We start from the raw sequence: 56,618 nt of genomic DNA, 5'->3' as shown, positions 1-56,618 counted from the left end.
ATGGCCGACGACATCTACGAGCACGTGCGTTTTGGCGGCGCGTTCAGCACGCCGGCCGAAGTCGAGCCGCGTCTGCGCGAGCGCACGCTCACGGTGAACGGCGTCTCGAAGGGCTATTCGATGACGGGCTGGCGCATCGGTTACGCGGGCGGCCCGGCGTGGCTGGTGCGCGCGATGCAGATCCTGCAATCGCAAAGCACCTCGAATCCGAGCACGATTTCGCAGGCGGCGACGGTTGCGGCGCTGCGCGGCGGGCTGTCGTTTCTCGACGACTGGCTCGTGGAGCTGCGCGCGAACCGCGATCTCGTGAACGCGACCATTGCGCGGTGTCCGGGGCTGCATTGCGAGCCCGCCGATGGCGCGTTCTACGCGTTCGTGAACTGCGCAGGCCTGATCGGCGCGACGACGCCCGATGGCGCGGTCCTGCGCGACGACCTCGCCGTGGCGACGTGGCTGCTCGAATCGGCGCATGTGGGCGTGGTGCACGGCAGCGCGTTCGGCGTGGAGGATCACGTGCGCATCGCGTATGCGGTGCCGGTCGAGACGCTGAAGGAAGCGTGCCGCCGCATCGAAGCCGCGTGCGCGACGCTCACGCTCGCGCCGCTGGAAGCGGGCGCATGAGCGTGGACCTTCGTCACGCGATCCTGCCAGGCGGTGCGCGATGCTGCATCTGATCGAAGACGCCGCGAGCGAACCCGCGCAGTATGGCGCGCTCGCGGCGCGGCTGGCGATGCGGCTGGCCGCGGGCGAGGCGATCTTCGCGCATCTGCCCGCGCGATTCGATACGACGCGTTTTCCGGATGCGATGCAGCACGTCTGCACGGAAGGCGCGCTGGTCGCGAGCGGTTTGCTCTGGCGCGACCGCGCGTGTCCCGGCGGCGTGCAGGGCGAACTCGACATCGACGAGATCGTGATGCGCGCGCGGCACGCCGAGGTGGTCGTGCCCATGCATCCCGCCAATGGCGAGCCGGCCGCGCTGCGCGAGGCGTTTGCGTCGCGCGCCGAACGTGAAGGCGTGACGTCGACGCGCTACGTGGTTGAACGCGCGTCGTCCGTCGCGCGGGTGATCGACGAGCATCGCGTGTTGCGCGATGCCGCAACGCAAGACCGCTTTGGCCGATGGAGCGATGCTGACGTCGATGCCGTTGCCGATGTCGACCTTGAAACGTCATCGCGCGCGTCGCTCGTCGTCGCGTTGATCGGCAGCGAAAGCGAGCAGCGTGCGCAATATCCGGCGACGCTCGCCGCGCTCGGCGACGCCGCCGATGCGCTCGCGCTCGACCTCGATGTGCGCTTTGTGGCCGCGCAATCGCTCGACGCGTCGACTGTGGCCGCGCAGTTGCACGGCGCGCAGGCGATCTTGTTGCCCGGCGGCGCGGACATGTCGCGCGTGGCCGGACAGATCGCGGCGGCGCAGTATGCGTGGAGCGCGCGCGTGCCCGTGGTCGGCTTGTGTCTCGGCATGCAGTCGATGGCGACGGCGCTCGCCCGCGTGGCGCTCGAACGCGACGATGTCGGCATGCTCGAAGCGCAACCGCACGCGCGTGTGCCGAGTTTCGTGCCGATTCGCGAAACGCACGATGGCAGTCTCGTCCATCGCGCGGGCGTGCAACCGGTATCGATCTCGCACGACTCGCAGCTCGCGCACTGGCTCGATGGCACGCGAGCGCCGATTCGCTGCAATCATCGTTATCGGCTGGAAACGTCGCTCGAAGCGCCGCTGGCGCGTGTCGGCGTGACGATTGCCGCGCGCGACGCCAGTGGCGAGATCGCCGATGCGATCGAGGCGCGCGATCATCCGTTCTTCGCGGGCATGCAGGGGCATCCGGAATTGTCGTCGCGCGAGGGTGCGCCGCATCCGTTGCTGATCGCGTGGTTGCAGGCGGCGCGCGGGCACTGAACGCACGCAGACACTTCACGCAAAAAAGGCGCGCCGCTCTGGCACGCCTTTTTTACGCCCATCGATATCGATCGATCACGCAGCCTGCGAAGCCAGCGCCTGCGCAAACAATTCCGCATCCACGTTGCCGCCCGAGGCGACCACGAGCACGCGCTTGCCGCGCAGCGCCGAGGCGGCCGGATCGGCCATCATCGCGGCCAGCGCGGTCGCGCCGCCGGGCTCGACCACCACGCGGAAGGTTTCGAAGCAGAACGCCATCGCGCGGCGCACGGCGTCGTCGTCGGCGACGAGCGCGCCCGCGAGGCGCGAACGGTTGATCGAGAACGGCAGTTCGGCGGGCACGGGGGCGAGCAGCGCGTCGCAGATCGATACGCGTCCGGCCGGATTCGTTTCGCGCGCGCCCGACGCGAGCGAGCGGCGCGTATCGTCGAAGCTTGCCGGTTCGGCGGCCCAGACTTCGGCGTGCGAGCCGGCCGCCTCGACGGCGAGACAGGTGCCCGCCGCGAGTCCGCCGCCGCCGCACGGCACGACGATCGCATCGACTTCCGCCGCGCCGAGGCGTTCGAGCGATTCGAGCGCGACCGTGCCCTGGCCCGCGATCACATGATGATGATCGCCGGGCGGCACGACCGTGTAGCGGCCTTCGCGCGCGAGTTCGGCGGCCACTTCCTCGCGGCTTTGACGCTCGCGGTCGTAGCGCACGATGCGCGCGCCCGCGAGCCGCGCTTTTTCGACCTTGTTTTCAGGCGCATTCGACGGCATTACGACCGTGGTCGCGAGACCGAGCATGCGCCCGACCGTGGCGATCGCCTGACCGTGATTGCCGGTCGAGTAGGCGACCACGCCGTCGGGGCAGAGCGCGCGGTCGAGCCGCGACAGGCAGTTATAGGCGCCGCGAAATTTGAACGCGCCCGTGTGTTGCAGCGATTCGAGCTTGACGACCACGCGCGCACCCGTGAGCGCGTCGAGCAGATCCGAACGCACGAGCGGCGTATCGACGGCGACGTTGTGCAGGCGCGCGGCGGCGTCGAGCACGTCGCGGGCGGCGGGGGTCTGGAAAGACAACATGTTGCGATCCTCGATAAACGCGCGGCGAACGCAATCGGTGCGCCGCGCCAGGCGATCCGGCGTGAACCGGATCAGAAACGATGCCGCAGGCCGACTGTCACGATCGCCTGCGTGCTGGTGCCGTCCACGCCATACGACGAGATCGTCGCGCGCGCGTCCTGGAGCGCGCCCGAACTCGTGCGCTGCTCGCCGCTCGCGTGCTGGAAGGCGGCGGTGGCGTAGACGTCGGTGGCTTTGGAGAGCGTGTAGAACGCGCCCGTGCTGACCTGGTTGTAGCGCGCGGACGCGTCGCCGCTCGCATCGGTGAAGACGTAGCCGAGGCCGAATCGCAGCGCGGGCGAGACGCGGTAGAACGCGTACACGCGGCCCGTGTTGTAGCGCTGCGTGTGCGCGAAGGTCGATTCGCCGTCGGCGGTGTAGCGCGCGTTGCTGTAGCCCGCGCCGAGCTGGAAGGCGCCGAGCTGGTACTGCGCCGCGGCCTGGGCGATGCCGAGCACGTGCGCGCTCTGGTAGGCGGTGTTGATCGAGCCGCCTTCGAAGAGCGCGTCGGTGGTGGCGCTGGTCCAGCCCGTGCGTGCGCCCGTCGATGCGTTGGCGTTGGCGGCCTGGAAGTAGCCCGCCGCGAGCTTGAGCGGGCCGTTCGCGTAGAGCGCGGCGGCGCTGAGCGTGTAGCCCTGGCCGAGCGAGCCGGCCACGCCGCCGGGCGCGACGAGCGCTTCGAACTGGAGGCCGCCGAAGTTCGGCGAGGTGTATTTCAGGGCGTTCGAAACGCGCGCGCTGAAGTCGTTGTTGTCGACATCGCCGGGCGTGGCGAACGGGACGCTGCCGCCCGCGCCGTCGGCGGTGATCGGCTGCACGAGATCGACGATCGGGTCGTACATGCGGCCCGCGACGAGCGAACCCCAGTGGTCGCCCGACAGTCCCACGAAGGACTGGCGGCCGAATTCGCGGCTGCTTTGCAGCGACTTGCCGGTGCCGATCGCGAAGCCCGATTCGAGCTGGAAGATCGCCTTCATTCCACCGCCGAGATCTTCGCTGCCCTTGAGGCCCCAGCGGTTGCCCGAGAGGCCGCCGCTGAGCAGGCTGAAGCGGTTGCCGTTCTGGGTCTTCAGATAGCTGATGCCTGCATCGACGATGCCGTAGAGCGTAATGCTGCTTTGTGCGTGAGCGTTGCCGATGCCGGCGCCGGCGAGCACCGCGCCGGTGAGTGCGAGTCGTGCTTTCAGGGTTTTCATCTGTTATGCGAATTAATTGTGATTGAGGTGATGTGCGAGAAGCGTGCGGCGGATGAAAGCGATCAAGCGGACGTCGAGGTATCGGGCTGAGCAGGCGCAAAGCAGGCGCAAAGCAGGCGCGAGCGCGCCCGCCGGAGCGGCCAGGCCGCTCCGGAACCGTCAACGCGAACCACAAAACGAAACAGGAGGGTGAGCGAAGCGCGCGCGAGGCGCGTCGGTCAGTCGGCCTTCGCGACGGTGCCCGCGCCGTCGAAGATCGACACGGAAGCAGGCAGCTTCCACTTGGCGATCAACTGGCGATAAGTGCCTTGCGCGACCACTTTCGCGAGCGCGTCCTTGAGTGCGCCGGCCATCGCCGTGTTGCCCTTGGCGACGGCGAAGCCGATCGTGGTGGTCTGCTCGAATTCGGGGCCGACGGCCTTATACGTGTTGGGCACTTCGGCGAGCAATTGCACGGTGCCGGGCGTGGAGTTGTAGATCGCGTCGGCGCGGCCCTGGCGCAGGCTCAGCGCGGCATCCTGCGCGGTCGGCAGCGTCATGACGTTCGGCGCGGTCTTGCCTTCGGCGGTGCAGCGCTTCGCGTCGGCGCGCGCGTAGGTTTCCTCGATGCCGCCGAGCGTGACGGCCACGTTCTTGCCGCACAGCGAGTCGTCGCGGCCCGTGATTTTCGCCGGATTGCTCTGCTGCACGATGATGCGGTCGCCCACGCGCAGATAGGGCACGAAATCGACCTGCGCGCTGCGGGCGGGCGTGATGTACATCGCCGAATTGATCAGGTCGATGCGGCCGCCTTGCAGCGCCGGAATCAGGCCGTTGAACTGCATGTTCTGCGGCGCGGGTTCGAGTTTCATTTCCTTGGCGACGGCCTGGGCGAGATCGATGTCGAAGCCGGTCAGCGTGCCGCTGCGCGTGAATTCGAACGGCGCGAAGCTCGCCGCGACGCCGTAGGTGAGCTTGCCCGAGTCGAGCGTCTTGACGGCATCGGCCGCCGAGGCGGCGGGCGCGGCGAGTGCGCTGCACAGCGCGGCGCAGGCCACGAGGGCCGGAAGAACGGGGACGGCGCGGAGCGAGGAAAGGGCGGAAATCGGCAAGCGTGCGTTCATGGTGGGTCCTGTTGGCGGGTGGCGTGTTTTGCTTGAGTTGTACAAATTTATACAAACGTGAAAAATGTACGTCAAGCGAGAATAAAAAAACCCGTCCGCGTGTGGCCTTGAAATCACATGAATTTTTGTGCGCGGTGTGATCGCCTGTTTGTATTTTTATTGCACAGTTGTACATAGTAGGGCGCAGAAAAGAACAATCGACGACCCAGCGCGCCGACTCGCCGCTCACTGCGCCAGCGTCTTCGCCAGCGCCGCGAGCAGATTCGGACGCTCGGGATCGGCGTCGGCGAGCAGCACGATTTCGCGCTCGTAGGCCGCGCCCGGCAGCGCGATCACGCGGCAGTCGCCCACGAAACGCTCGATGCCCGACCAGCGCGGCACGAGCCCGACGCCCATGCCGTCGGCGACCAGCATCGCGATGGCTTCGAGCGCATCGAGGTCGCACAGCACGGCGGGTTCCTTGCCCTGATCGGCGAGCCAGCGCGTGGCGAAGCGCCCGCCCCACGCGTTCGGGTCGTAGCGGATATAGGGGCGCTCGGCCAGCAGCGCGAGCGGCGTGCCGCGCGCTTTCTTCGGCGCGAGCATGACGAGCGGTTCGCGGCGCAGCGCGGTGGCGCGCACGGTTTTCGGCAGGTCGAACGGCGGCGCGACCGTGATGGCGGCGTCGATCTGGCCGGCCTGCAACTGCTGGAACAGGCTCTGCGAGGTGCCGGGCGCGATCGCCAGCCGGGCTTTCGGTGCGTCGCGCGTGAGCGCACGCAGCGCGGCCGGCAGCATGCCGGTGAGCGCCGTGGAGATCGCGCCGACCCGCAGCGTGCCGCTCAGGCCGTCGCGATCGGCGTCGCCGCCGAGCAGCGCCGCCTCGCGCACCAGCCGGCGCGCGCGCGGCAGCAGTGCGAGACACGCGGGCGTGGGCTGGGCCGTGTGGCCGCGCCGCGACAGCAGCGCAAAACCGAGTTCGCGTTCGAGCGCCTGCACGCGCTGGCCCATGGCCGCGGCCGTGACGTGCTCGGTGCGCGCGGCATCGGCGATCGAACCGCAATCGACGATGGCGATCAGGCTCTTGAGGTAGCGCGTCTCCAAAAGTTTTCCTTTCGATGCATAAAAAAATCCATGCTATCTCTTTTGAAGTGGCGCTGCTACGCTCGGCTTCATTCTTCGCCCCGATTACTCGAACACCGAAACACTGGAGCGCTCATGCACACCGCTTTTCACCTCGCGTATCACGTCCGCGATCTTGACGCCTCGCGCGCTTTCTACGGCGATCTGCTCGGCTGCCGCGAAGGCCGCAGCACGGAAACGTGGGTCGATTTCGACTTCTTCGGCCATCAGATCTCGCTGCATCTGGGCGAGCCGTTTCCGGTGACGAACACGGGGCGCGTCGGCGATCACTGGGTGCCGATGCCGCATCTGGGCCTCGTCATGGACATGCCCGACTGGCGCGCGCTCGCCGACCGCCTGAGCGCCAGCGGACTCGAATTCGTGATCGCGCCGACGTTGCGTTTCGAAGGCCAGCCCGGCGAGCAGGCCACCATGTTCTTTCTCGATCCGTGCGGCAATCCGATCGAGGTGAAGGGCTTCGCGAATCTCGGCAAGGTGTACGCGAAATGAGGCGCGTGCTGCCGTTCATCGCCAATCCCGAGTACGCGTTCACGGCGCCATGGCTCGCCGCGTTGCAGGCGGCGATGCCGCAGGAAACGCTCGTCGCGCTCGACGACATGAGCGAGGCCGAGCGCGCCGGATGCACGGTGGCGATCGTCGCGAATCCGCGTCCGGAGGATCTGCGGCGGCTGCCGAATCTGCGCTGGGTGCATAGCGTGTGGGCGGGCGTCGAGCGCCTCGTCGCCGATCTCGCCGACATGAAGCTGCAAATCGTGCGCCTCGTCGATCCGCAACTCGCGGACACGATGGCCGAAGCCGTGCTCGCGTGGACTTTTTATCTGCATCGCGACATGCCGCGCTACGCGGCGCAGCAGGCGGCGCGCGAGTGGCGCGCGCAGGATTACGTGCGCGCGCAGGACAAGACGGTGTCGCTGCTCGGGCTCGGCGCGCTCGGCGAAGCGGCGGCGCGGCGTCTGCTCGCGGCGGGTTTCAAGGTGCGCGGATGGAGCCGCACGCGCAAGGCGATCGACGGCGTGCAGTGTCATACGGGCGAGGACGAACTCGGCGCGATGCTCGCGCAGACCGATATCCTCGTCTGCCTGCTGCCGCTGACGCCGCAGACGGCGGGGATCGTCGATACGCAGGTGCTGGCGCAATTGCCCGCGCACGCGTCGCTGATCAACTTCGCGCGCGGCGCGATCGTCGACGATACGGCCTTGCGCGCGGCGCTCGAACGCGGGGCGCTCGCGCATGCGGTGCTCGACGTGTTCGCGGTCGAGCCGCTGCCCGCCGATAGCTGGCACTGGGCGCATCCGCGCGTGACGGTGCTGCCGCATATTTCCGCGCCGACCGATCGTTCGACGGCGTCGCGCATCGTGGCGGCCAACCTCGCGGCGTATCGCGAAAGCGGGGCGATTCCGCCCTGCGTGGATGCGGCGCGCGGGTATTGAACACTGGCGAGCGTCGGTGTAAAGCGCAGCGGGCCGGTCAAAGCGGAGACTTCGACCGGCCCGCTGTGCGTTCGCTGTTTGCTGTTCGCTTCCGTTCGCTTCCGTTCGCTCCCGGCGCGCTTAAGCGCGCGCTTCCTTTTCCATCGGCACGATCACGCGCACCCACAAACCGCCTTCCGGGTGATCGCCGATCTTGAGCTTCGCGTTGCACAGCCGCGCGAGGCGGCGCACGATCGACATGCCCATGCCCCAATGCTTGCCGAGGCCGAGCGTCGAGGCCCGCGCCGCGCGCGCGGCGAGTGACGGCGCGGCCAGCGCGCCTTCGTCGGGCAGACTCGCGCCGACGCCTTGCCCGTGATCGCGCACGCTTAAGGTCCACGAACGCGGGCCGCGCGCCGTGCAGATTTCGACGGGCGGCGCGCCGTGCGCGAGCGCATTGCCGACGAGGTTGTCGACGAGACGCACGAGCGCGGTGCGCGGCAGTTCGAACGCCTCGCCGGCATTGAGGTGCAGCACGATGCGCGCGTCGCTGGTGTTCGCGCCGAAGATGAAGCGGTCTTTCAGATACGCTTCCACGCCCACGGGCGCATGATCCGCGCCGCCGCCCACCGTTTCGACGAACTGGCGCGCGAGGTCCTGAAAGAGATCGATGTCCTCGACCAGCGCAACGCGCAGATGCCAGCGCGCGCCGTTCGTCGCGTAGGCGCGCAGCCGCGCCGCGTGCGATTCGATCTGGCGAAGGAATGCGGGGAAAAACGTCGAGCGGTCCTGATCCGCGCCGCTGCGGCGGCACAGCAGATCGCCCAGCGCGCGGGCGACGCCGTGCAGTTCGCGCAGGCGGCCGTCGAACGAAGGCGGGGCTGATAACAAAGACGAGGATGACGACGAGGACGCATCGCCCGCCGTGGTCGTGGGACAGCGGACCGCCGCGCGCAAGGCCGCCGTCAATGCGTGCAGATCGTCGCGGATACGGCGCAGCCACCAGGCGCGCAGCGCGAGCAGAAACGCGCACACCGCGAGCGCGAGCACCGCGAAACGCGCGACGAAGCGCGCATCGATCGAGCGCGCGAACGCCTGCATGCAGGAGATGGCCGCCGTGCAATGCGCATCGGCATCGCTGCCGACAGCGGCGAACGCGGCGTCGGCTTCCCAGACGGCGTCGCGCAGATGCGGTTTCACGCGCGCACGCAGATCGACGATGTGCGGACGGATCGACACACGCGGTGCAATGCCGTGCGCGCTCTCGCTCGAAGCGGCGAGATCGGCGGCGGGATCGTCCTGCCACGCGGCGGGCGCGCCGGACGCCTGTTCGAAAGGCGCGTCGCCGGACATGAACGGCGCGTTCGCGTCGAGTTGGCGCAAGCCCACCTGCACCAGCATCAAGGACGCAATCGATAGCAGCACGATCCGGACAAACAAGGCGGTCACCCCTTTTTTATTGACATCGATCTTCGGGTTGACGCCGTGACGTGCCCCCCTGAAGTAGCCGCTTTTTGAGCTATGACCGTATTGTCCGCGACGCGCGGCGATTTAAATTCAGCGAAAAGCGTGGTGATCGGGCTCTTTTTCGTCGGCGAAATGCCGTTAATAACGGATGAGGGCGATTCCGATGAGGCAATTGAACGGTTTCGGTAAGCCCGTCGTCAGCCGCGAAGCGGGCCGCGCCGAGCCGGCGCCGCGCCCGCTTCGGGCTTTAACGGCCCGCGATCAGCTTGCGCCGCGCGGCCTTCACGCGGGCGAGGCGTGCCTCGTCCCAGTCGTAGAAGCCCGCGCCGCTGCGCACGCCGACGCGTCCGGCGGCCACTTTCTCGCGCAGCAGGTCGATCACGCCTTCGTCCTTGGCGAGTTCGGGCATCAGATGCGAGGAGATATCGACGAAGGTGTCGAGCCCGCCCATGTCCGCGCCCTCGAACGGACCGACGATGCCCCAGCGTCGGCCGAGCGACGCCTTCATCACGCGGTCGACGACTTCGGCGCTCGCCGCGCCCGAGCGCACGATATTGAGCGCCTCGCGCAGCACCGCGAATTGCAGCCGGTTGCCGACGAAACCCGGAATCGACTTTGCGAGCACGACCGGCTCCATGCCGATGCCGCTCATCAGCGACTCGGTGCGCGCGGTGACGTCCGCGCGCGTGGCGCTGCCGGGCACGACTTCGACGAGCGGGATCATGTGCGGCGGATTCCAGAAATGCGCGATCACGAAACGCTCGGGCGCGGGCAGCGCGCTCGCGAGCAGATCGGGCTCGAAGCCGCTGGTGTTGCTCGCGAGGATCGCATCGGGCGCGAGCACCGCGCCGAGTTGCGCGTAGAGCCGATGTTTGAGTTCGAGCACTTCGGGCACGGCTTCGAAGACGAACTGCGCGTGCGCCATGACGTCGAGCGAGACGCTCGTTTCGATGCGCGCGAGCGCGGCGGCGCGCGCGTTCGCGTCGATACGGCCCGCGTCGATCAGTTCGTCGAGCACGGCTTCGGCTTTTGCCGTCACGCCCGCGAGGCGCGCGGGATCGACGTCGTGGACGATGGTGCGCAGACCGTGCAGCGCGCATTGCGTCGCGATGCCCACGCCCATCAAACCCGAGCCGACCACGCCCGCCACGGTGACTGCTGACTGCTTTGTTGCCTGCTCTGATGCCACTGCCTGGTTCATGCCGATCGCCCTCCGGGCCTGAATTTTCTGAATTTTCTGCAAAATCCTTTTGCAGGATCGATTGCTGAAGCGCATGCCGAATGCGCAAGCGTACAGGATTCTTTACCTTAAGCCTGGTGTTCGGGGCAAGCCATCGGTTAAATAAAGCGGAACGAGCGCGCCGTTAAGGTGATGGACATAACCTGAATTATTCTTAATTCATCATGCGGATATTAAAAGCCGATTGTGCATTTGCGCACACGGTTCGATGTCAACCGGGCGTAACGCGTTTGCGATCATGGGTTTACGCCTTGTTGCGCGGTTCGGCGTAATGCGTAGAGAAGAAAAATGGTCGCCGGTAGGTAATTGATCACTGCTATATTTAAAAATCCCCAACCCGAATTTGATCGACATGAGCACGCCCATCGATACACCGACGCCCGAACAAGGCAAGTGCCCGTTCCACGCCGCTGCAAAAACCATTGCCGGCAGCGGCACCGCCAATCTTCACTGGTGGCCCAATCAGTTGCGCGTCGATCTGCTCAATCAGCATTCGCAGCGCTCGAATCCGCTCGGCGAGCAATTCGACTATCGCGCGGAATTCAAGAAGCTCGATTACGACGCATTGAAGGCCGACCTGCGCACGGTGCTGACCGACTCGCAGCCGTGGTGGCCCGCCGACTGGGGCACCTACGCGGGTCTGTTCATCCGCATGGCCTGGCATAGCGCGGGCACCTACCGCATGATCGATGGCCGCGGTGGTGCGGGCCGCGGCCAGCAGCGCTTCGCGCCGCTCAACGCGTGGCCCGACAACGTCAACCTCGACAAGGCGCGTCGCCTGCTGTGGCCGGTCAAGCAGAAGTACGGGCAGAAGATTTCGTGGGCCGATCTGATCGTGCTGGCCGGCAACGTCGCGCTGGAAAGCGCCGGTTTCCAGACGCTCGGTTTCGCGGCTGGCCGCGAAGACGTGTGGGAACCGGATATGGACGTGAACTGGGGCGACGAAGCCAAATGGCTGACGCACCGCGATCCGGAAACGCTCGCGAAGAACCCGTTGTCGGCCACGGAAATGGGCCTGATCTACGTGAATCCCGAAGGTCCGAACGCGAGCGGCGACCCGGCGTCGGCGGCAGCGGCCATCCGCGCGACCTTTGGCAACATGGCGATGGACGACGAGGAAATCGTCGCGCTGATCGCCGGCGGTCACACGCTCGGCAAGACTCACGGCGCGGGTTCGGCGGAGAACGTGAGCACGGACCCGGAAGCGTCGTCGCTCGACGCGCAGGGTCTGGGCTGGCAGAGCCGATTCGGCTCGGGCGCGGGTGCGGATGCGATCACGTCGGGTCTCGAAGTGGTCTGGACGCAAACGCCCACGCAGTGGAGCAATCACTTCTTCGAAAACCTGTTCAAGTACGAGTGGGTGCAGACGCGCAGCCCGGCGGGCGCGATCCAGTTCGAAGCGAAGGACGCGCCTGAGATCATTCCCGATCCGTTCGACGCGTCGAAGAAGCGCAAGCCGACCATGCTGGTCACCGATCTCACGCTGCGTTTCGATCCGGAATTCGAAAAGATTTCGCGCCGCTTCCTCGGCGATCCGCAGGCGTTCAACGAAGCGTTCGCACGTGCGTGGTTCAAGCTGACCCATCGCGACATGGGGCCGAAGGCGCGTTATCTCGGTCCGGAAGTGCCCGCGCAGGATCTGTTGTGGCAAGACCCGCTGCCCGCGCCGGTGCATCAGCCGAGTGCGGCCGACATTGCGGATCTCAAGGCGAAAATCGCGGCGTCGGGGCTGTCCGTGAGCGAACTGGTGTCGGTTGCGTGGGCGTCGGCGTCGACGTTCCGTGGCGGCGACAAGCGCGGCGGCGCAAATGGCGCGCGCATCGCGCTCGCACCGCAAAAGGACTGGGACGTGAACAAGGACGCCGTTGCCGTGCTGCCGACGCTTCAGGCAATCCAGCAGGCGTCGGGCAAGGCATCGCTCGCCGATGTGATCGTGCTGGCCGGCGTGGTCGGTGTCGAGCAGGCCGCGCGCGCGGCGGGCGTCGAGATCGACGTGCCGTTCGCGCCGGGCCGTGTGGACGCACGCCAGGATCAGACCGATATCGAGTCGGTCAATGTGCTCGAACCGCGCGCCGACGGCTTCCGCAACTATCGCAGCGTGCAGGACGGTCCGGCGGCGGAAATGCTGCTGATCGACAAGGCGCAGCAGCTTACGCTGACCGCACCGGAAATGACGGTGCTGGTCGGCGGCCTGCGCGTGCTGGGCGCGAATGCGCACGGGAATCGCGACGGCGTGCTGACCGGCAGGCCGGGCGTGTTGAGCAATGACTTCTTTATCAACCTGCTCGATATGGGCACGGCGTGGAAAGCGGCCGATGCGTCGTCGGAACGTTTCGAAGGGCGCGACCGCAAGAGCGCGGAAGTGAAATACACCGGCACGCGCGTCGATCTGGTGTTCGGTTCGAACGCCGTGCTGCGCGCGCTCGCGGAGGTCTATGCGAGCGCCGATGCGAAGGAGAAGTTCGTGAACGACTTCGTCGCGGCGTGGACCAGGGTCATGAGTCTGGATCGATTCGACCTGGTTTAATGGTGAGCCCGGACATCGAGGATGTCCGGGCGCATCGGCATTGCGTGGTTATCGGCATTGTCATCGCATCGCATCGTATCGCGCGCCGTGTCACGGCGTGGCGCGGCGGCGTGCCGACATGCTGGCCGCGTTCATTCCTCCGGCGCCGGAATCGGCCGCGCGTCGCGAGTCATCGTGCGACCGCTGTACCGCATGAATCCGTTTCGCTCTGCAACGCCTGCTCGACATAGTCGATAAAGGCTCGCGCTCGCGCATTCATCGCCGACCGCTCGGCGACGCATGCATAGAGTTCCATCGGCTCGGGTTCGGCGTGGACGGTGCCTTCGTTGTGCGGCTCGAACAGCGTGACCAGCTTGCCGCTGTCGATCAGCGGCTGCGCCACGAAACTCGCGAGCCGCGCGATGCCGCCGCCGTTCGCCGCGATCTGCGCCAGCATGTCGATGTCGTCGCAGACGAAGGCGGGGTTGATCGGCGCGTCGAAACGCCTGCCTTCGCGCACGAATCCCCACGGCAGAAAGCGGCCGTCCGTTGGATAGCGGAACACGGCGCATGCGTGATGCTTGAGGTCTTCGGGCGTGAGCGGCACGCCCGCGCGATCCAGATACGCACGCGCAGCGCAGACCAGAAACGGTCTCGACGCGATGCGCCGGGCGATCAGCCGCTCATCGAGTTGCGCGGCGATCCGGATACTGACGTCGACGCCCTCGAGCCGATGATCGACGGCCCGGTCGGTGCTGATGAGTTCGAGATCGATGCGCGGATACGCGGTCTTGAAGCCCGGCATCAGCGGCGCGAGCACGTGGCGGCCGAACGCCGCCGTGGTGGCGACGCACAGCGCGCCGTGCGGCTGCGCCTCGGCCGTGGCGACCTGCGAGGCGAGATCGATGTCGCCGGGAATATGGCGGACCCTGGCGTAATAACGCGCGCCGCTTTCGGTGAGCGCCATGCTGCGCGTCGTTCGCGACAGCACGCGCACGCCCAGGTGCGTTTCGAGCCGCGCGATGCTCTGACTCACGGCCGCCGCGCTCACGCCTTGTGCGCGCGCCGCCGCCGCGATGCTGCCGGTTTCCACGACGCGGATGAAGCAGTTGATCAAGCCGAGAATGTCCATTGCCCTGTGTTCAGTGTTTTATGTCTCTTGTTTTACGTCGCGCTGATCGGTCATTTCGTAAATTTTACTTAAAAATGAATCAAGCGCTGGACGGCTGGGCACGTATTCGCGGCCTTGTTACGCTGGCGATCCGTTAACCAGCCCACAAGAACGAGGTCGCATTCATGCCAGCCGGAACGCCGCAAAACCGCCGCATTCGCTTTCCCATCTCGACGACGCCTTATGTCTTTGCGCTTTATATGGCGACGATCATGGCGTTTCTGATGTGTCTCGTGATTACCGTCGCCGAATTCGGCATTGACGGGCATTACATGGAAAATGTGATGAATGCGTATCGGGTGGCGATGCCGTCGGCGTTTATTTGCGTGCTGATCGTGCGCCCGATCGTCGCCCGGCTGGTGGCGTGGACGGTGCACGCGCGTTGAGGCTGCGCGCTCGCCGCCGCCGCCTCGACGCCGTACAAAACCATACAAAAACGCCGCGTCAATCCGGCGCTTGCTGCGTCACTCTCACGAGCGACCAGTCGTAACCGAGCGCCTTCACGCGTTCGCGCAGGCTGTCGAGCAGCGCGGACGACGGGTGGGCCGCGCGGGTCAACACCCACAGATAACGGCCCGATGGTTCGCCCACGATCGACCAGTCGTATGCGTCGCCGTGATCGAGAATCCAGTAGTCGCCGTAGAACGGCCCGAAGAACGACACCTTGAGCTTGGCGTTCGTCGCGGCATCGACGACCTTGGCCTTGCCGGTCGATTCGTGTTCGTCACCCGTCACGCCGCCTTTGCGGCCGCGATTGACGACCTTTACCGTGCCGTTTTCGTTGAGCGAGTAGTCCGCCGTCACCGCATCCATGTCCTTTTCGAACGAGGCTTCGTAGCGGAACTGTTCGTACCAGCGGCCCATGTATTTCGTCAGGTCGACGGATCGGGCGGGCTCGGGCACGGCGCGATTACCGACCGGCCCCGGACGCGGTATGTACGCGCAGGCACCGAGCAATAGCGCGGCGCCGGCGAGTGCGGTAACGAGAATCTTCTTTCGCATGCAGGTGATCTCCGATGATAGTGGCGGCATTCTCGCTCGGCGGGCGCGGACCCGCAGCGAGCAAGACACGCCCCGACATACAGGCTGTTGTCCAGGCGACGATGCATTCATTCAAACCAACACGCGGTTGAAGCAAAGCTCGGGCCATGCTGCGTCGCGGCGTGCGAACGCGCGGTTTCGAGCCGTTGCCCGCGGCTTCCTGTGGGCGGCCGCTACCGCGCGATGAGGCCGATGTAATCCTGGCGAGCGTCGGCTGAAATTTTTTACCGCGAACGCGCCCGTCTCGGGACCGCCCGTCTCGGGACCGCTTCTTGCGTCACGCGAGCGAGGCGAACGTTCGACCTCGACAGGGAGCAGGCAGGCGTGATCCATTCCTCCGATCTGATTGTGGCGCGCCCCGAAGGACTATATTGCCCGCCCGGCGATTTCCATATCGATCCGTGGCGGCCGGTCGAGCGCGCCATCATCACGCACGCGCACGCGGACCACGCGCGCAGTGGCCACGCGCGCTATCTCGCCGCGCAGGCGGGGCTCGGCGTGCTGCTTGCGAGGCTGCCGGGCATCAGCGTGCAGGGCGTGCGTTACGGCGAAGCGGTCGAGATCAACGGCGTGCGCGTCTCGCTGCATCCGGCGGGACACGTGCTGGGTTCGGCGCAGGTGCGCGTCGAGCACGGCGGGCGCGTGTGGGTCGCGTCCGGCGATTACAAGGTCGAGCCCGATCCGACCTGCGCGCCGTTCGAACCGGTACGCTGCGATACCTTCATCACCGAATCCACGTTCGGCTTGCCGATCTATCGCTGGGAGCCGTCCGCCGATATCTTCGCGGGCATCGACGCCTGGTGGCGTCACAACGCCGCGGCGGGCCGCGCGTCGGTGCTGTTCTGCTACGCGTTCGGCAAGGCGCAGCGCGTGCTCGCGAGCGTCGATTGCGGCATCGGCCCGATCTTCTGCCACGGTGCGGTCGAAACGCTGAACCGCGCGTATCGCGAGGCGGGCGTCGCGCTGCCGCCGACGCGTCTCGTCAGCGAGATCGCGGCGCGCGACAAGTCGGCGTTCAGGGAAGCGCTGATCGTTGCGCCGCCCTCGGCGCAGGGCAGCGCGTGGATGCGCCGCTTCGGCGATTACAGCGATGCTTTCGCGTCCGGCTGGATGCGCGTGCGCGGCATGCGGCGGCGGCGCGGCGTCGATCGCGGCATGGTGCTGTCGGATCACGCCGACTGGCCCGGTCTGCAACAGGCGATCGGCGCGACGGGCGCGCAACGCGTGATCGTCACGCATGGGCAGATCGAGCCGATGGTGCGCTGGCTCGCGTCGCAAGGGCTCGACGCGGGCGCGTTCGCCACCGAATACGGCGACGAGGCGATCGAAGCCGGTGCCGCCGATCGCGCCGCCGACGCCGACGACAGCGCCGCGCCCGACGCCGCGAGCGCGCAGCCATGAGACAGTTCGCGGCCCTCTATACGGCGCTCGACGCCACGACCTCGACGAACGACAAGCTCGACGCGTTGCTGAGCTATTTCTCCGCCGCCGAACCCGAGGACGCCGCCTGGGCCGCGTATTTTCTGGCCGGCGGCAAGCCGCGCCAGGCGGTGCCGACGCGCGTGCTGGTCGAGTGCGCGCGCGACCGGGCGCGGCTGCCCGACTGGCTGTTCGAGGAGTCGTATCAGGCGGTGGGCGATCTCGCCGAAACCGTCGCGCACGTGCTGCCGCCCGCGACGCGCGAAACGGAGCTGGGTCTCGCGCAATGGATCGAGCAGCGCGTGCTGCCGTTGCGCGGCAGCGATCCCGCCGATCTGTGCGCGCGCCTGACGCAGTATTGGGACGAACTGAACTGGAGCGAGCGTTTTCTGCTGACCAAGCTGATCGGCGGCGGCTTTCGCGTGGGCGTGTCGCGGCAGCTTGTCGTGCGCGCGCTCGCGCGCGTGGCTGGCGTCGATCACAAGCGCATCGCGCAACGCATGGTCGGCTGGACCGATTCGCGCCAGGCGCCCAGCGCGGCCCGCTATCTGCGTCTGATCGCGCCGGCTGCCGAAGGCGACGACGTCGATACGCCGCACGAGAGCGACGTCGGCTTGCCGTATCCGTTCTTTCTCGCGCATCCGCTCCAGAGCGATCCCGCCACGCTGGGCGCGGTCGCGGGGTGGATCGCCGAATGGAAATGGGACGGCATTCGCGCGCAGATCGTCAAGCGCGCGGGGCGCGTGTGGATCTGGTCGCGCGGCGAGGATCTCGTGACCGAGCGCTTTCCCGAGCTGGCTTCGCTGGGCGAGGCGCTGCCCGACGGCACCGTGATCGACGGGGAAATTCTCGCGTGGGAGCCGGGCGCGACCGCGCCGCTGCCGTTCGCGCGGCTGCAACCGCGCATCACGCGCAAGACGCTGACCCGCAAAGTGCTCGCCGATTCGCCGGCCGCGCTGCTCGCCTACGATCTGCTGGAAGAGCACGGCCGCGATCTGCGCGGCGAGCCGCTCGACGCCCGCCGCGCGCGGCTCGATACGCTGGCGCGGACGATGTCGGCGACGCTGGCGCTCGATCTGCTGCGCGTGTCGCCGATCGTCGAGGCGCCGGACTGGCCCGCGCTCGCCGCGCTGCGCGAGCAGAGCCGCGCGCGCGGCGTGGAAGGGCTGATGCTCAAGGAGCGCGCGTCGATGTACGGGGTGGGGCGCACCAAGGCGTCGGGTACGTGGTGGAAATGGAAGATCGAGCCGTATTCGATCGACGCCGTGCTGCTCTACGCGCAGCGCGGTCACGGTCGTCGCGCGAGTCTCTACACCGATTTCACCTTCGCGGTCTGGGACGAGCGCGACGGCACGCGCACGCTTGTGCCGTTCGCCAAGGCGTATTCCGGCCTGACCGACGAGGAAATGCGCAAGGTCGATGCGGTCGTGCGCAAGACGACGGTCGAGAAGTTCGGTCCGGTGCGCAGCGTGACGCCGACGCTCGTGTTCGAAATCGGCTTCGAGGGAATCCAGGCGAGTCCGCGCCACAAATCGGGCATCGCCGTGCGGTTTCCGCGCATGCTGCGCTGGCGCACCGACAAATCGATCGACGACGCCGACACGCTCGACATGCTCAAAGGCTTTCTGAGCGAGGCGCGACCATGAGCGCGCCGAATAACGCAAATGCGGACGCCGACGCGGACGCCCACACTGACGCCGACGACAGCCCCGAAGCCGCGCCGCGCAAAGCGCGTCCGCGCCGCATCCCGCGTTCGCGCGCGGCGCAGGAAAAACTCGACGCGGCCAGCGCCGACGCGTTCACGCCCGAGCCGTTCGCCTACGACGCGCACGCCGCGCAGACGCCGATCGAGACGCGCATCGCGCAGTGGTTCGCGGCGCAGGGCTGGCAGCCGTTCGCGTTTCAGCAGACGGTCTGGCGCGAGATCGCGCGCGGCGCGAGCGGCCTGCTGCACGCGACGACCGGCGCGGGCAAGACGTGGGCGGTGTGGATTGGCGCGCTGGCGGCGTGGTCGACGGCTTCGGTTTCGGCATCGCCGGCTTCGGCGTCTTCGCCGGGAACCGCGCGGCGTGCGCCGTTGCCCGCGCCGCTCACGGTGCTCTGGATCACGCCGATGCGCGCGCTCGCCGCCGATAGCGCGCGGGCGCTACAGAGCGCCGCCAAAGCGCTGGGCGCGCCGTGGACCATCGGGCTGCGCACGGGCGACACCTCGTCGACCGAGCGCGCGCGGCAGAACCGCCGCATGCCGTCGGCGCTCGTCACCACGCCCGAAAGCCTCACGCTGATGCTCACGCGCGCCCAGGCGCGCGAGGAGCTGGCGCATCTGCGGCTCGTCGTGGTCGACGAATGGCACGAGCTGCTCGGCAACAAGCGCGGCACGCAAACGCAGCTCGCGCTCGCGCGCCTCACGCACTGGCGGCCCGAACTCCAGGTCTGGGGGCTGTCGGCGACGCTCGGCAATCTCGCGCTCGCACACGACGCGCTGCTGCATGGCGTGCGCACGCCGCGCGTGAACGTGCGCGGCGCGCAACCCAAAACGCTGATCGTCGATACGCTGATTCCCGCCACCATCGAACGCTTTCCGTGGGGCGGCCATCTGGGCACGCGCCAGGTGGGCGCGGTCGCCGCCGGCATCGACGCGGCGCAAAGCTCGCTGGTGTTCACCAACACGCGCTCGCAGGCCGAAGCCTGGTATCGGTCGCTGCTCGAACTGCGGCCCGAGTGGGCCGGGCTCATCGCCTTGCATCACGGCTCGCTCGACAAGTCGGTGCGCGACTGGGTCGAATCCGGGCTGAAGCACGGCCGCCTGAAGGCGGTCGTCTGCACGTCGAGTCTCGATCTCGGCGTGGACTTTCTGCCCGTCGAGCGCGTGTTTCAGATCGGCTCGCCCAAAGGCGTCGCGCGGCTGATGCAGCGCGCGGGGCGCTCGGGCCACGCGCCGGGCCGCGTCTCGCGCGTGACCATCGTGCCCACGCATGCGCTCGAACTGGTCGAGGCGGCCGCCGCGCGCTGGGCCATCGGCGAGCGCCGCATCGAAGGCCGCGACATGCCGGTCAAACCTTTCGACGTGCTCGTGCAGCATCTCGTGACGGTGGCGATCGGCGGCGGTTTCACGCCGGGCGCGCTCTATGACGAGATTCGCAGCGCCTACGCGTATCGCGATCTCACACAAGCCGAATTCGACTGGGCGCTGACCTTTGTCGAACGCGGTGGCGCGTCGCTCGGCGCGTATCCCGACTATCACCGCGTCGCGGCGGACGCCGACGGCGTCTATCGCGTGCCGCGCGACGACCTCGCGCGCCGCCATCGCAACAACATCGGCACGATCGTCGCCAACTCGACCATCGACGTGCGCTTTCTGTCGGGCGGTCGCATCGGCGCGATGGAGGAATCGTTCATTGCGCGCCTCAAACCTGGCGACGTCTTTACGTTCGGCGGTCGCGCGCTCGAACTCGTGCGCGTGCGCGACATGACCGCCTACGTGAAGCGCGCGAATTCCTCGCGCGGCGCGATGCCGCAATGGGCGGGCAGCAAGATGCCGTTGTCGTCCGAACTGGCCGACGCCGCGCTCGTGATGCTCGCGCGCGCCAGCGACGGCATCTACGACGAACCCGAAATGCGCGCGATCCAGCCGTTGCTCGAACTCCAGGCGCGCTGGTCGGCGCTGCCCGGACCGGGCGTGCTCGTCGCCGAAAGCGTGCGCACGCGCGAAGGCCATCACTTTTTTTGCTTTCCGTTCGCGGGCCGCATGGCGCATATCGGGCTGGGTGCGTTGATTGGCTGGCGCGTCGCGCGCGACCAGCCGAGCACGTTTTCGATCTCGGTGAACGACTACGGCTTCGAACTGCTGTGCGCGCAACCGTTCGACTGGCAGGCGCTGGTCGACGACGGCCTGTTCTCCGCCGCCCATCTCGAAGACGACATCCTCGCGAGCCTCAACGCATCGGAACTCGCCGCGCGACGCTTTCGCGAGATCGCGCGCGTTTCGGGGCTGGTTTTTCAGGGACATCCGGGACAGCAAAAGAGTGCGCGCCAGTTGCAGGCGTCGAGCGGACTGTTCTACGAAGTCTTTCGCCGATACGACAGCGCGAACCTGTTGCTCACGCAGGCCGATCAGGAAGTCGTGCGGCAAGAGCTGGAGTTCGAGCGTATCCGCGCGGCGCTCGCGCGCATGAGCACAAGCCGCTTCGCGCTCGCGCGGCCGCCGAGGCCGACGCCGTTTGCGTTCCCGCTGATCGTCGCCCGCCTGCGCGAAAAAGTGACCACCGAGCATCTGGCCGATCGCGTCGAGCGCATGCTCGCGGAACTCGAAACCGCCGCGCGTCGCGCCGACTGACATGGCCGCGCAAACCTACCCGATCGACGTGAACGGCGCGCCGCTGACGCTCTCGGCGCAGCGCGCGGCGTTCGATCCCGTGAGCCGCGCGGTGTTCGTCGCGGATGTACATCTGGGCAAGGACGCCGTGTTTCGCGCGCGCGGCATTCCGGTGCCGACGGGCGCGACGGCCGACACGTTCGCGCGCCTCGATGCCGTGATCGCGCAGTTCGCGCCGCAATCGCTGTATTTTCTCGGCGATCTGCTGCACGCGCGCGAATCGCACGCGCCCGAGGTGCTCGACGGATTGAGCCGCTGGCGCGCGGCGCATCGCGGCTTGCGCCTCGTGCTGGTGGAGGGTAATCACGATCGTCACGCGGGCGCGCTTGCCGATGAATTCGGCATCGAGACCGTGTTCGAACCATATCGACTCGGGCCGTGGACGCTGTGCCATCATCCGCAGCCGCACGCGGACGGCTATGTGCTCGCCGGTCACGAGCATCCGGTCTATACGCTGCGCACGGGCGTCGATCGTGTGCGTTTGCCGTGCTTTCGCTTCGGCGCGCGCGTGGGCGTGCTGCCGGCCTTCGGCGCGCTGACCGGCGGCTACGAGGCCACCGGCGAGCGCGGGCCGGAAAGCGTGTACGTGGTGGCCGCGAACCGTATTTTCAGCGTCCGGCGTTGATGCGCGCGACGTCTTTATCGTCCTCGCAACCTCTGCTGGCGGATGCTCAGCGCCACGACGCCATCGACTCGAACACGCCGTCGCGGCGCACCAGTGCATGCAGGAGTGCCGCCGCGAGATGCAGCAGGATCAGCGCGAAAAAGCACAGCGCGAGAAAGCGATGCGCGTTCCAGAGCGCCGAATGCAGCGCGTTGCTGTGCGGCAGGAACGCGGGCAGGCGCACGCCCAGCACCATCACCGGATAATCCGCCGCCGAGAGCATGCCCCAACCGATCAGCGGCAGCGCGATCATCAGCGCGTACAGCACGACGTGCGAGAGGCGGGCGACGAGCTTCATCGGTTCCGGCATGGCCGCGGGCAGCGGCGGCGCGCCGCGCACGAACCGCAGCACGAGGCGGATCAGCGCGAGCACCAGAATCGCGATGCCGAGCGGCTTGTGGATGGAGACGAGCCTGAGGTAGTCGGGGCGCACCGTCGACACCATGCCCACGCCGATAAACAGCATCGCGAGAATGCAGATCGCCATGAGCCAGTGCAGGACGCGCTGCGCGGGACTGAAGCGGGGGTGGACGGCGTTCATGGCGCGACTCCTTGCGCGTTGCCGCGCGGGTAGTCCTTGTCTTCGGCGGTGCGGCGGTTGAACGATACCGAATAGGCGGCGGAGCGCGCGGCCGGGAACGGATCGTCCGAGACGTGCATGCCGGCGGGCAGTACCGTCGGGTCGAAGTTGAGGTTGCGGCACGGGCCGTCCGCTTCCGGCTCGATGGCCGTGACGATGAGCGTGCCCGCGTCGACGGTGCGCCGGTCGTCCGGCCACGCCTGGCTCGGATCGGCGGTCGGGTCGCCGGGATTCGCGACCGTGATGCGCAGCGTCCAGCGTTGCGGCGCGGACTGCACACGCTGGACGATATCGGTTTCGAGGAAGTTGGGCGCGAGGTGTGCCGCGTCGGCGGCGGAGAGCGGTTGCGGCGCGGCCGCCGGCACGAAGGACCAGCGCACGGCATGCGCCTCGCCCGCCGCGTTCGTGAAGATGAAACTGTTCAGGCTGTTGTAGCGGTCCTGCGCGAACGACGCGGTCAGCGGCGTCGTCGACGCCCACGCGCCGAAGTGCGCGAACTCGGGATGCGCGGCGATGAAGTGCTTCATCGCGTCCGGATCGCTCTTGTTGCCCGCCGCGCCGAGCAGTTCGTAGAACGCTTGCGGCGTGGCGACGGGGAAGAACGGCGCGTCGATCATGGCCGAGCGCCATTCGCTGCCGCCGGGCGAGCCGATGAGCAGGCCGAGACCGCGCACGTGCACGCTCGGGTCGGGCGCATGCGGGTCGGCGGTCGCGAGATTGAAGCGGCCCGTGGCGGCGAACGTGCCGGCGGCGAGCATCGGCGCGCTCGACAGTTGCGCGCCCGCGCCGTTCGACTCGAAGCGGCCCGTGAAGCAGATGCCCTTCGCGTGATTGCGCCGGAAGCCCAGCGCGGGGCCGCCGGGCGGGGCGAGCCGGTCGACCAGCTTGGCGGGCGTGAGCCGATGCGGCGACAGCCAGCCGGCGGTCCAGGCGAATGCGGCGGCCAGCGCCAGCACGACGACGCCGATCAGCGCCAGCGCGCCGAGGTGATTCGAATTCGAAGGTGGGGAGGTGTTGTTGCCAGCCATTGCACGGTCTCCTTAGCTGAGCGTTCGTGCAATCTATCAGGTGGCAAAAAAACGTGGGCGTGAAATGTCGGACTGATGAATCCCTTTTAGCACGCACCGCCGCGCCGGAGATTTGGCGCGGTGCGATGCAGCATCAGAAAATCACGTAAATCTTGCGCAGCGTTTCGTTGATTTCCCAAAGGCCTTCGGTATTGGCTTCGAAGAACATCGTGTCGCCGCCCTTGAAATGCAGCGCTTTTTCGCCATCGGGCGTGAAGCTCCCCGAGCCGGAGAGGAAATGCATCACCTCCGCTTCCTTCACCGAACGCCGGTAGGTGCCAGGCGAGCATTCGAACACGCCCGTATCGACGGCTTCCGCGCCGGGAATCACCACCTGGCGGCCCGTGACGCGCGCGGGCTGCGTGCCGGGCAGGCCCGCCATACCCCAGTCTTCGAGTCCCGCCACCTGGGCGGCCTGCTGAATCTGCTGAACTTTCACTGAATGAATTCCTGTTGACGTGAAGTGTGATCGAGTCGTTGTTCGATGCGGCCGAGCCGCACGACGGTTACGCCGGGCCGCAACTGACGCAGCGAAGGCATGACGAGCATGCAGTCGTCGTAGGGCGTGAGCACGGGCTCGCCGTTCGACCAGCCAATCACCGTGCCCGCCGTATCGAAAGTTTCGAGGCCCGTATAAGGACCGGCGAAACGGAAATCCATGCTGCTCGCGACCACGGGTTCGGTTACGCGCACGACGGTCATCTGCGCGGGCAGCGGCAGGAGCCAGCCGCCGGGCAGATCGCTCGCGTCGATCACGCCCGCGTGCAGCAGAAAGCGCGCGGTGCTGTCGCGCGCGACATCGACGGCACGCTTTTCCCAATGCTGTCCGCACTCGATCAGCAGTGCGTTCTTCGCGCTTTGAGGATCGCCGAAACCTTCGTAGTCGCGCATGCGTCGGCCTTCCGGATGGCCCTCGTCGCAGATCACGGTGGCGGGCACGCCGAGTTGCGCGGACAGCGCGATGCCCTTGTCGAGCGGCCCGGCGACGATCAGCGGCGCGCTTTTTTCGTGCATCGAATGCAGATCGAGCAGCAGATCGACGCTGTCGATCACGGGGCGCATGGCGCGCGCGCGATCGAGTTCGGACGAGCGGCGCGACGTATCGTCGAGCGTGGCGGCGGTCCAGACGCGGTTGAAATCCTGATCGACGAAACGCGCCTTGTCCGGTTGCGCGGGATCGAAGCGCGCGTACGCATCGACGTTCGCGAACGCCAGCGTGAGACGGCCGCGGCGCGGACGAAGTTGCGCGCGCAACAAGGCATCGACGACGATCGCGCCGCACACTTCATTGCCGTGCGTGAGGGCGTTCACCATCACATGCGGACCGGGCGCGCCGGAGTCGAACGTATGCACGTAGGCGATGCCGGTGTTGCCTTCGGCGTGCGCGGCGATGTCGGGAAACGCGACTTCGATCGGATAGGCGTCCATGCTCATGCGGGACCTCGTGGCTGAGAAAGTTGATCGACGGAGAAGCGTCGAGTCGGGGCCGGTTGATTCGGGTTCCTTGGCGAATGCGGGCGGCATCCAGTCCGCTACGGGGCGGGCTGGATGCGCACCGTCATGGCACGTCAGCCCATCGCCTGATTGATGATGCCGTAAGCGCGCCAGGCCGCGTCGGGCTCGCCGCTGTGCTGCTCGGCGCTCGCGTTGCGCACCATCTTGACGACCGAATCCACCGGCACGAGGCCGACGCTCGGCAGCCACGCTTCGATGCCCGCGCCGCCCGGCACGTCGAGGCGCACGAAGTCGCCGACGTGTTGCGCGAGCCAGTGCGAGACGAGGGCTTTCGCGCGCGCGTGATCGTCTTGATCGCCGCTATCGCCCGCCGTCGCGGCGACCACCGGGCCGATGGCGTAGCCGCGGCCGAAGCGGCGCGCGAGCGCGAAGCCGGTGATGATGCCGTCGCGTTCGAGCACGACGCCGCCTTGCGCGACCGCGAGCAGGGCGGACAGCGTGGCGCTGCGGTCGAGACCGCAGCCGCGCGAGGCGAGATCGATGAGCGTCGGCAGATCGGCGGGCGTGACGGCGCGCAGCGTTTCGCCTTGCGGCAGCACGACGGCGGGCGCCTGTTCGACCGTGCCCTGATGTTGCGTGAGGCCGCCGCACGCGGCGAAGCCGAGCTTCTCGTAGAGCGGCTGACCGGCGGGCGTGGCGTGCAGGAAAGTCACGCGCTCGCCGAGCGCCTCGAGCACGAGTTCCATCAGCTTGCGGCCGATGCCGCGTCCTTGCTGATCGGGCGAGACGATCACCATGCCGAGCGTGGCGCGGTCGGCGCCGAACTTCCAGCACAGCGCCGTGCCGATCACGACGCCGTTGTCGACGGCGACGAAGCCTTCGCCCGCCTCGACGGCGAAGCGCCAGTCTTCGGGGCGATGCGGCCAGCGCACGGCCACGGAAAGACCGTGGGCGGCGTCGATGTCGTCGGCGCTGAAACGGCGATAGTGAAGGTCGGGCTTGACGGCGGATTCGGACACAGCGGACTCCTGGATAACGACGTGGACGGCATGTTCAGATTCGACTGTCGCATGCGGCTCGCAGGCTTCATAGGACGATCTTCCTGACTTGAGCGAGCACAAGCGGCGGCAGCGCGCGGCTTTTTTATTGTTCATCGCATTCAGAAAAGTTTCAATATAATGAGTGGCAGTGTGCGTGCCTCGATGTCACGCAGCGGGCGCGCCGCGCCGTCGCCATGCACCGAAATCGTGCGCCGGCGTTGGGGAACGAACCGGTTTTGCGCGTCCGGCACCGAATTCAACAGGAAACTCATGCGAACCCAGTCCAGCAAGAAAATCGCGGTGTTGCCGAGCCACGCCGATGTCGGCGCGCGGCTGCGCGCGCTGCGCAATGCTCGCGGCCTGTCCGTCAATGAACTCGCGCTGCGCGCGGGCGTGTCGGTCGGCACCGTGAGCCAGGTCGAGCGCAACAAGGCCAATCCGTCCGTGCGTATTCTGGAGCGTCTGCGTCAGGCGCTCGACGTGCCGTTGAGCGCGCTGCTGGAAGAAGACGACGCGCCGTCCGATCCGCTCACGGGCGATTTCGTGCGGCGAGCGGCGGAGCGCCCGCTGTTCGAGGTGGGCAAAAACGGCATGCAGAAAGAGCTGCTTTCGCCGCACGGCGAGCACGATTTGCAGATGATGGTCATCATGCTGCCGGCGGGCTCGGGGTCGGAGGAAGTGCTGGTGGGCGTCGGCGAAAAATGCGGCCTCGTGATGGAGGGCACGGTGATCCTGAACGTGGGCGATCAGCGCGCCGAACTGCGCGCGGGCGACAGTTTCCAGTTCAAGAGCACGGTGCCGCACAGTGTGCGCAATGAAAGCAGCAAGACGGCGCGGCTGTTGTGGATCATGAACACGCGCCCGCCGGTCATTCATCTTTAAGTATCTCTGGCGGCGCCGCTTTTCGCCGGTATCGGCGCCGCATCCCGGTTGTTCTTCCTCGCTTTTTTCTGAACGCGCTTCACGCGCGATCTCCCCACGCTTTCATTCCTGTTGATGCCGCGCGATACTGGCCTGTATCGCGCGGATGAACGCGCACGCCTTGTTGTTTCATTCTTCTGCCGATTGCCTGCGTGCCGACTGCGTGTCACCTGCGCGCCATTAATGAAGCGCGCGTGTGTCAACTCGCCGCTACGGGTTCGCCCTGGCCCGTTTCTCGCGTAAGCAAAGCGCATGAGCATGCTTTTCGCAGAATTATTTTTGATCACTAGCCAAGCCCCTTCTGTTCACTATAATGAATTTCAACGCGTGGTTGTTCATTTTGCCGCCAGGGCATCGAACCACCACTTGCTGAAGCGGCGAAGCCGCGCACGTGACGACTCGCGAGCGCGCCATCGCCGGGCTAACCGGTTTTCGAACAGGCAGAGCATGACTACTCCGTCGCTGGATTTCGATCCGTCCGCAATCACGCTGCCGCAAGGCCATTTCATTGGCGGCGCGTACTATCAGACCGATGAAACGTCGATCGCCGTGCATCGTCCTTCGGACGGCCGTCTGCTGGGTTATGTGCCGGACGCCACGGCACAGACCGTCGATTACGCGGTATCGAATGCGCTGCAGGCATGGAAGACGAGCGGCTGGGGCACGCGCTCGCCGCGCGAACGCGCCCGGGTGCTGACGCGCTGGGCGCAACTGATCGACGAAAACGTGGTCGCGCTGGCGCAACTCGAAGCAGTCAGCTCCACGCGGCCGGTCGCGGAAGCGTATGCGTCGGATGTGCCGTTCACGGCCGAAGCGATTCGCTTCTTCGCGGAACTCGCGGACAAACTCGGCGGCGACATTGCGGCGACGCGTCAAGGCAGTCTCGGCTTCGTCGCCTCGGAGCCCTATGGGGTGATCGGCGCGATCACGCCGTGGAATTTTCCGCTCTCGATGTGTTCGTGGAAATGCGGTCCGGCACTGGCGGCGGGCAATGCGGTGGTGCTGAAAGCCTCGGAAATGACGCCGTTTTCCACGCTGCGCCTCGCCGAACTGGCGATCGAAGCGGGCATGCCGCCGGGCATTTTCAATGTCGTGAACGGACGCGGCGCGACCACCGGTTCGGCCATCACGCGGCACCCCGATATTTCGAAGGTGAGTTTCACCGGATCGACGCGCACGGGCGCTGCGATCATGAGCGAAGCCGCTTTTCACGGCACCAAGCCGGTCACGCTCGAACTGGGCGGCAAGAGCCCGCAACTGGTGTTCGCGCAGGTGCCGGACCTCGCGCACACGGCGCGCTGCGTGGCGCGCGGCTTTACCGCGAACGGCGGCCAGGCCTGCGTGGCGGGTACGCGCCTGATCGTTCATAAGCACATTGCCGAACCGCTGATCGACGCCGTGCAACGCGAACTCGCGGGCATCGCGCCGGGCGCGATGTGGTCGAGCGCGACGCGTTATTCGCCGATCATCAGCCCCGCACAGGCGCAACGCATTGCCACGCTGATCGACGAGAGCCGCGCGCAGGGCGCGGAAGTGCTGTGCGGCGGCGGCTTTTTCGAAGATACCGAAGACGGCTGGTTTCATCGCCCGACGTTGCTCGCCAACGTCACCGACGACACGCCCGCCGTGCGCGAAGAATTGTTCGGCCCCGTGCTCACCGTGCAAACCTTCGAGGACGAAGAGGAGGGCATCGCGCTCGCGGCGCACCCGACCTACGGTCTCGCGGCAGGCGTGCATACGAGCGATATCGGCCAGGCCATGCGGGCGATGCGGCGCATTGCGGCGGGCACGGTCTGGATCAATCGCTATGGCCGCAGCGGCGACATGATCATTCCGACCGGCGGCTTCAAGCAGTCGGGTATCGGCAAGGATCTCGGACGCCAGGCGCTCGAAGCCAGCATGCGCCACAAGAGCGTGCTGATCGATTTCGACACAGCCTGAGTTTTACCGCATTCGCTTCAACTCACGCTTTAACTTCGGTTCCAGCTTCGCCGTATAGATGCACGATCCGCGCAGCGTTCATTTCAGTGAACACGGATTGCGCGCAACGCTTCACAGGTAATTTCGACACCGCGGGCCGCGCCAAGTTCGTCAGCATGACTGATTAATTGGCATGCATGCGCAGCGCGCCGTTCTCACTTGATTCGAGCCTGAAAACAGGTTCGCCACGACGACAGGATGCAGACCATGATCGATTTCGAGCCGAAGTACATCACCTTCGACTGCTACGGCACGCTGACCAACTTCCAGATGGCCGAGACCGCGCGCCAGCTTTACGGCGACAAGCTCGATGCCGCCAGGATGAACGAGTTCGTGGAGTTCTTCCGCGGTTATCGTCTGGACGAGGTGATGGGCGCGTGGAAGCCGTTTCGCGACGTCGTGGTGAATTCGATTCGCCGCACCTGCGAGCGCACCGGCGTGCCGTTCGACGAAGCCACGGCGCTGAAGTTCTACGAGGCAGTGCCCACGTGGGGCCCGCATCCGGACGTGCCGGAAGGTCTGTCGCGCCTCGCCACGAAGTACAAGCTCGTGATTCTCTCGAACGCCGACGACTCGCAGATCCACAGCAACGTGGAAAAGCTTGGCGCGCCGTTCCACAAGGTCTGCACCGCTCAGCAGGCGCAGGCGTACAAGCCGCTGCGCAAGGCGTTCGAGTACATGTTCGACCAGCTCGACTGCAATCCGGAAGACGTGCTGCACGTGTCGTCGAGTTTCCGTTACGACCTGATGACGGCTTATGACATGGGTATCAAGCACAAGGCTTTCGTGAATCGCAACCATGAGCCGCTCACGCCGTATTACCAGGTCAACGAAGTGAAGCAGCTGCCGCAGCTCGCCGAACTCCTCGGCGTCTAAGCGTCTCGGCCGCCCGTTCATTCGCCCACTTGCACTTACCGTCGGTCATCAGGAACGCAACACGATGAAGCTCGATTCGTACTGGCTCGATACCGCGCCGCGCTTTACGAAGCCCGCCCAGGGGCCGCTCGCCGGCCGCGTGGACGTGGCCGTGGTCGGCGGCGGTTTTACCGGGCTGTCGGCGGCGCTGGCGCTCGCGAAGCGCGGCTACTCGGTCACCGTGCTGGAAGCCGGGCGCATCGCAGGCCAGGCGTCGGGCCGCAACGGCGGGCACTGCAATACGGGCGTCGCGCAGGATTATGCGGCGCTCTCGGCGAAGCTCGGCACGGAGCGCGCCTCGCTGTTCTATCGCGCCTATGCCGAAGCCGTGAAGTCGGTCGCGCAGATCGTCGAGGAAGAACAGATTCCCTGCGATCTGCGCAAGAGCGGCAAGATCAAGCTCGCTGCGAAGCCGCATCACTACGCATCGCTGGCGAAGACTTTCGAAGCGTTGAAGCGCGATGTCGATGAAGATGTCGAGCTGATTTCGCGCGAACGTATTCGCGACGAAATCGCATCGGACGGTTTCTATGGCGGCCTCGTGCAGCACAACGGCATGCAGCTGCATATGGGCAAGTTCGGTGTCGGTCTGGCCGAAGCGGCGGCGCGTCACGGCGCGCAGATCTTCGAAGAAACGCCGATGGTCGGCCTCAAGCCGCTCGGCGGCCACGCCTACGAAGTGCAGTGCGAGCGCGGGACGCTGCGCGCCGATCGCGTGTTGCTCGCCACGGGGGCGTCGCAAAGCGGCCCGTTGCAATGGTTCCGCCGCCGCATCGCGCCCGTGGGCAGTTTCATCGTCGTCACGGAGCCGCTCGGCAAGGCGCGTCTCGATGCGCTGCTGCCCACGCGCCGCTCGTATGTGACGACGCGCCAGATTGGCAATTACTTTCGTCCCACGCACGACGACCGTTTGCTGTTCGGCGGCCGCGCGCGCTTCGCGATGTCGAATCCGCGTTCGGACGAAAAGAGCGGCCGCATTTTGCGTGACGGCATGCTTCAGTATTTTCCGCAACTCGCCGACGTGCGCCTCGATTACTGCTGGGGCGGTCTCGTCGACATGACAGCCGACCGGCTGCCGCGCGCGGGCGAGCACGAAGGTTTGTTCTATTCGATGGGCTACAGCGGCCATGGTGTGCAGATGTCGGTGCACATGGGCCGCGTGATGGCCGACGTGATGTTCGGTGCCGCCACGCGCAACCCGTGGCGAGCGCTCGAATGGCCTGCGATTCCCGGACACTTCGGGCGCGCGTGGTTTCTGCCGCTCGTCGGCGCGTATTACCGGTTGCAGGACGTGCTTCATTGAGCCGATGCCGAGCGCCGACCCTTTCACGGCGCAGCGCAAATAGTCAAGACTCTCCACAAGGAAACCAGACCATGTCGCGTACCACCCTTGCATTCGCCGCCGCTTCCGTCGCGTTCTCGCTGTTGTGCGGCGCTGCCCATGCCGATACCCCGACGCTGACCGCGGGCTCGCCGCCGTCGAGCGCGCCGACCACCTTCCTCGACGTCAAGACGCAGAAGATCGAAGGCATCATGCCCGACGTCGTGCGCGAAATCGGCAAGCGCGAGGGCTTCGACGTGTCGTATCAGGCCGTGCCCTTCTCCGCGCTGATTCCCTCCGTGGTCTCGGGCAAGATCGACATCATCGTCGCGGGCATGACGCCCACGCCCAAGCGCGCCGAAGTGGTGGACTTCTCGCAGCCGGTGACGGCGTTCGGCGAAGGCATTATCGTGAAGTCGACGAACAAGACCAACTACAAGTCGGTGCAGGACATGAAGGGCATGTCGGTCGGCGCGCCCACGGGCACTGACTACGGCGACCAGCTCGTCAAGCTCGGCATCTTCAAGGAAGTGAAGATGTACGACAGCCCGGCCGACATGACGCGCGACGTTGCGATCGGCCGCATCGTGGCGGGCTTCAACGACTACCCGATTCTCAAGGCGCAGGAATCCGCGGGCGCGATGGCCGGTACGCGCGTGGACGACGATTACGTGCCGATGGAGAAGTTCGACATCGCCGTGGGCGTGAAGAAGGGCAACACGGCGCTGCTGGCGAAAGTGAACGACGCACTCACGAAGATGAAGGCCGACGGCACGCTCGACAAGATCCTGAAGAAGTGGCACCTGGCGAGCTGATCCGCCACTGAACGACCGGAATGCGGAGCGGCGAGACGGTTTGCTCCGCGCCGCGTTCCGGCCCGGCCCGCCTTTGCGGCGCGGCGTATGACTCGCGGGCATTCCCCCGTTCGCGAATGAAAGCATAAGGCACACCATGCGTTGGCACGACATAGTCGATTTTGTCCCGATCCTGCTGCAAGGCGCGGTGATGAGCATCATCATCACGGTTGGCTGCCTGCTGCTGAGCACTGCGCTCGGCCTCGTGTGGGCGCTGCTCAAGATGTCGCGTTATCCGGCGGTGGTGACGGCCGTGAGCGCGATGATCAACGTGGTGCGCGGCCTGCCGATGATTGTCCTGCTGTTCTATATTTATTTCGTCTTGCCGGACTTTCATATTGAAGTGTCGGCATTGCAGGCGAGCATTATCGGCTTGAGTTTCGGTTATTCGACCTACGTGGCGGAAATCATCCGCTCGGGTATCGAGGCCGTCGATCCGGGCCAGTATGAAGCGGCGCAATCGCTTGGCATGGGCCGCGTGAAAACGATGGTGCGCGTGATCCTGCCGCAAGCGGTGAAGGTCGCGCTGCCGCCGTACAGCAATACGCTGGTGATGATGCTCAAGGACTCGTCGCTCGCGTCCACCATCACGGTGGCGGAAATGACGCGCCAAGGTCAGTTGATCGCGGCATCGACGTTCCAGAACATCACCGTCTATACGCTCGTGGCGATCGGCTATCTGCTGATGAGCCTGCCGCTCATGAGCATGACGCGGCATCTCGAGCGCCGTTTCGGCAAGCACAAGGCGAAGAAGTGAGGTTGCGATGATCGAAATTACCGATGTCCACAAGAGCTTTGGCGCCACGCCCGTGCTCAACGGCATTTCGCTGAAGATCGAACAGGGCGAAGTGGTGTGTCTGATCGGCGCGTCCGGCTCCGGCAAATCGACGCTGCTGCGCTGCATTAACGCGCTCGAATCGTACGACGCGGGCGAAATCAAACTGCTCGATCAGCGTGTCGAACAGCGCTCGCGTCATATCAATCATCTGCGCACGCAAGTGGGCATGGTGTTTCAGCGATTCAATCTGTTTCCGCATCGCACCGCGCTCGAAAACGTGATGGAAGGGCCCGTGCATGTGAAGAAGGAACCGCTGCATTCGGCCAAGCGCGACGCCGAGGAATTGCTCAACAAGGTCGGGCTCGGCCACAAGCTTCATTACTATCCGCATCAGCTTTCGGGCGGTCAGCAGCAGCGCGTGGCGATTGCGCGTTCGCTCGCGATGAAGCCGAAAGCGATTCTGTTCGATGAACCTACCTCCGCGCTCGATCCCGAACTCGTCGGCGAAGTGCTCAGCGTCATGCGCACGCTCGCGAAGGAAGGCATGACGATGCTGGTGGTCACGCACGAAATGGGTTTCGCGCGCGAAGTCGCGGACCGCGTGTGCTTCCTGCACGGCGGCCACATCATCGAACAGGGCAGCGCTCAGCAGGTGTTGTGCGCGCCGCGCGAAGCCCGCACGCGCGAATTCCTGCGTCACGTGCTGGGCAATCGCAGCGAAACGCAAAGCGCGCCCGAAGGCGCGACGGGAGCGGCGGCATGAACGGACGATTCGTGCGGCTCGGCGAAACCGCACGCGCCAACGTGTCGATCGTGATCGACGGACACAGCGTTGAGGCGCTCGAAGGCGATACGTTGCTCACGGCCATGCTGTGCAGCGTGCGCTATGTGCGCCAGTCGGAATTCGGCGAGGAAAAGCGCGCGGGCTATTGCCTGATGGGCGCGTGCCAGGACTGCTGGGTCTGGACCGATACGGGCGAACGCCTGCGTGCCTGCACGACCGTGGTCGAAGCGGGCATGCGCCTCGTGACCACTCAACCGGAGGCGCAATGGGCGAACCTCGCATTGTGATCGTTGGCGCGGGGCCGGCGGGCGTGCGTTGCGCGCAAACACTGCTGGCCGCGGGGCTGCGCCCGACGCTGATCGACGAAGGCCGCCGCGACGGCGGCCAGATCTATCGGCGTCAGCCCGATGGTTTTACGCGCCCCTATGCGAAGCTCTACGGCACCGAAGCGCTGCGTGCGCAGGATCTGCACGAGACGTTCACGCGCTTGCGCGCGCAGATCGATTATCGGCCGCAAACGCTCGCGTGGAATATCTGGGACAAAAAACTGCATATCGTGCGCGACGGTCACGCGAGCGCGCTCGATTACGATGCGCTGATTCTGTGTCCCGGCGCAACCGATCGTTTGATTCCCGTGAAGGGCTGGCAATTCGCGGGTACCTATAGCCTCGGCGCGGCGCAGATCGCGCTGAAATCGCAGGCCTGTTCGATCGGGCGGCGCGTGGTGTTCATGGGCACCGGGCCGCTGCTGTATCTGGTCGCAAGTCAATATGTGCAGGCGGGTGCGAAAGTCGCCGCCGTGCTCGACACGTCGGCGGCGGGCGCGCGTCTGCGTGCGTTGCCGAAGCTGCTCGCGCGTTTCGATGTCTTGCGCAAAGGCAGTGCGCTCGTGGGTGCGCTCAAGCGCGCGGGCGTGCAAATGTACAACGGCATCGAGCCGGTCGAAATCGTCGGCACGCCGGACGAGGGTGTGAGCGCCGTGCGCTTTCGCACCGCGAGCGGCAAGATCGAACAGATCGATTGCGACGCCATCGGCATGGGCTATCACTTGCGTCCCGAAACGCAACTCGCCGATCTTGCGCGCTGCGCGTTCCGCTTCGATACGCTGACGCGCCAATGGCTCCCGCAAATCGACGAACTCGGCCGCAGCAGCGTGCCGGGCGTGTATCTCGCGGGCGACGGCGTGCGTGTGCTCGGCGCGGATGGTGCGGAGAACGCGGGGCGTCTCGCCGCGCATGCCGCGCTGATCGATCTGGGCCGCGGCGCGCAAGCGGCCGTGCTCGATGCGCTCAAACGCGAGCAGCGCCGCATGGACCGCTTCCGCGAAGGGCTGGCGCAGGCGTTCGAATGGCCCGCGCAACAGGCCGCGAAGCTGCCCGACGAAACCATGGTGTGCCGCTGCGAAGGCATCACGGCGGGTGAATTGCGCCGCGTGATCCACGACGAGGGCGCGCAGGAAGCGAATCGCGCGAAGGCGCTGAGCCGTGTCGGCATGGGCCGTTGCCAGGGGCGCTATTGCGGCCACGCGGCGGCGGAAATTATCGCGGACGCCGCGCGCGTGCCGCTCGAGCAAGTCGGACGTTTGCGCGGGCAGGCGCCCGTGAAGCCGCTGGCCATCGCGACTGTGGAGGAGACGGAGTGAAGCGCGCGCAAGCCGATGTATTGATCGTGGGTGGCGGCTTCATGGGTGCCGCCACCGCGTTTTTTCTGCGTCGCCGTGGCAAGTCGGTGATTCTGCTCGAACGCCAGCTGATCGGCCAGCAGGCGAGCGGCACCAATTTCGGCAACGTGCGCCGTCAAGGGCGTTTGCTGGCGCAATTGCCGCTGGCGAACCGCTCGCGGGAAATCTGGCTGCGCATGCCGGAATTGATCGGTCACGATGCCGAGTTTCTGATGTCGGGCCATTTGCGCGTGTGCTATCGCTCCGAGCAGGCCGACATGTTCGAGACCTACGCACGCGATGCGAAGCATTACAACCTCGATCTGGAAATGCTGCACGGCGATGCCTTGCGCAAGCGCTTTCCGTTTATCGGTCCTGAAGTGCTGGCCGGTTCGTATGCGCCCATCGACGGGCATGCGAATCCGCGTCTCGCCGCGCCTGCGTTCGGACGCGCCGCCGCGAAACTCGGTGCGCAAATCTTTGAAAACACCGATATTGTCTCGGTCGAAAAAGAAGGCAATGAGTTTCGCGCCACCAGCGCCGACGGCCGCACGTTTCATGCGCCCGTTCTGCTGATTACGGCGGGCGCATGGGGCAGCACCTTGAGCGAGCAATTCGGCGAGCCGGTGCCGATTGCCGTGCACGGTCCGCAAATGGCCGTGACCGAACCGGTGCCGTATAGCATCGCGCCGGCAGTCGGCGTGTCGTCGCCGCAGATCGCGGAGGTCGTGTATTTCCGCCAGGTCGCGCGCGGCAATATCGTGATTGGCGGCTGCGCACGTGGGCCCGCGTTTCTCGACGCGCGCCGTGCGAAAGTGCTGCCGCACAGCACCTTGCTGCAATTTCGCCAGGCGCAGCGCGTCGCGCCCGCGCTCAGACGGCTCAATATCATTCGCGTCTGGAGTGGTGTTGAGGGCTATATGCCCGACGATCGGCCGATCATGGGTGCAAGCGGGACGACGAGCGGCTTGTTCTACGCATTCGGATTCTGCGGGCACGGTTTTCAACTCGGACCGGGCGTGGGCGATACGATGGCCGAACTGATCGACACGGGCGGCACCTCGACGCCGATCGAGCCGTTCGACATTCGTCGCTTTGCCGCTTTTCAGCCGCCCGCGGGTAGTTCGCAGTCCGCGCAACAATCGGTTCCGGCAACCTGATTCAAAGATTCGCAGGCATGCCATGTTGATTGCTCCGACTTTGCAGACCGCGCCGACTTCACTGCGCAGCGGCGAAACCCGCACCACGGAAACGACGCGCGCCATACAACGCGCGCTCGATTTCATCGAGTCGTGTTTTGCCGAGCCGATCAGCCTGACTGAACTCGCGGAAATCGCGGGACTGAGCGTGTCGCGTTTCGCGGCGCGTTTTAGCGACGAAATGGGTGTGTCGCCGCAACAATATGTGCGCATCGTGCGCGTGCGTCACGCGCAACGTTTGCTGCGTCGTGGCGTATCCCCCTCGCTCGTGGCGGCGGAAGTGGGCTTCTTCGATCAAAGCCATTTGTGCCGTCATTTCAAGCGTGTGTTGGGCTGCACGCCGGTCGAATGGCTCAATGCAGGCGCGCCGTTCGGGCCCAACGGCTGAAAACGCCTCATATCACCACGCTTCCGAATTCAACTTCGCATCTGGCGGCGCGCCGTTCTTTACGCACGGCGCGCTTGGCGCGTCTTGATCCGTGCTCGCAATGAAAAAGCCGCGAGACTCAAGGCGAATCTCGCAGCCGGAACTTAAGCGATGCTTGCGCGCGCCTCTTTTCAGAAAGCGCGCGCAATTCAGCAATCCCTTTACGACAATGCGGCGCGTACCTCGCGGTCTTCGAGCACGTCATCGAGCGTGCGTTTCAGGCGCGTGAACAATTGCTCGAATTCCGCTTCGCCATAACAGAGTGCGGGCGCGAAACCGAGAATGTTGTCGCCGAAAGCGCGGAACACGAGGCGATTGCGATAAGCCGAAGCCGCGATGCGATCCGAGAGCTTCAATGAGGCATCGAAACGCGCGCGCGTAGTTTTGTTCGCGACGAGCTCGAGTGCGCCAAGCAGGCCGCGATGACGCGAATCGCCTACGAGCGGATGATCGAGCAGGCCGTCGAGACCGGCGGCGAAACGCGGCGCCAATGCCTGCGCATTCGCGAGCAGACCGCCTTCGTGATAGAGGCGCAAGACTTCGAGACCGATCGCGGCGCTCACCGGATGCGCGGAGTAGGTCTGGCCGTGGCCCACGATCGCCGTATCGTTCTTGTCGCCCGCGATGCCTTGATACACGGCGTCGGACATGAGCACCGCGCCCATCGGCGCATAACCCGAGGTGAGACCTTTCGCGACCGTCATCAGATCGGGCTCGACATCTTCGGCTTCGCAGGCAAATAGCGGGCCGGTGCGGCCGAAACCCGTGATGACTTCGTCGGCCACGAACAGAATGTCGAGACGGCGGCACGCGTCGCGCATCGCCTTGAGCCAGCCGCGCGGCGGCACGATCACGCCGCCCGAACCTTGAATCGGCTCGCAGAAAAACGCGGCCACATGCTCCGCGCCGAGCTGCGCGACTTTCGCTTCGAGCGACGCGACGGAGGCCGCGATCAGCGCGGCGTCGTCGGCACCGTCTTCGCGGCGATACGCATACGGCGAGGGCAGATGGTGCTGGTTCGGCAGCGGCAGATCGAAATGGCGATGAAAGGCCGGCAGCGCCGTGAGGCCCGCGCCCACCGACGACGAGCCGTGATAACCGCGTTCGAGCGCGATCATCTGCTTCTTGCCCGGGCGGCCCGTGGCGTTGAAATAATGCGTGATAAAACGAATTGCCGAATCGACCGCATCGGAGCCGCCGAGCGTGAAATACACGTGTTGCAGAGAAGCCGGCGTCAGTTCGACGAGTTTCTGCGCCAGTTCGATGGCCGGTTCCGACGAGAAATGGAAATACGTGGTCGCGTAAGGCAGGCGCGTCATCTGGCGCGTGGCGGCTTCGACGATGCTCTGCTGACCGTAACCGACGTTTACGCACCAGAGGCCCGAAAACGCGTCGAGCAATTCATTGCCGTCGATATCGCGCAGATACGCGCCGTGACCGGATTCGAGCACGGTCGTCCCTCGCGCTTCATGCGCGCGATAGTTGATGACAGGGTGAATCAGATGCTTGCGATCGGCTTCGATCAGCGGCGAATTGGACATGACGTGACGGTCCCGTTGATTGACGGTGAGTGACAAAGTGGATCGCACGATGGTAGCGCCGCGCGTGCATTGGCGTGCAGGGAAAAAATCACGCAAACAGCAGCGGCATACTCTTTTTGCGGGCTTTTCAGCATTTTCTGCTGGGGCGTTCGAACGCCGCGCCGCGTGTGCCGGAGCGCTTCGCGGTTCGCCAAATCGCGTCTACAATGCGGCGATATTCGATGCGGTTTGGCGGCGCGGCAGGATGGATCATCGCCATTCCTGCCCCATGGTCTCTTCACACACGAACAGGTAACCGAAACAATGAGCAAGACTTACAGGATCGCGGCCATTGCCGGCGACGGCATTGGTCAGGAAGTGATGCCCGAGGGCGTGCGCGTGGTGGAAGCCGCCGCGAAGCAATTCGGCCTCTCGATCGAATTCACGCATTTCGACTGGGCGAGCTGCGATTACTACCTGCAGCACGGCAAGATGATGCCCGACGACTGGTTCGCCACGCTCAAGGGTTTCGATGCGATTTACTTCGGCGCGGTGGGTTGGCCCGAGAAGGTGCCCGACCATATTTCGCTGTGGGGTTCGCTGCTCAAATTCCGCCGCGAATTCGACCAGTATGTGAATCTGCGTCCCGTGCGTCTGCTGCCGGGCGTGCCGTGTCCGCTCGCCAACCGCAAGCCCGGCGATATCGACTTTTTCGTCGTGCGCGAAAACACCGAAGGCGAATACAGCTCGGTGGGCGGCAAGATGTTCGAAGGCACCGAGCGCGAATTCGTACTGCAGGAATCGGTGTTCACGCGCCAGGGCGTGGATCGCATTCTCAAATACGCATTCGAACTCGCGAATCAGCGCGGCCGCAAGAAACTCACGGCGGCCACGAAGTCGAATGGCATTTCGATCAGCATGCCGTATTGGGACGAACGCGTCGCCGAGATGGCGCAGCAGTATCCGCAAGTGCAATGGGACAAGCAGCACATCGACATTCTGTGCGCGCGCTTCGTTTTGCAGCCCGATCGTTTCGACGTGGTGGTGGCCTCCAATCTGTTCGGCGATATTCTTTCCGACCTCGGTCCTGCGTGCACGGGCACGATCGGCCTCGCGGCATCGGCGAATCTGAATCCGGAGCGCAAATTTCCGTCGCTGTTCGAACCGGTTCACGGTTCCGCGCCCGATATTTTCGGCAAGCAGATTGCGAATCCGGTCGCGATGATCTGGTCGGGCGCGATGATGCTCGAATTCCTCGGCAACGGCGACGCGCAGTTCAAGGCGGCGCACGACGCGATCATGCAGGCGATCGAAAAGGTGCTCGTGGAAGGTCCGCGCACGCCCGATATGGGCGGCACGTCGAAGACGGCGGACGTGGGCGCGGCGGTGGTTGCTGCGTTGCAATAAGCCCGCATGATGCGCGTGTGCGCGCGAGCATGACACTTGCCGGGATCGGACCGCCGCGTTACCGTGTGGCGGTCCGCTTTCCCGTGGAGACGTCATGACCGCTCACGCGCATTCAGCGTTTACCGCTTTCGAGCCCGCACGCGCCGCGTTGCTCGTCATGCACTATCAAACCGATATTCTCGGGCTGTTTCCAGCGGTTGCGCCGGGTTTGCTCGCGAATACGCGCACGTTATGCGATGCCGCGCGAGCGAAAGGCGTGCGCGTGGTGTTCGCCAATCTGCGGTTCAGCGCCGGTTATCCGGAAGTCAGTCCGTTGAACAAGAACGGGCAGGGCATTAAAAGTCTGGGATTGTTTATCGACGACCGAACCGCGCCGGAACTGGCTCAACAGCCCGACGAAGCGCTGATCGCCGCGCATCGCGCCAGCATATTCACCGGCACCGGTTTGCAAGCGCAACTCACGGCGCAAGGCGTGGATACGCTGATCATGGTGGGCATTGCGTCGACGGGCGTCGTGCTCTCGTCGCTGTCTCACGCGAGCGACGCGGATTTCCGCCTTTATACCGTCAAGGACTGTTGCTACGACCCGGATGAGGTCGTGCACGAGCATCTGTTCGCCACCGCGTTTGAAACCCGCAGCACGGTGCTGTCACTCGACGAGGCGCTGCGCCTGCTCGCGTAAGCGAAGCGCACCACCTCACGCGAATTCCGCGCGTCGCGAGGCGAAACTCAGCGCCAGCACCGCGAAAATCAGCACGCCCGTGGCCACCTGCTGCCAATAGAAGTTCCAGCCGATCAGCAGCAATCCGTTCGCGACGAGACTCAGCAGCAACACGCCCAGCAGCGTACCAGGCACATTGGGGCGTCGCGTGCGCGACAGCGTCGTGCCGATAAAGGTCGCGCCGATCGCGTTGAGCAGATAACCGTTGCCCGCTTGCGGCACATAGGCTTTCACCATCGACGCCAGCAGCAGGCCGACCACGCCATAGATCAGCGCGCCCGCCACGAAGGTGGCGACCACCACGGCCGCGACCGGCAAGCCCGAATAGCGCGCGACGCCCGGCTGCGAGCCGAGCGCGGCGCTGTAGCGACCGAACACCGAATGCGCTAGCGCCACATGCACGACCAGCGCAAGCGCCGCCACGATCCACAAGGGCAGCGGCACGCCCGCGAAGCTGCCGTGCGCGAGCGCGCTGAACAGCGGCGGGAGGCTCATGCCGAGCAGATAAACGGGTTGGCCGCCATCGGTGGCGAGTTGCTGCAAGGTCTGGCCGATAAACAGCGTGCCGAGCGTCGCCAGAAACGGCGCGATGCCGAGTCCCGCCACCAGCACGCCGTTGAACGCGCCCACCAGTAAGGCCGCGCCGAGTCCCGCGAACGCGGCCAGCGGCACGCCCACGTGATGCGCGGTGAGCAGCACGAACACGAGGCTCCCGACATCGACAGCGGTGCCGAGCGAGAGATCGACCGCGCCGATCGAGAGCGCGAGCGTCATGCCGAGCGACGCAATCGCCAGCAACGCGAAGTTGTTGAGCAGCACGTCGGCGAGATTGGCCGTACGCGCGAAGCCCGGCGAGCACACCGCGAAGAACACGCTGACGGCGACCAGCGCGCCCGGCAGCGAAAAGCGCTGAACGCGCGCGAACCAGTCAGTCATGAGCATGGGTTCCGAGATGACGACGACGCAGCAGCGCCGTGGTCGCGACCACGAACAGGATCAGCGCGCCTTCCACGCCGTTGACCCAATAGCTGGAAACGTTGTCGAGTTGAAAGCCGTTGCTGACCACGCCGATGAACAGCACGGCCAGCAGCGTGCCGGGCATGGTCGGGACCATGCGGCGCGAAAACACCACGCCGAGCAGTGCCGACGCCACCACCGCCAGCAGATTTTCGCCCGCGCCCGGCGAGCTGCCGCTCAGCAACGCCGACGAGGCGAGCGCGGCGAGTCCCGCCGCGAATCCGCCGAGCAGATAGCTCGCGGCCACGTAGCCGCGCACGTTCAGGCCCGCCGCGCGCGCGGCCTGCGCGTGCTCGCCGCTCGCGCGCAGACGCAGCCCGAACGGCGTGTAGTGGACCAGCAGCGTGAACAGCGCGGCGACCGCGATCAGCGCCGTCGCCATATGCGGGATGCCGAACGCGCCTTCGTCGATCAACCAGCCGAGCAGCGGCGAGGACGCGGGCACCGACGTATTCTGTGTGAGCACGAGTTCGAGGCCCGCGCAGAGGTTCATCGTCGTGAGCGTGGCCAGCAGCGGCAGGATGCGCAAGCCGAGCACGGCGCAGGCGTTGAGCGCGCCGACTGCCACGCCCGCCGCGAGCGTGAGGCCCACGGCTTCGGCGCTGGTCGCGCCGGCGCGCAGCGTCACCGCGTAAACGGCGGCGCACAGGCCCATGTTCGCGGCGATGGAGAGGTCGAGGCCGCCCTTGATCGGATCCGCGCCGCCGCCGATCAGCACGGCCGTCAGCCCCAGCCCGAGCACGCCGACCACCGCCGATTGCTGCACGATATTGGCGAGATTCGCCACCGTGAGAAAGAGCGGCGACGTCAGCGCGAATACCGCGAATACCACCGCGAACGCGAGCACCGCGCCGCCGCGCAGCCAGAATTGCGCGCCGGCCGGCTGGCGCGTCGCGTCGATATCGCGCGTTGCGTCGGGCTTGTCGCCCAGCGCGTCGAGGCGCTCGATCACCTTGCCATTCATGCGGCGTTCTCCTGAGTTGGCGCGGCCCCGGCGCGGCGGCGCGCGAGCGTGGCCCACGCGAGCAGATCCTGTGTGCTGGCCGTCTGCGAGTCCACGTCCTGCACGATCGCGCCGCGTGCCAGCACGAGCACGCGGTCGGTCACGTCGAGCAGTTCGTGCAGATCGCTCGAAAAGATCAGCACCGACGCGCCTTGCGCCACGAGTTCGTCGATGAGCCGATAGATGTCCGCTTTCGCGCCCACGTCGACGCCCACGGTCGGTTCATCGAGGATGTAGATGCCGCCTCCGGCCTGCGCGCGGCCCAGCCATTTGCCGAGCGCGACCTTCTGCTGGTTGCCGCCCGAGAGATGGCGCACGGGCGCGTGCGGGCCGGGCGTGCGCACGCCGAGCGTGTCGATCAGCGCGCGCGCGGCCGCGGTTTCGCGGCGCGTATCGACGAGGCCGAAGCGGCTGAAGCGCGCGAGGCTCGCCAGCGACAGGTTTTCGCGCACGGGCAGCGCGGTCGCGACGCCCTGGCGGCGGCGGTCCTCGGGCACGAAGGCGATGCCGCGCCGCACGGCGTCGGCGGGGCGGCGCAGGCGCACGCGCTTGCCGTTCAGGCGCAGTTCGCCGAGTACGCCGCGCTCCAGCCCGAACAGGCTGCGCACCAGCGGCTTGCCGCCCGATCCCACCAGCCCGGTCACGCCCAGCACTTCGCCGCGCCGCAGCGCGAACGACAGCGGACCGAAGCGCCCCGGCGCGTGCAGATCGCGGGCTTCGAGCACCGCATCGTGCGTGTTCTGCGTGTCGTGGGCGTTGGTCCGCGCGTTCGAGACGCGGCGCGCGCGGGCGGCGGGCGGCGTGCCGATCATCGCTTCGACCAGCGTTTCAACGGGCGTCGTGCGCGCGTCGACCTGCGCCACGTCGATGCCGTCGCGCAGGACGGTCACGCGGTCGCACAGCGAGGCGATTTCGTTCAGATAGTGCGAGACGTACAGAATCGTCAGGCCGCGCGCGCGCAGCCGGTCGATGATCTGCAGCAGGCGCTCGACTTCGCGGCTCACGAGCGCCGCAGTCGGTTCGTCGAAAACGAGAATGCGCGGCGCACGCATGAGCGCGCGCGTGATCTGCACGATCTGCTGTTCGGCCACGCTCAGTTCGCCGATCAGCCGGTCGGGCGGCAGCGCGATGTCGAAATGTTCGGCGAGCGCCTCGCTCGCGCGCCGGCGCATGCGGCGCAGATCGAGCGGCAGCAGCGAGCGCAAGGCGCGCAGGCGCCGCAAGCCGGGCACGCGCGGTTCGTCGCCGAGCGCCAGCGCTTCGGCCACGGTGAAGGTCGGCGACAGCAGCCGCTCCTGATGAATGAACGCGATCTCGCCAGGCGCGCCGCCGTCGCGCTTCACGCCATCGACGCGAATCTCGCCCGCATCCGCGCGCTCCAGCCCCGCGAGTATCTTGATGAGCGTGGATTTGCCCGCGCCGTTCTGGCCGATCAGACCGTGCACGGTGCCGCGCGCCGCGCTCAACGACGCGCCGCGCAGCGCCTGCACGCCGCCGTACTGCTTGACGAGCCCGCGCAGTTCGAGCGCGGGTGCTGCCGGCGTTTCGTGCGCTTGCGGCGTGGGCGGCTCGCCGCGCGCGTCGTCGCGTGGCGTGCTCATTTCGCGGCGAGCTGGCCGGTTTGCGCGGCCTGACCGAGCGCCTTCTGCACCTCGCCGGCGTTCTCCTTGGTCGCGAGAATCGACGGCACGTAGGTGTACGGCGGCAGATCGCGCTGACCGGCCAGATAGCGCGCGACGTTGTCCACGGCGGTCTTGCCGATCAGCGCGGGTTGCTGCGCGACCACGGCGGCGGCGCTCGATTTCGGGTCCTTCACGAGCGTGACGACGTCCGGGCTGCCATCGACCGCATAGGTGCGGATCTCGTTGCGATGCGCCGCGTCGACCGCCTGCGTCGCGCCGACCTGCGGCACGTCCCACGCCGACCAGATCGCCGCAATCTGCCCCTTCGGATACTTGGCGAGCAACTGGCTGACCTGCGCATAGGCGCTTTGCACGGTGTTCGGAATCACGTCGCGCAGTTCGGGCTGAATGATGTGCACCTTCGGGTAATACTTGAGCACGGCCTTCAACTGGTCGTAACGGATCGCGCACACGGGCACGCCGTAAAAGCCGTTGAACACGAGGATATTGCCCTCGCCGTGAATATCGTTGACGAGCTTGAGCGCCAGTTGTTCGCCGATGAAGAAGTTGTCCGAGGTGGTGTCGTTGATGCTCGACGGCGAGGCCGTGTCGATCGTGAACAGCGGGATGCCCGCCTGGCGGATTTTCTGCAACCACGGCTCCAGCACCGAAGCGGTGCCGAGCTGCTCGACGATGGCGTCGGGCTTTTGCGCGATCAGCGTTTGAATCTGCGCGATCTGGCGATTGTCGTTGCGGCCCGCGTCGAGCGCGATGGGCGTGCCGCCGAGGCGCTTCACTTCGTCGATCGCGCCCTGATAGGCCTTCAGATCCCAGTAGTGGTCGGTGCCGGCCGCCGTGATGCCGATGCGCTTGCCTTTGAGCGAGGGTACATCGGCGCTGGCTTGCGGATTGGACTGCGGGCTGGCGAGCGCGTCGCCTTGAGCGTGCGCGGCGGGGCTTGAAGCGGCCAGCGCCGTGAACGCGCCGAGCGCGAGGGCGATCGCCGTGGCGGCGCGTTTGAGGGCGAAGGGGCGGGTTGTCTCGCGGTTCATGTCGTCGTCGATTCGTTGTTATGGCGGTCGCCCGGGCGGGCGCAGGAGCGTTGCGCTACGAATCTAAGCGGCGAGGGCCGCGATGCGAAGTATCGAATCGAGCTAAGGATAGTTGCGCGGGCGTGAAATGCTTTTGAAGCGTCGGGAACGCCGTTCGGGCGGCGTCGTGCGCCGGTTGCCGTCCCGAGATTGCATTTGTAATCCGCCGCTTGCCCGCCCGAAACCCGCGCGTAACCGCGCTCCCGTAAACTGACGTCGCTGGCCCGTTTCGGGGCCGCAGCCCCGCGGCCGGGCAGGTGGCCGGATCAAGGCGCTCATGTCCGATTCGATTCTGGTGCTGGAAGACGATCCCGGCACGCGCGAGCTGATCGCGTCGACCTTGCGCGATGCGGGCTTCGTCGCGCATGCCGCGGCGGGCGAGGGTTCGGGCGAGGCGTCGCTCGGCGGCGTCGCGGTCATCGTCGTCGATCTGGGCGAGCCCAAGTGCGACGGCGCGGCGCGTCTGCTGCGGCTGCGCGAGCGGTTTCCGCGTGCGCGCGTCGTCGCGATCTCGGGACGTTTTCGCTTCAACGTGGCGACGGCGGCCTCGGTCGCGCGTCAGCTCGGAGCGGACCGCGTGATCGCCAAGCCGCTCGACTGCGCCGCGCTGGTCGCGGGCGTGCGGCAATTGATGGCGTCGGCGCCGTGATCAAGCCAACACGCTCGTTTCATCGCAGCACGCTCGCGGGCGGGCTGCTCGTGGTGTTCGTGCTCTGCGCGGCGGCCTGCGTGAACGTCTGGCAAAGCCGCAGCGCGACGCTCGCCGAAGGACAACGCACGCTGCAACTGGTGGCGCGCGTGCTGGCCGGGCAGATCGGGCAGACGCTCGGGCATGCGCCTGCCGCGTCGCCTGAGTTTGCGGCGGGCGAATGCGCCGCGCTGCTGGCCGGTCTCGGCGACGTCGCGCGCGACGAACGCCTCACGCTCGCGATCGAAGGCAGCGGCCAGGCGCGCGCGTTCAACTGCACGACGTCGGCTCAAGACCATGCCGATGCCGACGCCGCCAACGACATTGCCAACACCATCGCCGTGCGTGCGCAAGTGCCCGGCTATCCGCTCGTCGTCGCGGTGGGCCGCTCGCGCGACGCCATGCTGGGCGGCTGGCGCAGCGCGACCCACGCCACGCTCGCCCGCACGGTCGCGATCTCGGCGTTCGTGCTCGTCCTGCTCTATCTGCTGATGCGCGAGGCGCGCCGCCAGGATCGCGCGAACGCGGACCTGCGCGCGGGCGAGCAACGCTGGCGCGCCGTGTTCGACAACGCGCCGGTCGGCATCGTCATGTTGCTGCCGAACCAGCCGTACATGGTCGCGAATCCCGCGTTCTGCCGCATGGTCGGCTATCCGCTCGACGCGCTGCACGCGCTCGCGCCCGACGACATCACGCATCCCGACGACGTCGCGCTCACGCGCGCGAAGGTCGCCGAACTCGAACGCGGCGCGCGCGCGCACGTGACGTTCGAAAAGCGCTACGTGCATCGAGACGGCTCGGTGATCTGGACGGAGATGAGCATTTCGCGGCTGTCCGGCTCGGGCGAACTCGATGGCATGCTGGTCGCCGTCATCGACGACGTGAGCGCGCGCCGCGCCGCCGAAGCGGAGCGTCTGCGTCTCGAAGCGCAATTGCGTCAGGCCCAGAAGCTCGAAGCGCTCGGCACGTTCGCGGGCGGCATCGCGCACGACTTCAACAATATTCTCAGCGCGATTCTCGGCTATGGCGAGCGCGTGTTCGCGGCACTGCCCGCCGACTCGCCCGCGCGCCGCGATGCGCAGCAGGTGCTCAACGCGGGCACGCGCGCGAGTCAACTCGTCGAGCGCATTCTCGCGTTCAGCCGCAGCGGCATGGCGGCGCGTCTGCCGGTGCAGGTGGCGTCGGTGGTCGAGGAAACCGTCGATCTGTTCAAGGCGCAGGTGCCGCCCGGCGTGAGCGTGACGCTGCGTATCGACGCGCCCGATGCCGTCGTGCTCGGCGATCCCACGCATCTGCATCAGGTCGTGATGAATCTGTGCAGCAACGCGCTGCATGCGCTCGACGGCGAAGGCGCGATCACGGTGTCGGTCGATGAAGTGGCAGCGGGCGATGCGAACGCTACGCACGCGCCGCGTCACGTGCGCATCGGCGTGGCCGATAACGGCGCGGGCATTGCGCCCGAGGTGCGCGAACGCATCTTCGATCCGTTCTTCACGACGCGGCGGCGCGGCGCGGGCACGGGCCTCGGCCTGTCGCTCGTCGACGGCATCGTGAAGGAATACGGCGGGACCATCGAGGTGCGCAGCGCGCCCGGCGAAGGCGCGTGTTTTCTGATCGATCTGCCGATTCAGCGCATTGCGTCACGTGAGTCACGTGAGATCGATGCATCAACCACGCTGCAAGACAGCATGCACGCGCCGCAAGGCCAGGGCGAAACCATCCTGCTCGTCGACGACGAACGCGCGCTCGTCGAACTGGGCGAGGAATGGCTGGCCGAACTCGGTTACGAGCCGGTGGGTTTCGCGTCGCCACAAGACGCGCTCGATGCGTTTCTCGCCGATCCGCAGCGCTTCGACCTCGTGCTGACCGATCAGACCATGCCGGAGATGAGCGGCATCGAATTGATCGAGCGTCTGCACGCGCAGCGCCCCGATCTGCCCGCCGTACTCGTGAGCGGCTACGGCACGGCGCTGCTCGACGAAGCGGCGCGCGCGGCGGGCGTGCGGGCGGTGCTGAAAAAGCCCGTCGATCGCGCCGCGCTCGGGCGCGCGATCCGCGCGGCGCTGCCGCTATAATTTTCTGTCGCGATGAATCGACTATCGCCATCCGCGCTGCTGCCCTTGCCGTCATGAACGAGCCCAACGCCCCCCACATTCTGGTCGTCGACGACGACCCCGCCATCCGCGAACTGATCGCCGCCTATCTCGGCGAGAACGGCATGCGCGTGAGCGAAGCGGCCAGCGGCAAGGCCATGTCGGCCGCGCTCGCGGAGCAGGCGATCGACCTCGTGATTCTCGACCTGCGCCTGCCGGGCGAGGACGGGATCGAGATCGCGCGGCGGATTCGCGTGCAATCGGCGCTGCCGATCATCGTGGTCTCGGGTTTGCGCGAGGAAGCCGATCGCGTGATGGCGCTCGAACTGGGCGCCGACGATTATCTGACCAAGCCGTTCAGCTCGCGCGAATTGCTCGCGCGCGTGCGGGCGTTGCTCAGGCGTGCGAATGCCGCGTCGGCGGTGCTGGCGTCGGCATCCGCGTCGATGTCGGCGGCGGGCGCGGGGCGTCAGACCGATGCGCGCGCGTATCGATTCGCGGGTTGGGAGTTGAACCTCGGCACGCGCAAGCTCACGTCGCCGCGCGGCGAGGCCGTGCCGCTGACCAACGGCGAATTCAGCCTGCTGCAGGCGTTTCTCGCCGCGCCGGGCTGCGTGCTCGCGCGCGAACAACTGCTCGAAGCGAGCCGTTTGTACGCCGATGTCTACGACCGCTCGATCGACGTGCAGATCCTGCGTTTGCGTCGAAAGATCGAGGCCGTGCCCGCGCGGCCCGAGTTCATCAAGACCGAGCGCGGCGCGGGTTATGTGTTCGCGGCGCCCGTCGAGAAACTCACTCACGCGACGGGCTGGAGCGGCGAACTTTAACGCCGATACGCGCGGCGACGAGCGCTTCGATCAGGCATCGAGTACGTCGGGCACCACCATCGAGACGGCCAGCGCGCCGTCGATCACCTCATGTTCGATATGGCGCGCGAAGAACGAGCGCGCGTGCGTGGCGTAATCGGCGGATGCAATGGACTCAATGGATTCGGTGGAATCCGCAGCTTGCAGTTGCGCGCGCAGACCGGCGCGCTGCTCACGCGTGGCGCGCAGCAGCGCGCCCACCGATTGCGCGAGCGCGGCCAGGCGCGCGCGGTCCGCGTGGTCGAGCGCGGCGTCCGCGCCTTCGAGCGGCGAGACCACGCCCACGAGCTTGCGCAGACGCAGCATCAGCACGCTCGCATGCGCGGCGCGATGATTCGAGCTCAGCGATTCGAGCCGCGTGGCCGAAATCACCGATTCGAGCGCATCGACGGCGAGGCAAGCCTGACGACGCAGCGCGGCGATCTCGCGTGCGTTGCGTTCGGCCTGCTGTTCGGCGTGCTGTTCCTGCTGCGTGTTATCGGCCGATTCCGAGGCGCGTCCGCGTAACACCGCCTGCACGTACTCGCTCACGCACTTGAGCGCGTGCGCGGCGGCGGGACCGAGTTTGTGCTGCTCCCATTCGGGCCACGCCAGAAAGCTCGCCGCCACGCCGACCGCGACGCCCGCGAGGCTGTTGAGCACGCGCGAGACCGCGAGATCCCACGGCTCGCCCACGGGCGTGCCCAAATGCGCGACCAGCACGAAATGCGAGGTGAGGAACAGGATGTACGAGACATAGCTGACCGCGCGCGCGGCGAGCGTCCCGGTGGCGAGCGGCAGGATCGCGAGCGCGAGCAGGATCGGGCTGTGGATCGCCAGCGCGAGCGCCGAAGCGAGCACCGCGCCGAGCATCGTCCCGCCGATGCGCAGACTCGAGACGCGCACCGTCTGCGAAAACGTCGGCTGCACGATGAACATGGTCGTCAGCGCGAGCCAGTAACCTTGCTCCGCGCTGCGCCAGCGCGCGAGCGTCACGGCGATCATGGCCGCGACGGCGAGGCGCGCAGCGTAGCGCGCGAACACGCCATGCGTGCGGACTTGCGCGACCACGGCGTGCAGCGCGTTGCGCCACGGCTGGCTCGCGCGCGACGCGGCGGCGTCCGCGGCACGGGCGGCGGCGCGCGTGTCGCTGTCGGGATCGGCGTCGGCGGCCAGCGTCGCGAGGCGCGCGCAGAGCGTCATGAACGTCTCGCGCCACGCGCGTGCATCGCTCGACGGCGCTTCGGCATCGGCCGATTCGCGCGCGAGTTCCGCATGTTCGGCGAACGGGCGCAGACGCTCGGCGGTCAGCGCGGCGTCGGGCTTCGCGGCGCGGCGCAGGTCGGCCGCGCAGGCGTCGATGGCTTCGGCCAGCCGTTCGAGCACGGCGCGGATCAGGTCGAGCGTGGCCGCTTCGGCCTCCGCCTGCGGCGCGCGTCGGCGGCTGTGCAACAGGCTTTCGATGCCCGCGAGCAGCGCCATCGCCTGTTCCGCATCGGCCAGCCAGCGGCGGCAGGCGGGCGCGACCGCGCCGGGCGCGGCCGTGATCGCGGCGCTCATCGTGTCGAGCGAGGCGCGCAACTGGGCGCGGCTCGCGGCGGCGCCGTGACGGCTGTCGGGCGCCTGCGCGAGCTTGCCGACGTAGGAGCCGAGCGCATAGAGCCAGGCGAAGGTTGCCGCGCGCACGCGGGTATCGGCGCTGTATTGCCAGAGCGCGAGATTGCAGGCGGTGGCCCAGACGCCGCCGGCGATGAAGTACAGCGCATACTCGCGCGCGTCCTGCAATCCGTGGACCGGAAAGGCCGCGCAGACGGCGAAGGCCGTGGCCACCAGCAGGCCGCGCAGGCCCGGCAACGCGCCGCGGCAACGCACCAGCGCGCCGAGCCAGGCGCTCGCGCCCGCGAGCACGATGGCGAGGCCGGGCACCGCGCCCGCCGCGATCGCGCAGCCCGCCGCGAGACCGCCGAGCACGGCGAACAGCAAGCCCTGGACGATGCGCTCGCGCGGCCGCGTGCCGGAGTCGTCGCAGAGACAGGTCCAGAACGCCGCGATCGCCGACCAGCAGAGCAGCGGCGCGTGCCATGCTGCCGCGAGCACGGCGGGCGCGGCGCAGATCAGGCCGCCGCGCACCGATTCGGAGAACGGCAGCCGGTGGCGGCCATGCGAGAGGGAACGCAGGAGCGCGGCGCGCCCGGCCATCGAAAAGATCATGCGCGTCCTCGTCGAACTAGCTGGCCACGCGCGGCTGGCGCACCGGCACGACGGTCAGCGAACGGATGCCTTGCGCGCCGCGAACCAGCACGCCCTCGATATCGGCGGTCGCGGACGGCCCGCTCATCAGCACCGCATAGCGCGCCTCGAAAAAATCGCGCCGCCGGTAAGCATGATGCAGATTGCCGACGATCTGATCGGGATCGAGCAGCGCCACCAGATGCTGCGGCAGATAGCCGAGCGCATTGACGCGATACTCGTGCTCGCTGAGCCAGATCGAGCCGGTTTCCGCCACCGCGAACGCGGGGCGCACGATGCCGACGTCGACGTCCGCGAGGTCGTGCGGCCGCGCGATGGCGTCGAGCTCGCGCGTGCCGCGCACTTCGGGCGTGGCCGAGCAGATCACGCGCGCCTCGGGAAAGCGCGTGCGGATGAAGGCGTCGAGATCGCCGTCGGCAGGCGGTTCGCACCAGACGCCACCGAGCCGCGCGAGCGAGGTCTTGAAGGTGTCGAGCGCCGCTTCGGGCGGTGTGTCGTAGGTCGGCACCGTCGGCAGCGGACGCGCGGCGCGCCCGACTTCGCGCAGACGGGAAAGAATGGCGTCGCGGCTACTCATGACTTGTTCCTCTTGTTGTGTTTCAGATACCAGTCGCGGAAGGTCTGCTTCGGCGCGTCGGGTAGCTCGCGCTGCTTGCCCCATGCGTTGAGCGGATTGTAGAGCACCGCGCGCGGCAATGTCGCAACGGCTTTGCCCGCGCCCTTGATGGCCGCGCGATAGAGCGTCGGATGCGAGAGCACCTGACCGGCGACTTTCATCGCCTCGCGTTTGACGAACGGGAGCTCGTGCTGCTCGGCAATGATCTGCCGCCATTTGTAAATCTGCTCGTGAATATTGATTTTCACGGGACAGACATTGGTGCAACTGCCATTGAGCGTGGACGCGAACGGCAGCGCGCTGTACTTCTTCAGATCGAAGGTGGGATTGATAATGGCGCCGATCGGCCCGGAATACACGCCGCCATAACTGAGTCCGCTGCTGCGCCGGTACACCGGACAGGTATTCATGCACGCGCCGCAGCGAATGCATTTGAGCGAATACCAGAAGTCGTCCATCGCGAGACGTTCGGAGCGGCCATTATCGACGAGCACGAAATGCATTTCGCCGCCGTCACGCGGGCCGCGAAAATGCGAGGTGTATTGCGTGATCGGCGAACCGAGCGCGTTGCGCGAGAGCATGCGCACAAATACGCCCAGATGTTCGAGTTTGGGAATCAGTTTCTCGATGCCGATCGACGCAATATGCAGCGGCGGCACGTTGGCGCTCAGATCGGCATTGCCTTCGTTGGTGCAGACGGTGATGCCGCCGGTTTCCGCCACCGCGAAATTGCAGCCGGTCATGCCCGCGTCGGCGCGCAGAATGCGCGGGCGCGTGGCCTGGCGTTGCGCTTCGGCGAGCTTCGGAATATCGCTTTCGTTCGGATCGGTGCCGAATTTGTTCGCGAAGGTTTTGGCTACGTCGGTGGCGAGTTTATGCACGGCGGGCACGACGATATGCGAGGGCATCTGGTCGTCGAGTTGCTGGATCTGTTCGCCAAGATCGGTTTCCACCACCGCAATGCCGCGCGCCTCCAGATACGGGCGCATTTCGCATTCCTCGGTCAGCATCGACTTGCTCTTGACCAGCAGGCGCGCGCCGCGCGAGCGCAGAATCTGATGAACGATGCGGTTATGTTCCTCCGCATCCTTGGCCCAATGCACGGTCACGCCGTTAGCCGTGGCGTTGCGCTCGAATTCTTCCAGATAATCGGGCAAATGCGTGAGCGTATGCTCCTTGATCGCCGAAGCGAGCGAACGCAGCGCCTCCCATTCGGGAATGCCGTGCACTTCCACATCGCGCGCGGAACGCAAATCCCACAGACGCTTGTCGTGAAACGCAATGTGTTTTTCGTCGGCGATAAACGTTTTCGAATACGCTGCATGATCGACGCGCTTCATGCCGTGGCTCCGTTGAGAATCTGGGCGATGTGAATGAACTTGAGGCCGAGACCGAGACGATCCGAGCAGCCTTTCTGGTGCATCAGGCACGACGAATCGGCCGAGACGATATATTCGGCGCCGTTGCGCTGATGGTCGCGGACCTTGTCGCCACCCATGCGCGCGGAGACGGGTTCTTCGGAAACGCAGAAAGTGCCGCCGAAACCGCAGCATTCATCGGGACGATCGGGTTTGATGAACTCGATGCCTGCGACGTTGTTCAGCAGCGCGAGCGGTTTCGAAAAGAAGGGTTCGTCGATTTCCGACATGCTCGCGGTCCGCAGCGCGCGCAGCGTGCCACAACTATTGTGCAGCCCGACCTTGTGAGGAAACGACGCCCACGGAAATTCGCGCACCTGCAAGACGTCGTGAATGAATTCGACGAGTTCGTAGGTGTTGCGGCGCACGGTGTGGGTGTCGCGCGTCTGATCGGCGGCCGTGAGATGGTCGCGCACGTGATGCACGCAACTGCCGCTCGGCGAGACGATGTAATCGTAGCCGGCGAAATTGCGCACGAAGAGATTTTCGGTGGCGGCGGCCTGCTTTTCGCAGCCGCTATTGCCCATGGGCTGACCGCAACAGGTCTGATCCAGCGGATAGTCCACGGAGCAGCCCAGACGCTCCAGCAATTGCAGGGTGGCGACGCCCACTTCGGGGAAGAAGGCGTCGATAAAACACGGTATAAACAGCGCGACTTTCATGGCATCGGCTCCTCGAACTGAACCTGCGGAGAGCGAGCCGTCGGGCCGCCCGGATGCAGGGGAACGAGCAGTGTGCCGGTGCGCGGTTGCGAGGGAATTTCGCGCCGGAGCGCGTCGATTACATTCGTAACACGGCGTGTAATCGAGTGCGCCGTGAACTCAATTCACGTCCGGATCGTTGAGTGTTTTGAAATTCACCTTTCACAATCGGATGGCGTTGAATAATAGGGCTTTCTCTACAATACAGGCTCATTTCAGAAGCAGGGAGCCAATGCATGGGCCACTCCAGATCCAGAAAAAACAATCGCCAGGGAGTGACCCGCAGCAAGCTGTTGCCGCTCTCCGGCGCGATGGTGCAGGCCACCTCGCTGCAAAACCATCTCGCGCTCGAAGCGCTGCGTAGCCGCCACGGTGCGAGCCTGCATGTGACGTTTCTGTTTCGCGCCGTCTACCTGACTTATCTGATGAGCGACCTGAACGATCAAAGCCGCGAGATCGAGGTGTTTCAGGAAGCCGAAGCCGCATTGTGCCGTTGCAGCAGCCGCGCGGAAGATCAGGGCGCGTGGCACCTGAACGACGCGGAAATCGAAGCGCTCAAGACGGTGCTGAGCCTGCACGACTGGCAGCTTCAAACCGTTCCCGCGCAGCGCTATGAATCGTCGTGCGCTCATCTGCTGAACTTCGTGATGGATAGCGGCTGCTCGGTGATTCCCGCCTGCGAAATCGCCGTTTGAAGCGCCGTTTGAAGTTTTACGTCGCATAAAGAAGACGCCCCGCCAGGATCAACCTGCCGGGGCGTTCTTTATTGCCGTCTCGTTCGTTACACCGCGCGGCGCACCATCAATTCCTTGATTTTGCCGATGGCACGGGTCGGATTCAAACCCTTCGGGCACACGTCCACGCAATTCATGATCGTGTGGCAGCGGAACAGGCGATACGGATCTTCGAGATTGTCCAGACGCTCGCCGGTGGCTTCGTCGCGGCTGTCCGCGATAAAGCGGTAAGCCTGCAACAAACCCGCCGGGCCGACGAATTTATCCGGGTTCCACCAGAAGCTCGGACACGAAGTCGAGCAGCTCGCGCACAGAATACATTCGTACACGCCGTCGAGTTCGTCGCGTTGATCCGGTGTTTGCAGCCGTTCTTTCTCGGGCGGCGGCGTATCGTTGATCAAATACGGCTTGATCGAGTGATACTGATTAAAGAAGTGCGTCATGTCCACGATCATGTCGCGCACGACCGGCAGGCCGGGCAACGGGCGCAGCACGATCTTCTGCGGCAGATCGTTCAGGTTCGTGAGGCACGCGAGACCGTTCTTGCCGTTGATGTTCATGGCGTCCGAACCGCACACGCCTTCGCGGCACGAGCGGCGGAACGACAGTGTTTCGTCCACTTCCTTGAGCTTCACCAGCGCGTCGAGCAGCATGCGCTCGTGCGTGAGATCCAGCTCGTAGGTTTGCATGCGCGGCGCGGCGTCCTTGTCGGGATCGTAGCGATAGACTTCAAAAATGCGTTTAGCCATTTCCAGTTCCTTGTGACAGGCGTGCGCGATCAGAACGTACGCGGCTTGGGCGGCACCGACGCGACGCTCATCGGCTGCATCTGCACCGGCTTGTAGTCGAGGCGATCGCCTTCGCTGTACCACAGCGTGTGACGCAGCCAGTTCTGATCGTCGCGTTCCTTGTGCTCGCTCGGCGCGTGTGCGCCGCGGCTTTCCTTGCGCGCTTCCGCCGAGACCATCGTCGCGCGCGCCACCTCGATCATGTTCGCCACTTCGAGCGCTTCCACGCGCGCCGTGTTGAACACCTTCGACTTGTCTTTCAGATGCAGATCGCCGACGCGTTGCGCCACCTCACCGATCATCTTGACGCCTTCGGCCATGAGTTTTTCGGTGCGGAACACGCCCGCGTGATTCTGCATGGTCGAGCGGATATCGCGCGCCACGGCCTGCGTGTGCTCGCCCGATGTCGATTTTTCCAGCTGGTTCAAACGCGAGAGGGCGAAGTCGGCGGCATCGGCGGGCAGCGGTTTGTGGCTGCGAATGGTTTTCACATGATCGATGATGTGATTGCCGGCCGCGCGGCCGAACACCACGAGATCGAGCAGCGAATTCGTGCCCAGACGATTGGCGCCGTGTACCGACACGCATGAGCATTCGCCCACGGCGTAGAAGCCGTTGATCGGATCCTTGAAGCCCTTCGACGTGCCCACGACCTGGCCATGAACGTTGGTGGGAATGCCGCCCATCTGATAGTGGATGGTGGGCACGACCGGAATCGGCTCCTTGATCGGATCGACGTTGGCAAAGCGAATGGCGATTTCGCGAATCGACGGCAGGCGCTTCATGATGGTCTCGGCGCCGATATGCGAGAGGTCGAGCAGAATATGATCCTGCTTCGGACCCACGCCACGGCCTTCGATAATCTCTTGCCCCATCGAACGCGAAACAAAGTCACGCGGCGCGAGATCCTTCAGCGTCGGCGCATAGCGTTCCATGAAACGTTCGCCATTCGAATTACGCAGAATGCCGCCTTCGCCGCGCACGCCTTCGGTAATCAGCACGCCCGCGCCGGCCACGCCGGTCGGGTGGAATTGCCAGAATTCCATGTCCTGCAGCGCGATGCCCGAACGTGCGGCCATGCCCAGGCCGTCGCCCGTGTTGATGAACGCGTTCGTCGATGCCTGGAAGATGCGGCCCGCGCCACCCGTGGCGAACAGCGTGGTCTTGCCTTCGAGAATGTAGACGTCGCCCGTTTCCATTTCGAGCGCGGTCACGCCCAGCACGTCGCCTTCGGCGTCGCGGATCAGATCGAGCGCCATCCATTCGACGAAGAACGTGGTCTTCGCGGCGACGTTCTGCTGATACAGCGTGTGCAGCAGCGCGTGACCGGTACGGTCCGCGGCCGCGCAGGCGCGCTGCACCGGCTTTTCGCCGTAGTTGGCGGTGTGGCCGCCAAACGGGCG

Annotated in this window: 52 protein-coding genes (1 of these 52 running past the window's edge); 27 read left to right on the top strand and 25 right to left on the bottom strand. The window is 66.1% G+C overall.

The features are described 5' to 3' along the window. Positions 1-621: the 3' portion of a pyridoxal phosphate-dependent aminotransferase gene (locus SB764_RS25545; protein ID WP_065059670.1), read on the top strand. It extends 609 nt beyond the left edge of the window; only the last 621 of its 1,230 coding nucleotides appear in the window; its start codon lies beyond the left edge, outside the window; it ends in the stop codon at positions 619-621. Between the two features lie 40 nt (positions 622-661). Further along, positions 662-1,900 (top strand): glutamine amidotransferase-related protein, encoded by a 1,239-nt coding sequence (locus SB764_RS25540; protein WP_410865418.1) that lies wholly within the window; start codon positions 662-664, stop codon positions 1,898-1,900. Positions 1,901-1,975: 75 nt separating this feature from the next. Here the strand turns inward: SB764_RS25540 and SB764_RS25535 are convergent, their stop codons facing one another. The 4 genes from SB764_RS25535 to SB764_RS25520 all read right to left on the bottom strand — a co-directional run bounded on the left by SB764_RS25535 (position 1,976) and on the right by SB764_RS25520 (position 6,389). After that, a complete protein-coding gene (locus SB764_RS25535) occupies positions 1,976-2,968 on the bottom strand; it encodes a threonine/serine dehydratase (RefSeq protein WP_065059668.1) in 993 nt (330 codons plus the stop codon). Positions 2,969-3,039: 71 nt separating this feature from the next. After that, positions 3,040-4,203, bottom strand: a complete 1,164-nt coding sequence (locus SB764_RS25530; RefSeq protein ID WP_176081098.1) for a porin — start codon at positions 4,201-4,203, stop codon at positions 3,040-3,042. A gap of 218 nt (positions 4,204-4,421) precedes the next feature. Next, on the bottom strand, positions 4,422-5,306 hold the full coding sequence (locus tag SB764_RS25525; protein WP_065059666.1) for an ABC transporter substrate-binding protein: 885 nt from the start codon (positions 5,304-5,306) through the stop codon (positions 4,422-4,424). Positions 5,307-5,531: 225 nt separating this feature from the next. After that, positions 5,532-6,389 carry a LysR substrate-binding domain-containing protein gene (locus SB764_RS25520; protein ID WP_410865416.1) on the bottom strand — a complete coding sequence of 286 codons (858 nt, stop codon included), beginning with the start codon at positions 6,387-6,389 and terminating at the stop codon, positions 5,532-5,534. Positions 6,390-6,503: 114 nt separating this feature from the next. On the opposite strand from SB764_RS25520, the gene SB764_RS25515 reads away from it, so the two are divergent. Both SB764_RS25515 and SB764_RS25510 read left to right on the top strand, forming a co-directional pair. Then, a complete protein-coding gene (locus tag SB764_RS25515) occupies positions 6,504-6,917 on the top strand; it encodes a VOC family protein (RefSeq protein WP_065059664.1) in 414 nt (137 codons plus the stop codon). Next, positions 6,914-7,858: a 2-hydroxyacid dehydrogenase gene (locus tag SB764_RS25510; protein WP_110327668.1), complete on the top strand. Its 945-nt coding sequence runs from the start codon at positions 6,914-6,916 to the stop codon at positions 7,856-7,858. The genes SB764_RS25515 and SB764_RS25510 overlap by 4 nt, the downstream gene beginning before the upstream one ends. Positions 7,859-7,978: 120 nt before the next feature. On the opposite strand, the gene SB764_RS25505 is transcribed toward SB764_RS25510, so the two are convergent. Then, on the bottom strand, positions 7,979-9,262 hold the full coding sequence (locus SB764_RS25505; protein ID WP_321919981.1) for an ATP-binding protein: 1,284 nt from the start codon (positions 9,260-9,262) through the stop codon (positions 7,979-7,981). A 289-nt stretch (positions 9,263-9,551) separates the two neighbouring features. Beyond that, entirely contained in the window at positions 9,552-10,505 is a 954-nt protein-coding gene (locus tag SB764_RS25500) for a 3-hydroxyacyl-CoA dehydrogenase family protein (RefSeq protein ID WP_074985235.1), read from the bottom strand. A 391-nt stretch (positions 10,506-10,896) separates the two neighbouring features. Here SB764_RS25500 and katG point away from each other — a divergent pair, with 391 nt between their 5' ends. Next, the gene (gene katG, locus SB764_RS25495; protein ID WP_410865413.1) at positions 10,897-13,071 is read left to right on the top strand and encodes a catalase/peroxidase HPI; all 2,175 of its coding nucleotides are present in this window, start codon (positions 10,897-10,899) and stop codon (positions 13,069-13,071) included. 169 nt (positions 13,072-13,240) lie between these two features. On the opposite strand, the gene SB764_RS25490 is transcribed toward katG, so the two are convergent. Then, positions 13,241-14,182, bottom strand: a complete 942-nt coding sequence (locus SB764_RS25490) for a LysR family transcriptional regulator (RefSeq protein WP_176081102.1) — start codon at positions 14,180-14,182, stop codon at positions 13,241-13,243. Between the two features lie 164 nt (positions 14,183-14,346). On the opposite strand from SB764_RS25490, the gene SB764_RS25485 reads away from it, so the two are divergent. Then, entirely contained in the window at positions 14,347-14,607 is a 261-nt protein-coding gene (locus SB764_RS25485; protein ID WP_183039792.1) for a DUF2798 domain-containing protein, read from the top strand. Positions 14,608-14,665: 58 nt separating this feature from the next. Here the strand turns inward: SB764_RS25485 and SB764_RS25480 are convergent, their stop codons facing one another. Then, positions 14,666-15,223, bottom strand: a complete 558-nt coding sequence (locus SB764_RS25480; protein WP_065059659.1) for a lipocalin family protein — start codon at positions 15,221-15,223, stop codon at positions 14,666-14,668. A 363-nt stretch (positions 15,224-15,586) separates the two neighbouring features. Between SB764_RS25480 and SB764_RS25475 the strand changes: the two genes are divergently transcribed. From SB764_RS25475 to pdeM, 4 genes are read left to right on the top strand one after another with little or no spacing between them, the layout of a single operon-like run. Continuing rightward, a complete protein-coding gene (locus SB764_RS25475; protein WP_336751242.1) occupies positions 15,587-16,663 on the top strand; it encodes a ligase-associated DNA damage response exonuclease in 1,077 nt (358 codons plus the stop codon). Next, positions 16,660-18,327, top strand: coding sequence for an ATP-dependent DNA ligase (locus tag SB764_RS25470; RefSeq protein WP_183039789.1), 1,668 nt, complete (start codon positions 16,660-16,662; stop codon positions 18,325-18,327). The genes SB764_RS25475 and SB764_RS25470 overlap by 4 nt, the downstream gene beginning before the upstream one ends. After that, on the top strand, positions 18,324-21,017 hold the full coding sequence (locus SB764_RS25465; protein WP_410865410.1) for a ligase-associated DNA damage response DEXH box helicase: 2,694 nt from the start codon (positions 18,324-18,326) through the stop codon (positions 21,015-21,017). The genes SB764_RS25470 and SB764_RS25465 overlap by 4 nt, the downstream gene beginning before the upstream one ends. A gap of 1 nt (position 21,018) precedes the next feature. Continuing rightward, positions 21,019-21,681, top strand: coding sequence for a ligase-associated DNA damage response endonuclease PdeM (gene pdeM, locus SB764_RS25460; protein ID WP_176081107.1), 663 nt, complete (start codon positions 21,019-21,021; stop codon positions 21,679-21,681). Positions 21,682-21,727: 46 nt separating this feature from the next. Here pdeM and SB764_RS25455 read toward each other — a convergent pair whose 3' ends face one another. The 6 genes from SB764_RS25455 to SB764_RS25430 all read right to left on the bottom strand — a co-directional run bounded on the left by SB764_RS25455 (position 21,728) and on the right by SB764_RS25430 (position 26,134). Further along, positions 21,728-22,261 carry a cytochrome b gene (locus tag SB764_RS25455; RefSeq protein ID WP_410865408.1) on the bottom strand — a complete coding sequence of 178 codons (534 nt, stop codon included), beginning with the start codon at positions 22,259-22,261 and terminating at the stop codon, positions 21,728-21,730. Continuing rightward, positions 22,258-23,328 (bottom strand): catalase family peroxidase, encoded by a 1,071-nt coding sequence (locus SB764_RS25450; protein ID WP_176081108.1) that lies wholly within the window; start codon positions 23,326-23,328, stop codon positions 22,258-22,260. The genes SB764_RS25455 and SB764_RS25450 overlap by 4 nt, the downstream gene beginning before the upstream one ends. A 133-nt stretch (positions 23,329-23,461) precedes the next feature. Then, positions 23,462-23,806, bottom strand: a complete 345-nt coding sequence (locus SB764_RS25445; RefSeq protein WP_410865406.1) for a cupin domain-containing protein — start codon at positions 23,804-23,806, stop codon at positions 23,462-23,464. Then, entirely contained in the window at positions 23,803-24,795 is a 993-nt protein-coding gene (locus tag SB764_RS25440) for a M14 family metallopeptidase (protein WP_065059833.1), read from the bottom strand. The genes SB764_RS25445 and SB764_RS25440 overlap by 4 nt, the downstream gene beginning before the upstream one ends. A 140-nt stretch (positions 24,796-24,935) precedes the next feature. After that, positions 24,936-25,841 (bottom strand): GNAT family N-acetyltransferase, encoded by a 906-nt coding sequence (locus tag SB764_RS25435; protein WP_410865404.1) that lies wholly within the window; start codon positions 25,839-25,841, stop codon positions 24,936-24,938. 140 nt (positions 25,842-25,981) lie between these two features. Further along, entirely contained in the window at positions 25,982-26,134 is a 153-nt protein-coding gene (locus tag SB764_RS25430; RefSeq protein WP_156773727.1) for a hypothetical protein, read from the bottom strand. On the opposite strand from SB764_RS25430, the gene SB764_RS25425 reads away from it, so the two are divergent. The 11 genes from SB764_RS25425 to SB764_RS25375 all read left to right on the top strand — a co-directional run bounded on the left by SB764_RS25425 (position 26,133) and on the right by SB764_RS25375 (position 36,662). Beyond that, positions 26,133-26,744 carry a helix-turn-helix domain-containing protein gene (locus SB764_RS25425; RefSeq protein WP_065059651.1) on the top strand — a complete coding sequence of 204 codons (612 nt, stop codon included), beginning with the start codon at positions 26,133-26,135 and terminating at the stop codon, positions 26,742-26,744. The genes SB764_RS25430 and SB764_RS25425 overlap by 2 nt on opposite strands. A 486-nt stretch (positions 26,745-27,230) precedes the next feature. After that, positions 27,231-28,724, top strand: coding sequence for an aldehyde dehydrogenase family protein (locus tag SB764_RS25420; RefSeq protein ID WP_410865401.1), 1,494 nt, complete (start codon positions 27,231-27,233; stop codon positions 28,722-28,724). Between the two features lie 246 nt (positions 28,725-28,970). Next, on the top strand, positions 28,971-29,639 hold the full coding sequence (locus SB764_RS25415) for a haloacid dehalogenase type II (RefSeq protein WP_065059832.1): 669 nt from the start codon (positions 28,971-28,973) through the stop codon (positions 29,637-29,639). A gap of 64 nt (positions 29,640-29,703) precedes the next feature. Beyond that, positions 29,704-30,981 carry an NAD(P)/FAD-dependent oxidoreductase gene (locus SB764_RS25410; RefSeq protein WP_065059649.1) on the top strand — a complete coding sequence of 426 codons (1,278 nt, stop codon included), beginning with the start codon at positions 29,704-29,706 and terminating at the stop codon, positions 30,979-30,981. A gap of 71 nt (positions 30,982-31,052) precedes the next feature. Next, positions 31,053-31,814 (top strand): ABC transporter substrate-binding protein, encoded by a 762-nt coding sequence (locus SB764_RS25405; protein ID WP_065059648.1) that lies wholly within the window; start codon positions 31,053-31,055, stop codon positions 31,812-31,814. 136 nt (positions 31,815-31,950) lie between these two features. Continuing rightward, positions 31,951-32,610, top strand: coding sequence for an amino acid ABC transporter permease (locus tag SB764_RS25400; protein WP_065059647.1), 660 nt, complete (start codon positions 31,951-31,953; stop codon positions 32,608-32,610). A 7-nt stretch (positions 32,611-32,617) separates the two neighbouring features. After that, entirely contained in the window at positions 32,618-33,394 is a 777-nt protein-coding gene (locus SB764_RS25395) for an amino acid ABC transporter ATP-binding protein (protein WP_336751249.1), read from the top strand. Further along, positions 33,391-33,702, top strand: coding sequence for a (2Fe-2S)-binding protein (locus tag SB764_RS25390; RefSeq protein ID WP_065059645.1), 312 nt, complete (start codon positions 33,391-33,393; stop codon positions 33,700-33,702). The genes SB764_RS25395 and SB764_RS25390 overlap by 4 nt, the downstream gene beginning before the upstream one ends. After that, positions 33,681-35,057, top strand: coding sequence for an NAD(P)/FAD-dependent oxidoreductase (locus SB764_RS25385; RefSeq protein WP_065059644.1), 1,377 nt, complete (start codon positions 33,681-33,683; stop codon positions 35,055-35,057). Before SB764_RS25390 ends, SB764_RS25385 begins: the two co-directional genes overlap by 22 nt. Beyond that, positions 35,054-36,235, top strand: a complete 1,182-nt coding sequence (locus SB764_RS25380) for an NAD(P)/FAD-dependent oxidoreductase (protein WP_410865398.1) — start codon at positions 35,054-35,056, stop codon at positions 36,233-36,235. The genes SB764_RS25385 and SB764_RS25380 overlap by 4 nt, the downstream gene beginning before the upstream one ends. A gap of 22 nt (positions 36,236-36,257) precedes the next feature. Then, positions 36,258-36,662 (top strand): helix-turn-helix domain-containing protein, encoded by a 405-nt coding sequence (locus SB764_RS25375; RefSeq protein WP_410865396.1) that lies wholly within the window; start codon positions 36,258-36,260, stop codon positions 36,660-36,662. A gap of 200 nt (positions 36,663-36,862) precedes the next feature. Here the strand turns inward: SB764_RS25375 and SB764_RS25370 are convergent, their stop codons facing one another. After that, positions 36,863-38,242, bottom strand: coding sequence for an aspartate aminotransferase family protein (locus tag SB764_RS25370; protein WP_074985213.1), 1,380 nt, complete (start codon positions 38,240-38,242; stop codon positions 36,863-36,865). Positions 38,243-38,545: 303 nt separating this feature from the next. On the opposite strand from SB764_RS25370, the gene SB764_RS25365 reads away from it, so the two are divergent. Next, complete coding sequence (locus tag SB764_RS25365) at positions 38,546-39,628, top strand: tartrate dehydrogenase (protein ID WP_065059640.1); 1,083 nt, start codon at positions 38,546-38,548, stop codon at positions 39,626-39,628. 94 nt (positions 39,629-39,722) lie between these two features. Further along, positions 39,723-40,310: an isochorismatase family cysteine hydrolase gene (locus SB764_RS25360; RefSeq protein ID WP_321904978.1), complete on the top strand. Its 588-nt coding sequence runs from the start codon at positions 39,723-39,725 to the stop codon at positions 40,308-40,310. A 15-nt stretch (positions 40,311-40,325) separates the two neighbouring features. On the opposite strand, the gene SB764_RS25355 is transcribed toward SB764_RS25360, so the two are convergent. From SB764_RS25355 to SB764_RS25340, 4 genes are read right to left on the bottom strand one after another with little or no spacing between them, the layout of a single operon-like run. Next, the gene (locus SB764_RS25355; protein WP_321855607.1) at positions 40,326-41,285 is read right to left on the bottom strand and encodes an ABC transporter permease; all 960 of its coding nucleotides are present in this window, start codon (positions 41,283-41,285) and stop codon (positions 40,326-40,328) included. Then, positions 41,278-42,330, bottom strand: coding sequence for an ABC transporter permease (locus SB764_RS25350; RefSeq protein ID WP_080180765.1), 1,053 nt, complete (start codon positions 42,328-42,330; stop codon positions 41,278-41,280). The genes SB764_RS25355 and SB764_RS25350 overlap by 8 nt, the downstream gene beginning before the upstream one ends. Then, positions 42,327-43,970, bottom strand: a complete 1,644-nt coding sequence (locus tag SB764_RS25345) for a sugar ABC transporter ATP-binding protein (protein ID WP_321892469.1) — start codon at positions 43,968-43,970, stop codon at positions 42,327-42,329. The genes SB764_RS25350 and SB764_RS25345 overlap by 4 nt, the downstream gene beginning before the upstream one ends. Next, entirely contained in the window at positions 43,967-45,043 is a 1,077-nt protein-coding gene (locus tag SB764_RS25340) for a sugar ABC transporter substrate-binding protein (protein WP_065059637.1), read from the bottom strand. The genes SB764_RS25345 and SB764_RS25340 overlap by 4 nt, the downstream gene beginning before the upstream one ends. A gap of 316 nt (positions 45,044-45,359) precedes the next feature. Here SB764_RS25340 and SB764_RS25335 point away from each other — a divergent pair, with 316 nt between their 5' ends. Genes SB764_RS25335 through SB764_RS25325 form a run of 3 tightly spaced genes read left to right on the top strand, consistent with a single transcriptional unit; the run spans position 45,360 to position 48,690 of the window. Next, positions 45,360-45,731: a response regulator gene (locus tag SB764_RS25335; protein WP_074985206.1), complete on the top strand. Its 372-nt coding sequence runs from the start codon at positions 45,360-45,362 to the stop codon at positions 45,729-45,731. Next, a complete protein-coding gene (locus SB764_RS25330) occupies positions 45,728-47,845 on the top strand; it encodes a PAS domain-containing sensor histidine kinase (protein WP_110327654.1) in 2,118 nt (705 codons plus the stop codon). Before SB764_RS25335 ends, SB764_RS25330 begins: the two co-directional genes overlap by 4 nt. A 53-nt stretch (positions 47,846-47,898) precedes the next feature. Further along, positions 47,899-48,690 carry a response regulator transcription factor gene (locus SB764_RS25325; protein ID WP_065059634.1) on the top strand — a complete coding sequence of 264 codons (792 nt, stop codon included), beginning with the start codon at positions 47,899-47,901 and terminating at the stop codon, positions 48,688-48,690. Between the two features lie 30 nt (positions 48,691-48,720). Here the strand turns inward: SB764_RS25325 and SB764_RS25320 are convergent, their stop codons facing one another. The 4 genes from SB764_RS25320 to SB764_RS25305 are packed head-to-tail and all read right to left on the bottom strand — an operon-like array spanning position 48,721 to position 53,654. Then, positions 48,721-50,919 carry an FUSC family protein gene (locus SB764_RS25320; RefSeq protein ID WP_065059633.1) on the bottom strand — a complete coding sequence of 733 codons (2,199 nt, stop codon included), beginning with the start codon at positions 50,917-50,919 and terminating at the stop codon, positions 48,721-48,723. Between the two features lie 16 nt (positions 50,920-50,935). After that, complete coding sequence (locus tag SB764_RS25315; protein ID WP_065059632.1) at positions 50,936-51,535, bottom strand: lactate utilization protein C; 600 nt, start codon at positions 51,533-51,535, stop codon at positions 50,936-50,938. After that, positions 51,532-52,914 (bottom strand): lactate utilization protein B, encoded by a 1,383-nt coding sequence (locus SB764_RS25310; RefSeq protein WP_065059631.1) that lies wholly within the window; start codon positions 52,912-52,914, stop codon positions 51,532-51,534. Before SB764_RS25310 ends, SB764_RS25315 begins: the two co-directional genes overlap by 4 nt. Further along, complete coding sequence (locus tag SB764_RS25305; protein ID WP_110327651.1) at positions 52,911-53,654, bottom strand: (Fe-S)-binding protein; 744 nt, start codon at positions 53,652-53,654, stop codon at positions 52,911-52,913. The genes SB764_RS25310 and SB764_RS25305 overlap by 4 nt, the downstream gene beginning before the upstream one ends. 314 nt (positions 53,655-53,968) lie before the next feature. Between SB764_RS25305 and SB764_RS25300 the strand changes: the two genes are divergently transcribed. Then, on the top strand, positions 53,969-54,388 hold the full coding sequence (locus SB764_RS25300; RefSeq protein WP_080180766.1) for a hypothetical protein: 420 nt from the start codon (positions 53,969-53,971) through the stop codon (positions 54,386-54,388). 86 nt (positions 54,389-54,474) lie between these two features. Here SB764_RS25300 and SB764_RS25295 read toward each other — a convergent pair whose 3' ends face one another. Together SB764_RS25295 and SB764_RS25290 are read right to left on the bottom strand one after the other, a co-directional pair. Further along, positions 54,475-55,176, bottom strand: coding sequence for a succinate dehydrogenase iron-sulfur subunit (locus SB764_RS25295; RefSeq protein WP_065059628.1), 702 nt, complete (start codon positions 55,174-55,176; stop codon positions 54,475-54,477). Positions 55,177-55,205: 29 nt separating this feature from the next. Then, a partial coding sequence (locus SB764_RS25290; protein ID WP_410865390.1) for an FAD-binding protein occupies positions 55,206-56,618 on the bottom strand: 1,413 nt, incomplete at its 5' end.

The sequence above is a fragment of the Paraburkholderia sp. SIMBA_027 genome, assembly GCF_046535315.1.
GTDB classification, from domain to species: domain Bacteria; phylum Pseudomonadota; class Gammaproteobacteria; order Burkholderiales; family Burkholderiaceae; genus Paraburkholderia; species Paraburkholderia tropica.
The sequence above is the reverse complement of the archived record's forward strand: the minus strand, read 5'-3'. Positions and strand labels throughout refer to the sequence as shown.

Excerpts from the sequence above, each read along its gene's own strand:
- SB764_RS25540 (WP_410865418.1), top strand. The coding sequence starts at position 662 with ATGCTGCATCTGATCGAAGACGCCGCGAGCGAACCCGCGCAGTATGGC.
- SB764_RS25535 (WP_065059668.1), bottom strand. The coding sequence starts at position 2,968 with ATGTTGTCTTTCCAGACCCCCGCCGCCCGCGACGTGCTCGACGCCGCC.
- SB764_RS25530 (WP_176081098.1), bottom strand. The coding sequence starts at position 4,203 with ATGAAAACCCTGAAAGCACGACTCGCACTCACCGGCGCGGTGCTCGCC.
- SB764_RS25525 (WP_065059666.1), bottom strand. The coding sequence starts at position 5,306 with ATGAACGCACGCTTGCCGATTTCCGCCCTTTCCTCGCTCCGCGCCGTC.
- SB764_RS25515 (WP_065059664.1), top strand. The coding sequence starts at position 6,504 with ATGCACACCGCTTTTCACCTCGCGTATCACGTCCGCGATCTTGACGCC.
- SB764_RS25510 (WP_110327668.1), top strand. The coding sequence starts at position 6,914 with ATGAGGCGCGTGCTGCCGTTCATCGCCAATCCCGAGTACGCGTTCACG.
- SB764_RS25500 (WP_074985235.1), bottom strand. The coding sequence starts at position 10,505 with ATGAACCAGGCAGTGGCATCAGAGCAGGCAACAAAGCAGTCAGCAGTC.
- katG (WP_410865413.1), top strand. The coding sequence starts at position 10,897 with ATGAGCACGCCCATCGATACACCGACGCCCGAACAAGGCAAGTGCCCG.
- SB764_RS25490 (WP_176081102.1), bottom strand. The coding sequence starts at position 14,182 with ATGGACATTCTCGGCTTGATCAACTGCTTCATCCGCGTCGTGGAAACC.
- SB764_RS25485 (WP_183039792.1), top strand. The coding sequence starts at position 14,347 with ATGCCAGCCGGAACGCCGCAAAACCGCCGCATTCGCTTTCCCATCTCG.
- SB764_RS25480 (WP_065059659.1), bottom strand. The coding sequence starts at position 15,223 with ATGCGAAAGAAGATTCTCGTTACCGCACTCGCCGGCGCCGCGCTATTG.
- SB764_RS25470 (WP_183039789.1), top strand. The coding sequence starts at position 16,660 with ATGAGACAGTTCGCGGCCCTCTATACGGCGCTCGACGCCACGACCTCG.
- SB764_RS25465 (WP_410865410.1), top strand. The coding sequence starts at position 18,324 with ATGAGCGCGCCGAATAACGCAAATGCGGACGCCGACGCGGACGCCCAC.
- pdeM (WP_176081107.1), top strand. The coding sequence starts at position 21,019 with ATGGCCGCGCAAACCTACCCGATCGACGTGAACGGCGCGCCGCTGACG.
- SB764_RS25455 (WP_410865408.1), bottom strand. The coding sequence starts at position 22,261 with ATGAACGCCGTCCACCCCCGCTTCAGTCCCGCGCAGCGCGTCCTGCAC.
- SB764_RS25450 (WP_176081108.1), bottom strand. The coding sequence starts at position 23,328 with ATGGCTGGCAACAACACCTCCCCACCTTCGAATTCGAATCACCTCGGC.
- SB764_RS25440 (WP_065059833.1), bottom strand. The coding sequence starts at position 24,795 with ATGGACGCCTATCCGATCGAAGTCGCGTTTCCCGACATCGCCGCGCAC.
- SB764_RS25425 (WP_065059651.1), top strand. The coding sequence starts at position 26,133 with ATGCGAACCCAGTCCAGCAAGAAAATCGCGGTGTTGCCGAGCCACGCC.
- SB764_RS25430 (WP_156773727.1), bottom strand. The coding sequence starts at position 26,134 with ATGAGTTTCCTGTTGAATTCGGTGCCGGACGCGCAAAACCGGTTCGTT.
- SB764_RS25420 (WP_410865401.1), top strand. The coding sequence starts at position 27,231 with ATGACTACTCCGTCGCTGGATTTCGATCCGTCCGCAATCACGCTGCCG.
- SB764_RS25415 (WP_065059832.1), top strand. The coding sequence starts at position 28,971 with ATGATCGATTTCGAGCCGAAGTACATCACCTTCGACTGCTACGGCACG.
- SB764_RS25410 (WP_065059649.1), top strand. The coding sequence starts at position 29,704 with ATGAAGCTCGATTCGTACTGGCTCGATACCGCGCCGCGCTTTACGAAG.
- SB764_RS25405 (WP_065059648.1), top strand. The coding sequence starts at position 31,053 with ATGTCGCGTACCACCCTTGCATTCGCCGCCGCTTCCGTCGCGTTCTCG.
- SB764_RS25400 (WP_065059647.1), top strand. The coding sequence starts at position 31,951 with ATGCGTTGGCACGACATAGTCGATTTTGTCCCGATCCTGCTGCAAGGC.
- SB764_RS25395 (WP_336751249.1), top strand. The coding sequence starts at position 32,618 with ATGATCGAAATTACCGATGTCCACAAGAGCTTTGGCGCCACGCCCGTG.
- SB764_RS25390 (WP_065059645.1), top strand. The coding sequence starts at position 33,391 with ATGAACGGACGATTCGTGCGGCTCGGCGAAACCGCACGCGCCAACGTG.
- SB764_RS25385 (WP_065059644.1), top strand. The coding sequence starts at position 33,681 with ATGGGCGAACCTCGCATTGTGATCGTTGGCGCGGGGCCGGCGGGCGTG.
- SB764_RS25375 (WP_410865396.1), top strand. The coding sequence starts at position 36,258 with ATGTTGATTGCTCCGACTTTGCAGACCGCGCCGACTTCACTGCGCAGC.
- SB764_RS25370 (WP_074985213.1), bottom strand. The coding sequence starts at position 38,242 with ATGTCCAATTCGCCGCTGATCGAAGCCGATCGCAAGCATCTGATTCAC.
- SB764_RS25365 (WP_065059640.1), top strand. The coding sequence starts at position 38,546 with ATGAGCAAGACTTACAGGATCGCGGCCATTGCCGGCGACGGCATTGGT.
- SB764_RS25360 (WP_321904978.1), top strand. The coding sequence starts at position 39,723 with ATGACCGCTCACGCGCATTCAGCGTTTACCGCTTTCGAGCCCGCACGC.
- SB764_RS25355 (WP_321855607.1), bottom strand. The coding sequence starts at position 41,285 with ATGACTGACTGGTTCGCGCGCGTTCAGCGCTTTTCGCTGCCGGGCGCG.
- SB764_RS25350 (WP_080180765.1), bottom strand. The coding sequence starts at position 42,330 with ATGAATGGCAAGGTGATCGAGCGCCTCGACGCGCTGGGCGACAAGCCC.
- SB764_RS25345 (WP_321892469.1), bottom strand. The coding sequence starts at position 43,970 with ATGAGCACGCCACGCGACGACGCGCGCGGCGAGCCGCCCACGCCGCAA.
- SB764_RS25340 (WP_065059637.1), bottom strand. The coding sequence starts at position 45,043 with ATGAACCGCGAGACAACCCGCCCCTTCGCCCTCAAACGCGCCGCCACG.
- SB764_RS25335 (WP_074985206.1), top strand. The coding sequence starts at position 45,360 with ATGTCCGATTCGATTCTGGTGCTGGAAGACGATCCCGGCACGCGCGAG.
- SB764_RS25325 (WP_065059634.1), top strand. The coding sequence starts at position 47,899 with ATGAACGAGCCCAACGCCCCCCACATTCTGGTCGTCGACGACGACCCC.
- SB764_RS25320 (WP_065059633.1), bottom strand. The coding sequence starts at position 50,919 with ATGATCTTTTCGATGGCCGGGCGCGCCGCGCTCCTGCGTTCCCTCTCG.
- SB764_RS25315 (WP_065059632.1), bottom strand. The coding sequence starts at position 51,535 with ATGAGTAGCCGCGACGCCATTCTTTCCCGTCTGCGCGAAGTCGGGCGC.
- SB764_RS25310 (WP_065059631.1), bottom strand. The coding sequence starts at position 52,914 with ATGAAGCGCGTCGATCATGCAGCGTATTCGAAAACGTTTATCGCCGAC.
- SB764_RS25305 (WP_110327651.1), bottom strand. The coding sequence starts at position 53,654 with ATGAAAGTCGCGCTGTTTATACCGTGTTTTATCGACGCCTTCTTCCCC.
- SB764_RS25295 (WP_065059628.1), bottom strand. The coding sequence starts at position 55,176 with ATGGCTAAACGCATTTTTGAAGTCTATCGCTACGATCCCGACAAGGAC.